The sequence below is a fragment of the Vibrio sp. AIC-3 genome, from assembly GCF_013114515.1.
Lineage (GTDB): Bacteria > Pseudomonadota > Gammaproteobacteria > Enterobacterales > Vibrionaceae > Vibrio > Vibrio crassostreae_C.
The window spans coordinates 115,344-169,478 of record NZ_VTXG01000007.1 but is presented as its reverse complement, the minus strand read 5'-3'; the positions used below and the strand labels follow the sequence as shown (position 1 = coordinate 169,478).

Sequence of the window (54,135 nt, the reverse complement as noted above, 5' to 3'; positions counted from 1 at the left end):
TAGAGTAAAAGCTTTGCTGCGGTCGTGGCGGAATTGGTAGACGCACCAGATTTAGGTTCTGGCGCCGAGAGGTGTGAGAGTTCAAGTCTCTCCGACCGCACCATCATTAAATAGAACCCAGCTTTTTAGCTGGGTTTTGTTTTATCTGGAATATGCAAATCTGCTAGCCAAGTCACCAAGTATTCTCTTCTATAACCTCACTTTTAATACGATTTTATAAGACAATGTCAGCTCCATTTTCTAATTGAGTATGACTAGCCTATGAAACCCCTCCCCTTAACGATCGGTTGCTACACAGATACACCAAGTAAAAGCCAAGGTGTTTATCAAACTCAGTTAGATCTAGAAACAGGAAAACTATTACCTCTAGAGCTGATCATCAAATGTACTAACCCCTCTTTTATTACTGTAACAAAGACTGGGATCTATACTGCATCGGAAGTGGACCAGCAAAAACAGCCCCAGCTCATTCATATACCTAATGTTGATTCACAGCTAACACACAATACAAGCCTCATCTCGGGAGATCACCCTTGTCACGTCGCGATAGATCCACACAATAAGTTTGCTATCACGTCGCAATACTCATCAGGCACATTCGATATTTTTAGCTTAAGTATCAACGGCAGCATCGATAAACGACTCAAAACAATCCAGATGGTTGGTTCCGGGCCAAACAAAGAGAGACAAACTAGCCCACACGCCCATCAATGCCTGTTCTTACAAAACTCACCACAGTTTGTGACTGTCGATCTCGGCACCGATCGCATCAACTTCTATTGCTTTGATGAAGAGCAAGAAGAGTTCCTTGATGAGCCAATGCAGTCTATTAAGGTGCCCGCCGGCAATGGACCTCGCCATTTAATCTTTAACAAAGCTGAAGACAGAGCCTATGTGGTCTGTGAACTCTCTGAAACGTTGCTGGCTTTGGAAAAGGTTTTAGGCATTTGGAATGTAGTGGAAGAGATTGATGCATTGCCTAATATGGAGAAGGGAGAAGCCGCAGCTGCGATTAAGCTATCGCCTGATGAGCAATTCCTTTATGTGTCATGTCGACACCAATCAAGAATCAGTAGCTTCAAAATCGACTCTGAGACTCAAAGGCTGACTTTCATTGATAGCTACGACACTGAAGGCAAATTCCCAAGAGACTTCCATATAACGAACGATGGGAAATGGCTTATCGCCGCCAACCAGCACTCCAACAACATCACCTCATTCAAGCGAGATAATGAAGATGGGTCTTTGGTTTATACAGGGTACTCTTTAGAGATCGATGCACCGGTTTGTGTGACGCAACAGCGATAGTAGTCATCTGATACAAAAAAGGAGAGCATTCGCTCTCCTTCTCTTTATAAAGTGTCTGTAATACTCAATTAAAGGCCCAGGGCATACTTCAACACTTGAGCTTTAATCGGCCCTGAGTTCTCTGCTAGCTTGAGTGCAGCATTACGCACAAACTTAAGTGGACCAATGTCGTTGCTGAATGTCTTATAGAAGAAATCCATACCGCTTTGCATCACTAGGTTGTCACCTCTTCTCATCACCTCGTAGCGTCTTGCTACAGACTGGTTCAATTCACCCTTTTCTTTGGTGACATCCAGCAGTACTGATACATCTTTGAAGCCTAAGTTAACACCCTGCCCAGCCAAAGGGTTGATGGTATGCGCAGAGTCTCCGACCAAAATACAGTTATTCTTCGAGTATGATTGAGCATGACGTCGTGTCAGAGGAAAAGAACCCGAATTCAAGACTTTGATATCACCTAACTCTTTAGGAAAGTGAGTAAGTACTTCGTTACGTAGTTTTTCAGGGGCCATTGCTGACAGTTGCTTAATACGCAGTGGAGAATCATACCAAACTAACGAGCCCAGCCCGACTTCTTGACCGTCAGAGGTTAGAGAACACAAAGGCAAAAATGAACGAGGGCCACTTGGTAGAAATTGCTGCCAAGTAATATCTTGCTGAGGTTGTTCTGTTTCTACATTGATAAGCATACAGTGTTGTCGATAATCCCAAGCCGTGATGCCAATTCCAGCTTGTTGGCGAACGGCTGAATTCGCACCATCAGCACCAACCACCCACTTCGCAGACAACTCAGCCCCTGATTGAAGCTTTACGATATTGATTTCACCAAACTCAATCACATCGAGCTTTTCTGGGCATAACAGTTCGAGATTGTCGTAGGCATCAAATTGAGACCATAAACCTAATTGAATGAGTCTGTTCTCAACGATATAGCCCAAACGAGGAAGGTCTAGTGAGGCAGCATCAAATCGAGTACGACACTCTGGGTGCTCCCACGTCTCTAAACGTTTATAAGAACACACTCGCATTGCTGCAATACTTTGCCATGCACCAAGATCTTCAAGCAAATCGACCGATGCTTGAGAAATCGCTGACACACGAATGTCCATCGCTTGCGATTCATCAAAAGCTTGTGGGGCAAAACCTTCGATCACCGCAACACTCAGACCTTGCTTTGCAAAACCGATTGCTGTTGCTGCGCCAACCATGCCGCCACCGACTACTACAATATCGTAACTGTTCATATTTCGTACTTATCAGTTTGATTCTTTGACTGTTTTTGATTGTACTTTTTCATAACTAACTTGTAACCAAAAACCTTATTCGAAAAAAGGGTTATCCCTTATGGCATATGGCGTTAACGATAATAAAAACCACTACATAAGAGATTTGTTCAGACTACTAGTCAGTCGGTTTTGAAACCAGTACAATACGCCGCTTGCCGCTAGAGCCTGTCATAAAATTGAATACCGAATTATGACAAACGGGGCTAGCGGATGAATAATGGGCGATTTGCTCCCTTAAATTAAACTAACGATCGAGCGAACATATAATGAGTAAGAAACTGCTAATTAAAACTTGGGGCTGTCAGATGAATGAATATGATTCATCAAAAATGGCCGACCTGCTTAACGCTGCAAATGGCTATGAGCTAACTGAAGTACCTGAGGAAGCAGACGTACTACTATTGAATACTTGTTCTATCCGCGAAAAAGCGCAAGAAAAAGTATTCCACCAGCTTGGTCGTTGGAAAACGCTTAAAGATAAAAAAGAAGGTGTGGTGATCGGTGTGGGTGGCTGTGTAGCGACTCAAGAAGGTGATCACATTCGTCAACGTGCACCTTACGTAGACGTTATCTTTGGCCCACAAACATTACACCGTTTGCCAGAGATGATTAAATCATCACTGTCTAACGAAAAGCCAGTAATGGATATCTCTTTCCCAGAGATCGAAAAGTTCGATAACCTGCCAGAGCCAAAAGCTGAAGGCGCGACGGCGTTCGTTTCTATCATGGAAGGTTGTTCTAAATACTGTACTTACTGCGTTGTACCATACACACGTGGCGAAGAAGTTAGCCGTCCAATGGATGATGTACTTTTCGAAGTTGCTCAACTTGCAGAGCAAGGCGTACGTGAAGTTAACCTGCTAGGTCAAAACGTAAACGCATACCGCGGTCCAACACACGAAGGCGATATCTGTTCATTCGCAGAACTGCTTCGTCTTGTTGCTTCTATCGACGGTATCGACCGTATTCGTTTCACAACAAGCCACCCGCTTGAGTTTGGTGACGACATCATTGAAGTTTACAAAGACACACCAGAGCTAGTGAGCTTCCTTCACCTACCAGTACAAAGTGGTAGTGACCGTATTCTTACGATGATGAAGCGCCCACATACGGCTATCGAGTACAAATCTATTATCCGTAAACTGCGTAAAGCTCGCCCTGACATTCAAATCAGCTCTGACTTTATTGTTGGTTTCCCTGGTGAGTCTAAGCAAGACTTCCAAGATACAATGAAGCTAATTAAAGACGTTGATTTCGATATGAGCTTCAGCTTTGTTTTCTCTCCACGTCCAGGTACGCCAGCGGCAGATTACCCATGTGATGTACCAGCACAAGAGAAGAAAGATCGTCTGTACGAACTGCAGCAAACGGTAAACACACAAGCTATGCGTTTCTCTCGTCTAATGTTAGGCACAGAGCAACGTATCCTTGTTGAAGGCCCATCAAGAAAGAACCTAATGGAACTTCGCGGCCGTACAGAAAACAGCCGTGTTGTGAACTTCGAAGGTTCTGCAGACCTAATCGGTCAATTCGTAGATGTGAAGATCACTGAGGTTTACACCAACTCACTACGTGGTGAGCTAGTTCGCACAGAAAAAGACATGGGTCTACGCGTTGTTATGACTCCAGCAAAAATGATGGAAAAAACAAAACGTGAAGACGAGCTAGGTGTAGCGACATTTACGCCATAGGCAATACAACTGTTTGAGCACAAAGCGCAAACACAAAGCTTGAAATTACCTAACTAAGTGACCATCTTAGAAATAGGGATATCACCATCAGAAGCCCGGTCTAAATCGGGCTTTTTGCTCTTTGTTTTATTTAAGAGTGAGTGGCACAAAATGAGAGGCTAATTTGAGCAATAAAATCGTTACCTTAGAGATAAATCTAGAACCAGCAGACAACAAGCGCTTGGCAAGTTTATGCGGACCATTTGACGACAACATCAAGCATCTTGAGCGTCGTCTGGGCGTTGAGATTAATTACCGTAGCAACTTTTTCACCATTGTTGGTAAGCCTCACACTACAGCCGCAGCTTTAGACATCATCAAACACCTCTATGTTGAAACGGCTCCAGTTAAAGGCAACATAATCGATATCGAACCAGAGCAAATACATCTGGCGATCACCGAGTCAGGCATTTTGGAGCAACACGTCGAGTCTGAAATTGACTACGGCAAAGAAGTGACCATTAAGACTAAAAAAGGCGTCATCAAACCTCGAACGCCAAACCAAGCACAGTACCTAATGAACATGGTGACTCATGACATCACCTTTGGTATTGGGCCAGCAGGTACAGGTAAAACCTACTTAGCCGTTGCTGCAGCAGTTGATGCACTTGAACGCCAAGAGATTCGTCGCATTCTATTGACGCGCCCTGCTGTTGAAGCCGGTGAGAAGCTTGGTTTCCTACCGGGTGATTTAAGCCAAAAAGTAGACCCATATTTACGTCCACTTTACGATGCGCTGTTTGAGATGCTTGGCTTTGAGCGAGTTGAGAAGCTGATTGAACGTAACGTAATTGAAGTTGCGCCACTGGCTTACATGCGTGGTCGTACATTGAATGATGCGTTTATCATTCTTGATGAGAGCCAAAACACCACGGTAGAACAGATGAAGATGTTCTTAACCCGTATCGGTTTTAACTCACGCGCTGTGATCACAGGTGATATTACGCAAATCGATTTACCTCGTGGTGCAAAATCAGGCTTACGCCATGCGACTGAAGTGCTCAATGAAGTCGACGACATTAGCTTTAACTTCTTCATGTCTGAAGACGTCGTTCGTCACCCTGTAGTTGCTCGTATCGTCAACGCATACGAGAAGTGGGAAGCAAAAGACCAGAAAGAGCGCAAAGAGTTTGAAAAGCGTAAACGTGAAGAGCGTGAAGCCAAACTTCTTGAGGCTCAGCAGGTAGTTACGACACAATTAGCAACACAAAATAGCTCTGTAATTGCAGAACAAGGTGATAAATAGATGTCTATTGAACTAGACCTGCAATTAGCGGTCGAAAATGAGCAAGGTCTTCCAACTGAGCAAGATATTCAGCTTTGGTTGGACAAGACAATTCCTCAGTTTCAAGAGAACGCTGAGTTGACGGTTCGTATCGTTGATACACAAGAAAGCCACCAGCTCAATCATGAATATCGTGGCAAAGATAAGCCAACTAACGTGTTGTCTTTTCCATTCGAGGCTCCTCCAGGGATCGAGTTAGATCTACTGGGCGACCTCATTATCTGCCGCCAAGTTGTCGAAAAAGAAGCAGAAGAGCAAAGTAAGCCTCTGCTAGCACACTGGGCTCATATGGTTGTACATGGCAGTCTGCATCTGCTAGGTTATGATCATATCGAAGATGATGAAGCTGAAGAGATGGAGTCACTCGAGACAGAAATCATGCAATCTATGGGGTTTGAAGACCCTTACATTCTAGAAAAGTAAATTGATTCTAGTAAAGTAGGTTGCAGAGAAACAATAACTCATCGAACCTGTGATTTTCACAGGAATCTGAGTTGTAACGTGTGCTATCACACTTCTGATAGCGTTATTTTTTGAGAAATCATGAACGAAGGTAACCCCCCCACTTCTGAGGGAAGTAAAAAATCTGAAGGTCCGAGTAGAAAGTCCTTCTTTGAACGCCTAGGCCAACTATTTCAAGGTGAAGTAAAAGATCGCCAAGAGCTCGTAGATGTAATCCGCGACTCAGAAATTAATGACCTAATTGACCACGACACACGCGACATGCTCGAGGGTGTTATGGAAATTTCAGAGATGCGAGTACGCGATATCATGCTGCCTCGCTCTCAAATGGTTACAGTTGAACGCACAGATGATCTAGATACATTGATTGCGCTCATTACTGATGCTCAACACTCTCGCTACCCAGTGATCAGTGAAGATAAAGACCATGTTGAAGGCATTCTATTAGCGAAGGACCTACTTAAGTATTTGGGTTCAGAAAGTGCTCCATTTGATATCGAACAAGTGATTCGCCCTGTCGTGGTTGTTCCTGAAAGTAAGCGAGTTGATCGCCTGCTTAAGGAGTTCCAAGAAGAGCGTTACCACATGTCTATCGTTGTCGATGAGTTTGGTGGAGTTTCTGGCCTGGTAACCATTGAAGATATCCTCGAAGAAATCGTTGGTGAAATTGAAGACGAGTTCGACGATGAAGAAGAGCTAGATATTCGTAAGCTGAGTAAGCATACCTTCTCTGTAAAAGCTTTAACCACTATTGAAGAGTTCAACGATACGTTTAACACTGCCTTTAGTGACGACGAAGTGGATACGGTAGGCGGCATGGTTATGACAGCACTCGGCCACCTGCCGGTTCGTGGCGAAATTGTAGAAATCGAAAACTACCATTTCAAAATAACATCAGCAGATAACCGTCGTGTGATTCAGCTACAGGTAACCATTCCTGACGAACAGCCTCTTCCGACTATCGAAGAATAACAACTTCTCTCTAAAGAGATGACAGAAATTAGATGACTAATACCTTTATTCATCGCCTATTACGGCCGCTTGCGGCCGTTTTTGTTGGCGCTATAACCACCCTTTCATTCGCTCCATACTCTATATGGCCTCTTGCTATTCTCAGCCCAGCTTTGCTGCTGTTACTGATCCACAACCGCTCTCCTAAAAGTGCGCTTTGGATTGGCTACGCATGGGGTTTAGGTCAATTCACCACAGGTATCAGCTGGGTATACGTCAGCATTGATGGTTTTGGCGGCATGCCACTGGCAGCCAACCTATTTTTGATGGCATTGCTTGTTGGCTACCTAGCCGTTTATTCAGGGCTATTTACCTGGGGTTTGAATAAATTCTTCCCTGCCAATAACCTAAGCCGCTTTTTCCTTGCAGCTCCTGCATTCTGGCTAGTCTGTGATTGGCTGCGTGGCTGGGTAATGACGGGCTTCCCTTGGCTTTGGTTAGGCTACAGCCAAATCGATTCGCCATTGGGTTCATTTGCACCGATTGGCGGCGTAGAGCTAGTAACTTTAGCGATCATTGTTTCAGCCTCTGCATTCACTTATGCGATTGTTAACCGGGCTTGGAGCATCGCTCTCATTCCCGCCGTCGTATTTAGTGCAGGCTTTGGTATTCGCAACATCGACTGGGTCACGCCGAACCCTGAAAAAACCACGTCAGTCGTCTTGATACAAGGCAACGTCGATCAAGACAGTAAATGGCTACCGAGTCATCGCTGGCCAACCATGATGAAGTACACCGACCTAAGCAGAGAAAACTGGGGAGCGGATATCATCATCTGGCCTGAAGCGGCTATTCCAGCATTCGAAGTTGAGATCCCATCTTTCCTACGTAACTTGGATAGCGCAGCGAAGATGAACAACAGTTCGATCATTACCGGTGTGCTGAATCAGTCTGAAGATAAGAAATACTACAACAGTGTTCTTTCTCTCGGTGTGAATCCATACGGTGAGTACAGCTACGATCCAGACGAACGCTACCATAAACACCACCTGTTACCATTTGGTGAGTTTGTGCCGTTTGAAGATATCTTGCGTCCATTAGCACCTTTCTTTAACTTGCCAATGTCATCATTTAGCCGTGGCGACTTTGTTCAACCAAACATAGTGGCAAATGGTCGTCACTTAGCGCCTGCGTTGTGTTACGAGATCATCTTTAATGATCAAGTTAGGCAGAACGTAACCGACGAGACTGACTTTATTTTAACGCTCTCTAACGATGCGTGGTTTGGTCGTTCGATTGGCCCTCTGCAACATATGGAAATTGCACAGATGCGTGCTCTGGAGCTTGGTAAGCCGGTTATTCGCTCGACCAACAACGGTGTGACGGCAGTTACTGATTACAAAGGCAATATAATCAAGCAAGTGCCTCAGTTTGAAACGGCAGTGTTAAAAGCTGAACTCATTTCAACGGATGGTCAAACGCCTTATCACACAGCAGGTACGTGGCCACTGTATATCTGGGCGATGCTCAGCTTGGTGATTGGTTGGGTAATTAGAAAGCCAAAAAGCTAGATTCGACGAAAAGTGATTTGAGGGTTGACTGATCGGGTCAACCCTTTTTCATTTCTGTGGTTTTGCGTTGATACGCTATGGTTCAGAAGCTTACGGTTTAAGGGCTTTACGACTAAACCCTTTAGAACCACATTTAATGCATGGAATGATATTGGTTGGGTGGTTATATTCGGTTTGGTGACCACACTCGTCACATACTAAGGTTCCCAAGCCAATGACTTCACCCGCTTGATACAAGCCTTGGTGTTCTAAGTCTTGGAACAGTTCAACCCATTCCACCTTAGTACGATCAGTAATATCCAACAGCCCTTGCCAAATAGAGTCCGCAATCATCAAATAGAATGGACCGCTTTTACTCTCTTCATAGCTTTCGGAAAACTCTTTTAAGTCCGACTTCACGTAGGCAGAGATCAATGAAAGCTCATCTTTAGTCATATCATTAGCTGCTTTCGCAAACTTGCCCGACGTTTCGATTTTGTTGTTGAGCTCTTCAGGGCTATGCTTCAGCGTTTCAATCACCTCTTCGACGACTTCTTCATAGAGCGCTTTTTTCTTCGGCATAACAACCTCCTTAAGATAACCAACCTTTTAGTGAGCAAACGGATGCGCTGCAATGCACTCCCGCTTACAAACAAATGCAATTCATACTCTTAAGTATAGTTGCCCTGCGAAATTCAGTGAAAATTACACAATCTACTAAGCGGCAACTGCAAGTATGAAGGGTATAACTATTGTTGTACTCAGCTCCTTTAGGTATTCTATGACGATCTGTAAGATTCTGTTCTAACCGAACTCACAAATTCCAAGATAACCGGATACCATCGATGCAAGAACAATATAACCCGCAAGAGATTGAACAAAAGGTTCAACAACACTGGGATAACAGCGAGACTTTCGTTGTAAGTGAAGACCCAAACAAAGAAAAATTCTACTGTCTTTCTATGTTCCCTTACCCAAGTGGCCGACTGCACATGGGTCACGTGCGTAACTACACCATCGGTGATGTGGTATCTCGTTTCCAACGTCTACAAGGCAAAAACGTAATGCAGCCAATTGGTTGGGATGCATTCGGCCTACCTGCAGAAAACGCCGCTGTTAAAAACAATACAGCACCTGCACCATGGACTTACGAAAACATTGAGTACATGAAGAACCAGCTTAAGCTTCTAGGCTTTGGTTACGACTGGAACCGTGAATTCGCAACGTGTACGCCTGAGTACTACCGTTGGGAACAAGAGTTCTTCACTAAGCTTTACGAAAAAGGCCTAGTTTACAAGAAGACATCTTCAGTGAACTGGTGTCCGAACGACCAAACTGTACTTGCAAACGAGCAAGTAGAAGATGGCTGCTGCTGGCGTTGTGATACTCCAGTAGAACAAAAGAAAATCCCACAGTGGTTCATTAAGATCACTGAGTACGCTCAAGAGCTACTAGACGATTTAGACAACCTTGAAGGTTGGCCTGAAATGGTTAAGACCATGCAGCGCAACTGGATCGGCCGCTCTGAAGGTGTTGAGCTATCTTTCGCTGTTAACGGTGAAGAAGCGCCACTGGAAGTGTACACAACTCGTCCAGACACACTAATGGGTGTTTCTTACGTTGGTATCGCTGCAGGTCACCCTCTTGCAGAGAAAGCATCGAAGAACAACCCAGAGCTTGCTGCATTCGTTGAAGAGTGTCGTAACACTAAAGTTGCTGAAGCTGAACTCGCAACGATGGAAAAGAAAGGTATGGATACTGGCCTAACGGCTATCCACCCTCTTAACGGTCGTGTTGTTCCTGTATACGTAGCAAACTTCGTACTTATGGATTACGGCACAGGTGCGGTAATGGCGGTTCCTGCTCACGATCAACGTGACTACGAGTTCGCAACTAAGTACGGCATCGATATCATCCCAGTAATCAAACCTGAAGATGGTTCTGAACTAGACGTGTCTGAAGCGGCTTACACTGAAAAAGGTGTACTGTTTGATTCTGGTGAATTCGATGGTCTTGCGTTCCAAGAAGCATTCGATGCAATTGCTGCGAAGCTTGAAGCTGAAGGCAAAGGTAAGAAGACAGTAAACTTCCGTCTACGTGACTGGGGTGTATCTCGTCAACGTTACTGGGGCGCTCCAATCCCAATGGTAACCACTGAAGACGGTGAAGTTCACCCAGTACCAGCAGACCAACTGCCAGTCATTCTTCCTGAAGATGTAGTAATGGATGGCGTAACGAGCCCAATCAAGGCTGACAAGTCTTGGGCTGAAACAACATTCAACGGCGAACCCGCTCTACGTGAGACTGACACGTTCGATACGTTTATGGAGTCTTCTTGGTACTACGCACGTTACTGTTCACCGCAAGCAGACGACATTCTAGATCCAGAGAAAGCAAACTACTGGCTACCAGTTGACCAATACGTTGGTGGTATCGAGCACGCTTGTATGCACCTGCTTTACTCTCGTTTCTTCCATAAGCTTCTACGTGATGCTGGCTACGTGACGTCTGATGAACCGTTCAAGCAACTACTATGTCAAGGCATGGTTCTGGCTGACGCGTTCTATCACGAAAACGAAAAAGGCACCAAAGAGTGGATTGCACCGACTGACGTAACGGTTGAACGTGACGGTAAAGGTCGCATCGAAAAAGCAGTCGACGATCAAGGTCGTGAAGTTGAACACTCAGGCATGATCAAAATGTCTAAGTCTAAGAACAACGGTATCGACCCACAAGAGATGGTAGACAAGTACGGCGCTGATACAGTACGTCTATTCATGATGTTTGCATCACCTGCAGACATGACGCTTGAGTGGCAAGAGTCTGGCGTTGAAGGGGCTAACCGCTTCCTTAAACGTGTTTGGAAATTGGTTCACGCTCACTCTTCTAAGGGTGCTGCTGAATCTGTTGATGCTTCTGCTCTGTCTGGTGACCAAAAAGCACTTCGCCGTGATATCCACAAGACTATCGCGAAAGTAACGGACGATATCGGCCGTCGCCAAACGTTCAACACAGCAATCGCTGCGATCATGGAATTGATGAACAAGCTAGCGAAAGCACCTCAAGAGTCTGTACAAGATCGTGCAATCCTTGATGAAGCGCTAAAAGCTGTTGTTCGCATGCTTTACCCAATGACGCCACACATCTCTTACGAAATGTGGATTGCACTTGGTGAATCAAACGTAGACTCAGCAACATGGCCAACTTTCGATGAGAAAGCGCTAGTTGAAGACGAGAAAACTATCGTTGTTATGATCAACGGTAAGCTACGTGCGAAACTAACCGTTGCTGCTGATGCAACAGAAGAGCAGGTTCGTGAGCTTGGTCTGAACGATGAGAACGCTAAGAAGTTCCTAGATGGCTTAACGATTCGTAAAGTTATCTTCGTACCAGGTAAGCTTCTAAACATTGTTGCTAACTAATCTTAGTAGACTAAAACGAACTTAATTCGTTTTTTGCAGTCTTTAGACAGGGTAATGACATTGCCCTGTCTACTTATTTAAACGCTTTACTTTCAGTGACTAACCTCACTTCAACAAGCTAAAGCCTTTAAATAAGTATTCTACCTTCATGAGAGCCATCAAATAATGCGCCTGATTTCACTATCTTCATTGAAAGTTACTATTGTTGTTCTAACCGTGAGTCTACTCAGTGCCTGTGGTTTTCACCTGCGCGGTGACTACTCGGTACCAGAAGAACTCAATAAGATCTCGGTAACCAGTTACGACCAATACAGTACGTTTACACGTATGATGAAAGGCCAACTGCGCATGAATGATGTAGAAATTGTGCCACCAGCTGAAAATACCCCTAACCTGCACATCATTAGCGAGAGTGTTGGTGAGCGTACTTTATCGCTATACCAAAATACTCGTGCCGCCGAAATTGAGCTAACATTTAACGCTTCATACCGAGTAACGATCCCAGATCTTGGCTCAAAGACGTTCTCAACCAGCGTAACCCGTAGTTACCTAGATAACCCGCTAACTGCACTTGCGAAGTCGGTTGAACGAGACATGATCGAAGATGAGATGCGTAAGTTGGCAACAAGCCAAATCCTTCGTCAGATGGCTCGACTAAAAGCGAACATTGCAGCTGATAGCATGGACCTAGATGCACTAGAGCACGTTCAAGTGAAAGAACTCGAAAAGCAATACAACATCAAGAATGTTGAGATCGTACCAGCTTCAGAAGAACAACCAACACTTAGCGATTCGGCTGAGTAATAGGTTTATTTGATGCGTATTTTTGCTGACCGCTTATCAGAGCAACTTATTAAACAGTTGAGTAATGTTTACCTAATTTTTGGTAACGAACCGCTACTGTTGCAAGAGAGCCGAGAAGCGATTCAAAAGGCTGCAAAACAGCAAGGCTTTGAAGAACGTCACCGCTTTGCGATTGATAGCAGTCTCGACTGGAATCAAGTCTACGACTGCACTCAAGCACTGAGCCTATTCTCTAGCCGTCAGGTCATCGAGCTTGAACTGCCAGAGTCAGGCGTCAATGCCGCAATAGCGAAAGAGCTACTCGCAATCTCCGAGCATATCCACAGTGATATCTTGTTAATCTTGGTGGGCACTAAGCTCACCAAAGCTCAAGAAAGCGCTAAGTGGTTTAAGGCTCTTTCGAATCAGGGTCACTGGGTCAGTTGCCTAACGCCAGATGTCAGTCGGTTACCTCAGTTTGTCCAAGCGCGTTGCCGTCAAATCGGTTTAACGCCAGACCCTGAAGCGATTCAAATGCTGGCGCAATGGCATGAGGGTAATCTATTTGCTCTCACCCAAAGCCTAGAAAAACTGGCTCTCCAATACCCAGATGGAAAACTCACGTTAGTACGCTTAGAAGAATCGCTGAGCCGCCACAACCACTTCACTCCATTCCATTGGAGTGATGCCCTATTGGCAGGGAAAGGAAATCGAGCACAACGAATCCTGCGTCAGCTAGAAGCTGAAGGTGTCGAACCCGTCATTTTATTACGTAGCATACAACGAGAGCTTGCTCTGCTATTACAAATGCAGCAACAAATGAAACAGATGCCGATTGGTCAGGTCTTCGAAAAACACCGTATCTGGCAATCTAAAAAGCCTCTTTATAACGCCGCGCTAACAAGAGTTTCGATTTCTCAATTACACTCTTTGTTCGCGTTGCTCACTCAAGCTGAATTGATGACAAAAACTCAATATGAGCAGTCGCCTTGGCCACTAATTCATCAGTTAAGCGTAGAGTTTTGTATCCCTTCAGCTTCAATACCATTCCACGCATAAAAGCGTGTTATATTCTAGGGTCGACAGCCCCTAAACAAAGCTAAATTCAGATTAAAGGAACACCCAGTGTTACGTGAAGAACTAAAAGATTTTCTTGCAGACAAAGCCGACGACATGAAAGCAGAATCGATTGTAACTATCGATGTAGAAGGCAAATCAAGCGTTACTGATTACATGATTGTTTGTACTGGCACCTCTAAACGCCATGTTGCCTCTATTGCACAGCATGTTGCTGATGAAGTGCGTAAAGCGGGTATGCAACCTCTAGGTATGGACGGTCAGCAAGAAGGTGAATGGGTTGTTCTAGATATGGGCACAAGCATGCTTCACGTTATGCAAGAAGAGCATCGTGAGCTGTACCAACTAGAAAAACTTTGGGGCTAAGCTTTGAAGATCCAGTTAATCGCAGTTGGCACAAAAATGCCAAAGTGGGTTGAAGAAGGGTTTCAAGAATACAAACGCCGCTTCCCTCACGATATGCCATTAGAGCTCATTGAAATTACTGCAGGAAAGCGCGGTAAAAATGCAGATATTGCACGCATTCTTCAAAAAGAAGGTGAAGCGATGCTGGCTGCAGTTCCAAAAGGCAACCGTATTGTCACGCTCGATATCCCAGGTAGAAAGTGGGATACACCTCAACTTGCTGAGCAATTAGAAAGTTGGAAGCTGGATGGACGTGACGTATCTATCCTAATTGGCGGGCCTGAAGGATTAGCACCTGCATGTAAAGCGGCCGCAGACCAAAGTTGGTCTCTGTCTGCGCTTACTCTCCCTCACCCATTAGTACGCGTTATCATGGCTGAAAGCTTGTATCGAGCTTGGAGCATCACTGCTAACCACCCTTATCATCGAGAATAAGCGTTAATGTTACGTAAACGTAGCCAAATCCGCGATTACAAAGCAGAAGCACGACTATTTACTAGCCGTGCTTTTGTTGCGTTTGCGGGGATCATAGTCATGATGTCGATGTTGGTTGTTAACCTGTACAACATTCAGGTCAATCAATACCAAGACTATAAAACTCGTTCTAACGACAACCGTATCAAGGTCGTTCCGATCGCCCCTAACCGTGGTTTGATTTACGATCGCAACGGTATACTTCTTGCCGAAAACCGTCCTGTTTTCAATCTAGAAATCATACCCGAAAAAATTAAAGATATGGATGACACGCTTGCTCGTCTGCAAGCATTAATTGAGATCCCGCCAGAGCGTATCGAGCGCTTTAATCGTGATCGTCGTAATTCACGACGCTTTAAATCAGTACCTATTCTTAATCAACTGTCTGAAGAACAAGTTGCCGTCTTCTCTGTAAACCAACACAAATTCCCAGGTGTTGAAGTTACGGGAACTTTGAAGCGTTTCTACCCTTACGGTGATGTGCTCACTCACGTAATAGGCTATGTATCGCGCATCAATGACCGTGATATGCAACGCTTGATGCGAGAAGAAAAAGACGCCAATTACCAAGCTACACGTGATATCGGTAAGTTGGGTATTGAGCGTTATTACGAAGATATGTTGCACGGTACAGCTGGCTACCAAGAAGTCGAAGTTAACAGTCGTGGACGAGTGATTCGTACCCTCAAATTTGTCCCTTCGGTTCCAGGCAAAGATATCGTACTTAACTTAGATATCAAGCTACAGCTATACGTACATAAGTTACTTGATGGCCGCCGTGGTTCAGCTATCGTTCTCGATCCGAAAGACAATGGCGTGTTAGCCATGGTATCGAGCCCAAGCTACGACCCAAACGCATTCGTGCATGGTATCTCGTCTAAAGGCTATAACGCGCTACTTCAAGACAAAAACCGCCCTTTGGTTAACCGTGCCACGCTAGGGATTTACCCACCAGCATCGACGATCAAACCCTTCATTGCTGTTGCTGCTCTGCAAGAAGGTGTTATTACACCAAACACTACGCGCAATGACCCAGGCTATTGGAAGATACCAAACTCAAAAACGAGACCATTCCGTGACTGGTTGCGTTGGGGACACGGTGTCGTGGATATAGAAAAAGCGATTGAAGAGTCGGTGGATACCTTCTTTTACCAAATTGCTTATGATCTCGGCATTGATCGCATATCCAAATGGATGATGATGTTCGGCTTTGGTGATTATACTGGCATCGATATTTATGAAGAAAGCAAAGCCAATATGCCAACTCGTGATTGGAAGATGGCAAGACACCGTGTGCCTTGGTACCAAGGTGACACCATCCCAGTTGGTATTGGCCAAGGCTACTGGACTGCAACACCCATGCAGATTGCAAAAGCCACATCAGTTTTGGTCAATGAAGGTGAAGTAACCGCACCTCACCTACTTCGTTCAACCATTGATAACGGTCGTCCATTCGATGAACAAATCATGTCGGACATTGAAACTTACCCACCGCTAACCGGGGTTAAGAAGAAGTATTGGGATATCGCTCAGGAAGGTATGAGGCTGGCTAACCACGGTAAGAAAGGTACGGCAAGACGTTCATTCCAGAAGATGTCTTACCAAACCGCTGGTAAATCGGGTACCGCACAGGTATTCGGCTTAAAAGAAGATGAAGAGTACAACGCGGATGAAATCGCAGAGCACTTACGCGATCACGCCCTCTTTACGGGTTACGCGCCTTTTGAAGATCCTGAAGCCGTCGTGACTATCGTTCTAGAGAACGCAGGTGGCGGTTCTTCTAACGGCGGCCCAGTAGTAAGAAGGATTTTAGACCATATTATCCTTGCAGAAGATTATCAAAGTGAGCCAATTAAATAATGAAACTTGATCCTTCAACTGGACGAAATAGAGCCCTATTCGAAAGGCTGCATATCGACCTGCCGCTTTTGCTTGGCATTCTGGTTTTAATGGGCTTTGCCCTGCTGATCATGTACAGCGCAAGCGGACAAAGCCTTGCGATGATGGACCGCCAGGCGATGCGCATGGCTCTGTCTTTAGGTGTGATGATCTTCCTAGCGCAAATCTCACCTCGTACTTATGAAACCTTGGCACCACTGCTATTTGTAGGTGGTGTCATCTTGCTATTGGGCGTGTTGTTCTTTGGTGAAGCCTCTAAAGGCGCCCAGCGTTGGTTAAACTTCGGCTTTGTTCGATTCCAACCGTCAGAGCTATTAAAGCTCGCGGTGCCTTTGATGCTGGCACGATTTATCGGTAAGCGCTCACTTCCACCAACATTCCAAACATTAGCGATCTCGCTAGTGATGGTGTTTGTACCGACGATTCTAATCGCAAAGCAGCCTGACCTAGGTACATCTATCCTTATCGCCGCATCTGGTATCTTCGTGATATTCCTGGCTGGTATCAGTTGGAAAATCATTGCTAGCGCGGCAATCGCGTTAGGGGCATTTATTCCAATCTTATGGTTCTTCTTGATGCGTGAATATCAAAAGGTACGTGTAAGAACCCTCTTTGATCCTGAATCAGATCCATTAGGTGCGGGTTACCACATCATTCAAAGTAAGATTGCGATAGGCTCTGGTGGTATTTCAGGAAAAGGTTGGCTGCAAGGCACTCAATCTCAACTAGAGTTTATTCCAGAGCGTCATACCGACTTCATTTTTGCGGTCATTGCCGAAGAGTGGGGCATGATTGGTATATTGTTCTTGCTTGCTATCTACTTGTTCATTATTGGACGTGGCTTAGTGCTTGCGAGCCAAGCTCAAACCGCATTCGGTCGAATGATGGGCGGCAGTATTGTACTGAGCTTCTTCGTTTATATTTTTGTAAACATTGGCATGGTAAGTGGCATTCTACCTGTGGTTGGTGTTCCTCTTCCTCTAGTCAGTTATGGCGGTACTTCAATGGTTACCCTCATGGCTGGTTTTGGTATTTTAATGTCGATACATACACACAGAAAAGCATTCTCAAAGGCGACCTAATCGATGTCTATTACAACGTTTCAAAACAAAGCATCCTTGGTTGAAGAGCTGCCAATCAAAAAAATAGTCTCTATCTTGGGGCTAGCGATTTTAATCAATGGTTGTTCTTCAAAGCAGCCAACAGGGCGCTACGATATTGATTCAGATATTGCACCAGACGCACCGATCTCAGTAGAGCATCTCGAGGATGCTCACCCTCAGTATGAACCTTATAGTTTAGGTGGTAATACGGATTACACTTTGCGTGGCGAAGACTACAAGATCGTAAAGAAAACCGAAGGTTTTACTGAGAAAGGCAAAGCCTCTTGGTACGGTAAGAAGTTTCATGGTCACTTAACGTCTAATGGCGAGATCTACGACATGTATTCGATGTCTGCGGCGCACAAAACATTGCCAATTCCAAGCTATGTAAAAGTGACGAATACCGACAATAACAAAACGACGATTGTTCGTATCAATGACCGCGGCCCATTCCATGAAGGCCGAATCATTGACCTTAGTTATGCGGCAGCTTACAAGCTCGATGTGTTAAGAACCGGCACGGCAAATGTTGAGATTGAAGTCATTACTGTAGCTATGCCAACCGACGCAAATAAAAAGGCTGCTTTACCGCAATTTATTATTCAAGTCGCAACATCTCCACATGAAGATAGAACAGAGAAGTTAGCGAAAGATCTAGCCGAACAGCTAGAAGTAGCAACGTTCTTGCAGCCAAATGATGACAACTACCGTCTGATGATTGGGCCATTTCATGACTATGCTCTGACTCAAGAGAAATTAGAACAAGTTAAGCTAATGGGTTACCCGTCAGCTTATATAAAAAAACACACCCTAACTCGCTAATTAATCTAACAGTTACTTCTGGTAATCAGCGCTCTGGTGTGACAGAGTGATTCTGTTAATATATGAATAGTTCACCAAATAATTGCATTCAAAATGATTAAATCTAATAAACTTGTTAAATCGATTTTTGCTACTTCTGTTGCTCTTTCTGCAACGATAGCTACATCGTCATTCGCCGCTCCTATTGTTGTTCCTGATGCTCCTCAAATCGCCGCTAAAGGTTTTGTTCTGATGGATTACCATTCAGGCAAAGTACTAGCAGAGAAAGAGATGAATACTCAGCTTTCTCCAGCAAGTTTAACCAAGATGATGACGAGCTACGTGATCGGCCAAGAGCTCGACCGTGGCAACATCAACCTAAACGACGATGTTGTAATCAGTGAAAATGCTTGGGCTAAAAACTTCCCAGATTCATCTAAGATGTTCGTTGAAGTGGGCACTACGGTTAAAGTTGAAGAATTAAACCGCGGTATCATCATTCAATCAGGTAACGACGCATGTGTTGCTATGGCTGAACACATCGCTGGCTCTGAAGATGCATTCGTTGACCTAATGAACGCTTGGGCAAGCTCTATCGGCATGAAAGACACGCACTTTGCTAACGTGCACGGTCTAGACAACCCGAACCTATACTCAACGCCTTACGATATGGCGCTACTTGGTCAGGCGCTGATTCGCGACGTACCGGACGAGTACCGTATCTACTCAGAGAAGAAATTCACATACAACGGCATCACCCAATACAACCGTAACGGTCTGTTATGGGATAAGAGCATGAACGTTGATGGCATCAAAACGGGCCACACAAGCAATGCAGGTTACAGCCTAGTAAGCTCAGCGACAGAAGGCAAAATGCGCCTAGTGGCTGTAGTTATGGGCACCAAGAATGCGAATGCTCGTAAAACAGAAAGCAAAAAACTGCTTAGCTACGGCTTCCGCTTCTTTGAAACAGTGGCACCACACACAGCCGGTGAAACCTTCGTAGAAGAGAAGATCTGGATGGGTAGCAAGGACACAGTTGCACTGGGTGTCGACGAAGATACTTTCGTAACGCTACCTCGTGGTCAAGCTAAGAACCTGAAGGCAAGCTTCGTTCTTGAGAAAGAGCTAGAAGCGCCAATCAGCAAAGGCGATGTAGTTGGTAAACTATTCTACCAAGTAGACGGTGAAGACGTTGCTGAATACCCACTACTAGCACTTGAAGATGTAGACCAAGGCAGCCTATTCAGCCGTCTATGGGACTACCTAGTTCTTCTGTTCAAGGGTTTATTCTAAACAAGCAAAAGGTTTGTTCTAGGTAAAACCCAAGCTTGTTGTATAGCTAACCTAATGAGTAAGTTCATGATTTACTCATTAGCGAACCAAAAGCCGCCATGTGCGGCTTTTGTTGATCTTGAGTTCGGTGATTTTTACACGTAATATTCCGCCTTATTACTCGTGTCTGTTGACCGAACACGCTTTTTATCGACATTTCGCCAATTTGCGAGAGTCTAGCCTTTTGGAGCTAATCATGAACATCAATTCTGATGCAAAACTAAAAGACCTCTTAGAGTTCCCTTGTTCATTCACTTACAAAGTAATGGGCCACGCTAAGCCAGAACTGACTGAGCTAGTACTAGAAGTGATCCAGCGTCATGCTCCTGGTGACTACAGCCCAACGCTAAAACCAAGTGCGAAAGGTAACTACCACTCTGTTTCTATCAATATTACTGCGACTTCAATTGAGCAAGTAGAAACTCTTTATAAAGAACTGGGCGAGATCGAAATCGTTCGTATGGTTCTGTAATCTCCGATTACACATGAAAAACAGCGGCTTATTGCCGCTGTTTTTGTTTAAAGCGCCCTATCTAGCTCAAATTCATTCAACTTAATTTTCAATAAATACAAAGAAAGTTGAAAAACCTTGCAGTCCGTCTGTAGTTAGAATCATGTTTCGCGTTTATAATGCGTTCACTTTATTAATCCTTGAGGGAGTGCAGCTTTGCAAAATAAGCTAATCGTAAAAAAATTAGGCCGTCAGGATTACGAACCTGTATGGAAAGCCATGCATAAGTTCACAGACGAACGCACGGAAGAAGACGTAGACCAAGTTTGGTTGGTTGAACACAACCCTGTCTTCACTCAAGGACAAGCAGGCAAAGCTGAGCATGTATTAAATGCCGGTGATATCCCTGTAATACAAAGCGATCGCGGTGGCCAAGTGACTTACCACGGCCCAGGCCAATTAGTGGCTTACTTTCTGATTAACATCCGCCGCAAGAAATTCGGAGTACGTGATTTGGTTACTCATATCGAGAACCTCGTAATCAATACTCTGAAAGCTTACAATATAGATTCAGCTGCCCGACCTGACGCTCCTGGTGTTTATGTCGATGGCAAGAAAATCTGTTCACTTGGATTACGTATTCGACGTGGCTGCTCGTTCCACGGGTTAGCACTCAACGTCGATATGGACCTGTCTCCATTCCTACGTATTAACCCATGTGGTTACCAAGGTATGGAAATGGCGCAGGTAAGCCAACTCGGCGGACCAAGTGAACTAGAAAACGTTGAGCAACAGTTAATACAAGAGCTCGTAGAGCTACTCGGCTATGACCAAGTAGACATTCAAGCCACCAGTAACATTACAGCAGAAGCATAAAATCATGAGCAAACCAATCCAAATGGAAAAAGGCGTTAAATATCGTGACGCTGACAAAATGGCATTAATTCCCGTAAAGAATATGCCTGCTGAACAGAAAGAAGTTCTACGTAAGCCTGAATGGATGAAGATTAAACTTCCTTCAGACAGCCATCGTATTCAAGAAATCAAATCAGCAATGCGTAAAAACAACCTGCACTCAGTTTGTGAAGAAGCGTCTTGCCCTAACCTAGCCGAGTGTTTCAACCACGGTACGGCAACGTTTATGATTCTTGGCGCTATCTGTACTCGTCGCTGCCCGTTCTGTGATGTTGCCCATGGTCGTCCTGTTGCTCCTGAAGCTGAAGAGCCGAAGAAACTGGCTAAAACAATTCAAGACATGAAACTGAAGTACGTTGTAATCACTTCAGTTGACCGTGATGACTTGCGTGACGGCGGTGCTCAGCACTTTGCTGACTGTAACCGTGAGATTCGCGAACTCAACCCAAATATTCGTATCGAAACACTGGTTCCAGACTTCCGCGGTCGTATGGACGTTGCGCTTGACCTAATGAAAGACAACCCGCCAGATGTTTTCAACCACAACCTAGAGACAGCGCCACGTCTATACCGTAAAGCGCGTCCAGGTGCGAACTACAAGTGGTCTCTTGATCTACTGAAGAAATTCAAAGAGCAGCACCCTGATATCCCAACAAAATCAGGTGTGATGATGGGTCTTGGCGAGACAAAAGAAGAGATCGTTCAAGTACTGAAAGACCTTCGCGAACATGGTGTGACTATGCTGACACTAGGTCAATACCTAGCACCAAGCCGTCACCACTTACCAGTAGAACGCTACGTGCCGCCTTCTGAGTTCGATGAGCTGAAAGAGATTGCTCTAGAGCTAGGCTTCACTCACGCAGCGTGTGGCCCGTTTGTACGTTCTTCTTACCATGCAGACTTGCAAGCTCAAGGTATGGAAATTAAGTAATCACGATTGCTTAACGAACAATGCAAAGGCGCTGAATATTATGTTCAGCGCCTTTTTTCTATCTTGTTCGTGCCGCTATAGCTTTATATTTCGTGCCACTAAGCTTTATATAAAAACAACAAAGCCACTCTTTATGAGTGGCTTTGTGCTTAATATTTCAAGTTCAGAGGAGGTAATTTCAAAAAGCCCAGATAGGGTTCTGCATTAACCGAAAGAAGCCCAAATAACCGTTGCGACCAAGATTGGGCACACAAACTTCACATACATTGGCCAAACCTTGCCAAACCAACCAAGTTGAAAATCAGGACAACCTTGCTCAAGTTCTTTCACTTTTGAAGCTCGGCTCCATACCCAGCCACCAAACACACAGAACATCAGTGCAGCGACCGGTTGAAGATACTGAGTCGCAATCATTGCTACCATGCCAAACATCGCAGCAAAGTTGTAAACAATCACCACACTAAACAGTGCGATAGCACCACCAATCACCCAGCTTGTTGGCGTTCGTCTAGTATTGAAACGCTCACTCACTAGCGCAACCGGGCCTTCAAGCATCGAAATCGAAGAAGTCAGTGCAGCAATCGTTAGTAGTAAAAAGAACACAATCGCAAAGATCTGTCCAAGCACACCTAAACTATCAAACATCAACGGCAAAACCGTGAATACTAGAGTGTCAGAGCTTAATAGTGAGCCGTCTTCAGCGTAGATTTGAACGCCTTTTTGCATCGCAACAAACATTGCTGGCATCACCACTAATCCAGCAATAAAAGCGACAGCAGTATCCACCAGAGTTACGTTCATCGCCATTTTTGGTAGGTTCTCTTTCTTGCTTAAGTAAGAGCCATAAACCAACATCGAGCAACCGCCAATAGTGAGTGAGAAGAACCCCTGTCCCATTGCCGCCAGAATCAGTTTTCTATCCCACACTTTCTCAAAGTCTGGAATAAGGTAATGTTTTAGGCCTTCCATCGCGCCAGATTGCGTCATGATGTAAACAAACAATAAGCCAAATAAAACAAACAGCGCAGGCATCAAACGAGTCGACCATTTCTCGATGCCTTGCTTAACACCGCCCTGCACAATCAAGATAGTCAGTACATAGAACGCGACGGTACCAAATACGTTGCGCTCAACACTGAAGCCCTTAAACCAATCAGCAATCGCTTCTAGGCCGATAAGATCCGCGACCGCACCAATTAGGAAACAGATCAACCAGCCACCAACAATACTGTAAAACGCCAACACTGCGCTTGGTACACTCAGTCCAACCCAACCGACAAACTCACCGACTTTCTTACCCAAAGGGTTTGTCGTCAAAGATCGCATGCTATCAACTGGGTTTGCTTGGCCGTGACGGCCTATAGCCATCTCAACCACCAACATAGGGAAAGCAACCACGAAGATCATGATCAAATAGACTAAAAGGAAAGCGCCACCACCGTTGCTAGCAACTTGAGTCGGGAAACCCCAAATATTACCCAAGCCAACCGCTGCACCAGCCGCTGCTAAAATAAAACCTAAACGAGAGCTAAAGTGCTCTCTTGAAGAGGAAGATTGTTGGTCCATATCGCCCGCATTAAAAATCAGTGAACTAGTTGAAAAGTACAGTAATAAAAAGCAATGATAGGCACAACCAATAAATGAACAATTCTCTGATTTTTACAATCAATGCGCTATTTGGAACCACAAAATTAACAAACAACCAGTCTTATCGTTCAATTATAATCAACAAAGCGAAGTAGTAGGCTTAAGAAGAAAATGGATTGAATTGAGATAAATACTCGCCGTGTGGTTCCATTTATACAAACAAAAAGAGCACCAACCGGTGCTCTTGCTATTCATCACTAGACTCGAATTAAATTGTGAATACTTGGTAATCTTTTAAGTTCGGAATGATTTCATGCAGTTCTTGCTCTTGTTCTGCCATCTCATCAAGTGAATCACAGAACTCATTCGCTTCCTCCTGTACTTGTTGAGAGTGTTCTTTCATTCGCTCTTCAACTTTCAGCTTTAATTCAGCCATACTGTCAGCCAGTTCAGTCAGGTTTAGGCCACCGTCTTGTTTCATTTTTTCTGACATCGCATTAAAAGCGCTAGAGATAAATTCTTGGTTAAAGATTTCTTTCGCCTTCTCGAAATCTTCAGACCAGCCATTGGCCATCGAATCAAAGCTTTCTGCAGGCAACACTAATTCGCCATCTTTGTAATAACGCGCTTCCAGTTCTGCAAAGTAGGTTTTCATTGATTCTTTTACATTATCAAATGACTCAGGTGAATCCAGGCTAGCCGCGATATCATCAATCACGTCATTGGCTAACGCTAAGCTATCGTTGGCCATTTGTTTCGCTCGAGGTAAGTACTCACTCATGTTTTCGCGATATTTCTCAATCGCCGCTTGTTGGTCGGCATCAAGCTCAACCTTCTCACCATGAATATAGAGGTCGTTGTTATCATCAAAAACGGCCGTATCACCATTCACTTGATGGATTTCGACTTTTTGGTCATCAATTCGTAGTTCATTCTTCAAATCAACTCGACACTGAGCAGCAAACGTTGGCAAGCTCACAACAGCGATAACCGCTGTTAGTGATGCAATTAATACACTGTTTTTCATAAATACATTGTTTTTCATAACATCCTCTCATCAATCTGACAGATTACTATACCCTTGGTATATGCTCCTTTGTCAGAGAAACGTTTTATATCTATTAGTCAGTTAGTTAGTCGATAGAGATAACTTCGTAGCAAAACTGTTTATCTGCGACCTTAAACTCAATCTCATCACCAACTTCTTTACCCATTAGAGCCTGGCCAAAAGGTGCATTTGCCGTCACGATGGCAATCTCATTCTCATTCCACGTGACAGAAAGTCCGCCGACTCTCGGCCCCATAAAAAAGTGTTTATATTGATCATGCTCGTCAATGACCACAACGTAACTGCTCACCGTAACCTTCTCACTATCACGCAACACTAAGTTACGATAACACTGAATATCGTCTTCACACTCTTGTACCCTCACCGCTTGACCATGGGCGAGATACGAAGCTTCTAATGCCAATGTATCGTACTTATGTTCAGGCACAGTCTCTTCATCGGTCGCAGCATCAATCGCACGCTGAGTCGCAGATTGTGCGATACGTAATCGGGATTCGAGTTGCTCTATGATTATTTGGCGAAGCTCAGACTTATTCATACTATTGGGGTGCTTTTCTATAGGAGCTACAGAATAGAATTAGGTACAATCAGGTGCAAGACATTTGATTCATCAAGCGACGCTATCATGAATAGGCGCCCGCTTTAGCATCAATACGACACTTAATAACTCAGGTAGAACATAAATGATTGAGCAGAAGCTAAAACAAGTATTCGGATTCGACTCACTGCGCAATGGGCAAAAGCAAGTCATTGATAACGTTCTATCTGGTCACTCGACTGCCGCGATATTCCCGACAGGCTCAGGTAAATCGCTGTGCTATCAATTACCAGCATTAGAGTTACCGCACTTAACCTTGGTGATATCGCCACTGTTAGCCTTGATGAAAGACCAACTCGCTTTCCTGCACAGTAAAGGCATTAGCGCAGCGGCAATCGAATCAAGCCAAGACCGACAAACCACACAACAGGTTATGCAGTCAGTGCGTAACGGTGACACCAAGATCCTCATGATCTCCGTCGAGCGCTTGAAGAACGAACGCTTTCGTCAGTTTATCTCCCAAGTGTCGATCTCACTGCTTGTGGTCGATGAAGCGCACTGTATTTCAGAATGGGGACACAACTTCAGACCCGACTACCTGAAGCTTCCTCAATACCAAAAACAGCTCAATATTCCTCAGGTTCTACTACTGACAGCCACTGCGACTACAGCGGTTATCCAAGATATGAAGTCAAAGTTTGAAATTGATGAGGAGCGCGTTGTGGTTACGGGTTTCTATCGTCAAAATCTCGATCTGTCGATTCAACCTTGTGAACAAACCAGTAAGCTAGAAACCTTGTGCAATGTGGTTAACCAAGCTTCTCTCGCTCCGACTATTGTTTATGTCACCCTTCAACAAACGGCAGAGATGGTGGCTCAGCAGCTTCGCAATGCTGGCGTTAATGCAGTGGCTTACCATGCGGGTCTTAAGCCTGAAAATAGAGATGCTATTCAACACCAATTCATGAATGATGACGTGAGCTGTATCGTCGCAACTATCGCGTTTGGTATGGGCGTGGATAAGTCCAACATTCGCCGAGTGATTCACTTTGACTTACCAAAATCGATCGAAAACTACTCACAAGAGATCGGCAGAGCTGGTCGAGATGGGCAAGCGTCTGAATGTATTTTACTGGCTAACAAACACGGTTTAAGCACACTCGAGAACTTCGTTTTTGGTGATACGCCAGACAACATATCGATCCAAGCGGTATTAAAAGAGATCTACGAAAATCAAAACATTGGCGCTTCTGGCTCGAATCAATGGGAGATCATGCTTAATCAACTATCACGTGAATCCAACATTCGTCAGTTACCGCTAAAAACACTACTGGTGTATCTCGAAATTGAAGGTGTGATTGAGCCCAAGTACAGCTACTTCGCAGACTACAAATTTAAGTTCATTCGTCCGAAACAGCAGATCACAGAGCAATTTCAAAGTGAACGTCGTCAATTTGTCGAAGCGATTTTCCAATGCTCTCCTCAAGCAAGAGTGTGGTGCCAAGTCGACTTCGATGCGCTTTGGACACACTTCCAAGCCGATCGTCAGCGTGTGATTGCGGCTATCGACTACTTCAATGAACAAGGTTGGATTGAACTAGAAAGCAAGCAGATCACCGATGTCTACGCGATCCACAATACTTCTGAAGATATGATGCAACTGTCAGAGCGTCTAACTGAGTTGTTTAAAGCAAAAGAAAACAGCGAGATAAACCGCCTTAACCAAATGCTGAATTTCTTTGAGGCGGATACTTGCCTAAGCTCACGCCTTGCGAGTTATTTTGCCGATGATAAAGCACCAACAAACTGCGGTCACTGCTCTGTATGTCGAGGAGAAGTGGCAATCTTACCAACCGTTGATGTTGAACCTATCGATGATGAGACGGTGATGACATGGATACATGAGTTTATTTCGGCTAGCCAACAACTGATTACCGACGAGGCAATTACTCGCTTCTTATGTGGAATCGCCACCCCGCTTTCAACCAAACTCAAAGCCAGTAAAATGGTCGGTTACGGCAAGCTAGAGCAGCAACCGTTCAGTGATACCTTAGCGCGAGTAAAACAACTTCCTAGGTAATTCTTACTTATAAAAAACCGACTAGGCTATGAAGCGTAGTCGGTATTCATCTCACTCATTATCTTTAAAAGAAGCTCAACTGACGCATTTGGTCTTTAGGTTGCAGCATTACGCTTAAACCAAGCAGGCGTATTTCTCGCCCCTGTTGTCTTTTCAGTATTTCACTAAGCAGCTCTTTGAAGTGTTCACGATCGAGAGAGGCATGGATGTGTTCAATCGTGGTTTGTTGAAAGTCGGCGAACTTGAGCTTAATGCCCTGCTTGATGATCGCTTTGCTTGGACTAGCCTTTTCTAAGCGAGTCTCGAGTTCAGGAAATAGCTTGTCTTCGATTACCTGCCAACATTCAGCGTAAGTTGAAATATTTTGAGTGAAGGTGCGCTCTACGCCTACCGATTTTCGCTCGCGCTCGATGATAACTTCTCGATCATCAATGCCATGACTGCGCTTCCAGAGTGATGCACCTTGACGGCCAAACTTGAGTAGGAGGTCTCGATAGTCAGACTCTTTAATATCCTTACAAGTAAAGAAACCTGCTTGATGCAGCTTTTCAATGCTCACCTTGCCAACACCGGGAATCTTTTCAAGTGGTAGCTCATCGATCACTGATTGCACGTCTTGTGGAGGGATAACAAACTGACCATTGGGCTTATTCAGATCTGAGGCCACTTTCGCCAAGAATTTAATCGGTGCAATTCCTGCAGAAGCTGTCAGGTTCAGTTCGTTCCAAATATCACGGCGAATAGACTCGGCAATAAGTGTTGCTGAACCGTGACACCGCTTAGAATCGGTGACATCAAGGAAAGCTTCATCCAAGGAAAGTGGTTCAATGATTGATGTGTATCGAGAGAAGATTTCACGGATCTTTTTAGATATCTCGACATAGACCGACATTCTTCCCGGCACAACCAATAGATTAGGACAAAGCTGTAGGGCCTTTCCGGTAGGCATTGCAGAGCGAACACCAAACTTGCGTGCTTCATAATTACAGGTGCTCAAAACGCCGCGTTGCTTTTCATGCCCACCAACAGCTAACGGGCGATTTCGGTAAGCAGGGTTATCACGCATTTCTACAGCCGCGTAAAAACAATCCATATCGACATGGATTATTTTTCTGACTTTCTCTTGGTCCGAACTGCACATTTGGAAATAGCTCAACCTTACAACTGTATCTATGAACAGTATAATCAATTATTCTCAGATTTAAAATGATCTGGAGTCCAGCTCAACAGGTTTCACTTCATTCGCCGCCCACTATTCTGATAGTATTGTTAGGAGTATTTAGTCTATAAGTAGGGATAGCTTTTGAGTGAAAAAATACTAGTGGTAGAGGATAGTCGCGCATTCAGAAACTATCTTTACCAACAATTTAAGAACGATGGCTATGAAGTTGCGTTGGCGGAATCTGTAGAAGAAGCCAAAGCGATCTTAGAGCAAGAAACGGATTTCTTGTGTGCAGTCCTCGACTACTGTTTACCTGACGGCCAAGACGGCGAGATCATTGATCTCGTCTTAGGCTATCAACAGAAAATCATTGTCCTGACCGGGATGTTCGACAATCAACTGCGAGAGCAAGTCCTAGCCAAAGGCGTTATCGATTACATACTTAAAGACAGTATGTCATCAGTAAGCTACCTACTTCCCCTGGTTCAAAGAATTTCGAATAATCGCCATCACAAAGCATTGGTTGTCGATGATTCAGCGGTCGTTCGCCGTTACATAGCTCAACTTCTAGAACACCAATATATCCAAACTATCCAAGCCGAAGATGGCGAACAAGCATTAAAGCTCCTTCATAACGATCCCGATATTACGTTCGTTGTTACAGACCATGATATGCCGAAGAAAGACGGTATAGCGATGATCCGTGAGATACGACGCGATCACGACAGAAACCAGTTGGCTATTCTAGGGTTATCAGGCAGCGATGATCGCACCATGACAGCTCGATTCCTTAAAGCGGGGGCTAACGACTTCCTTTACAAGCCTTTTAACCAAGAAGAATTTTTTTGCCGTATCCATCAACTGCTTGATATGAAAGAAGCGGCCAACGAGCTATTTCGACATGCCAACGAGGATGCTCTTACTGGCTTATGGAACCGTCGTTACCTGTTCAATCAAACATGTAAAGGTTGTGAGCAGCGCAGTATAGCCATGATGGATATCGACTTCTTCAAGAAAGTGAACGACACCTACGGTCACGATGGTGGTGATGCAGTCCTCGTGGAAGTCGGCAAGATCATCAAAGACCATTTTAAAGATGATGTTGCTGTACGCTTCGGTGGCGAAGAATTTTGTATTCAGTCGTGTGGTTCGTTTGAGAGCTTTGTTGACAACTTAGAGTCCATGAGAGAAGCCATTGAAAGCCATGTTGTTGAGCATGACTCTCAAAGAATCAAGGTCAGTATCAGTATCGGCGTAACCGATTTAGACGCGAAGCTAGATGAGCAGATCAAAGCCGCTGATGAGCTTCTTTATACGGCAAAAGAGCAAGGTAGAAACCAACTAGTGTTTGCGCGTAACAGCATGCAAATCGAACAATAGTCATTCGCCTCTGTTTCCATTTTTGGTATACCAAGATTAATTGCTAGACCTCAAAACTAAAAAAGCTCAAGACGATAATCTTGAGCTTTTCAATTTGAGGGCATAGATAACTCTATCCCCTATGACTGTCACCAATTAAGCGATACGGTCTTTACTCCAAGCCGCTTCTTTTTGTTGACGCTCAGCCAGCTTCTCTTCACGGTAAGCTTCACGTGCTTCACGCTTCTTACGCGCGTCACAAGGTTCAGGGCAGTTACATACTTTATCAATACCAACAGCACCCAAACCGCCACAGCTACCTTTCACAACTTTCTTTTGGATAATGTAGCCAATTGACATCGCTGCGATTACTGCAAGAAAAACACCAAATGTAATCAGAAATGTATTCATAATTATCTCGCTTACCTTATTTACCTAAGTATGGCTTAAATGCTTCAGAAGCAATTTCTTTAAAGCCATCTGCTGTTTTTACCACCATGAACACTGGGATGTTATGTTGGTTTGCGACTTCCATTCCTTTTTCCTCACCTAAGACCATAAGGCCCGTAGATAAGCCGTCTGCAGTCATTGAAGACGGGTTTAAAACAGTCACAGAAACCACTTTATGGTGAAGAGGCTTTCCTGTTTCAGGGTTGATGATGTGTGAGTAACGAACACCATCACGTTCAAAATAGTTACGGTAATCACCAGAGGTTGCGATAGCCATATCACCCGGCTCGATGATCTCTTGAATATTACGCTCATCAACGCTTGGTTTCTCAATCGCGATACGCCAGCCCACGTTCTCACGGTTTAAACCTTTCAGACGAATTTCGCCACCGACTTCAACCATGTAGTTGTGAATACCGATAGAATCAAGGTAGTCAGCGACGACGTCAACACCCCAACCTTTTGCAATCGTGGATAGATCGACATACAGGTTAGGTAGGTCTTTCTTCAACATGTTGCCTTCAACACTAAGATGATGGATACCAATCTTAGCCTTGCGAGCCGCCAGCTCTTCATCTGATGGCACAACTTCAGGACGAGCTTCAGGACCAAAACCCCATAAGTTAACTAACGGACCAACCGTTACATCCAGAGCTCCTTCAGTAAGACCGTTCAAACGAATCGCTTCTTTCACAACCGTCGCTGTTTGCTCAGATACTTCGAACGCATCCGCACCTTTATGCTGGTTGAAACGGCTTAATTCGGAATCTTCACGGTAAGTCGACATCTGGTCGTTTACTTCTTCAAGTAGACGATCGATCTCTGTATGAACTTCATTAGACTCAGGAAATTCATCACCATTGATGTATTTAATATTGTAACTCGTGCCCATCGTTGGGCCACTCAAATGCACTTGCTCTCTTGACTGCTCACAGCCCGCAAGAAAAATCAAAGAAGTTAATGCAACAAGCCAAATTCTCACTTGCTTACTCCTGTCTAATGTTGAGGATTTATATAAGAAAAAATAAGAGTAAAAAATAGGTATTTTGAATGCCTTACTCTTTCTTATATAAGCCAGTATGTTGTCAAAAGCTGTCTTAGAAAAACAAATGGCTGACTCGTAGGAGTCAGCCATAATATCAATCACTTAAGTGGATTAACCACCGAAGTCATCTAGTAGGATGTTTTCATCTTCTACACCAAGATCTTTCAGCATGCCGATAACAGCAGCGTTCATCATCGGTGGACCACACATGTAGTACTCACAATCTTCAGGAGCTTCGTGATCCTTCAGGTAGTTTTCGTACAGTACGTTGTGGATGAAACCAGTGTAACCGTCCCAGTTGTCCTCTGGTTGAGGATCAGACAGTGCACAGTGCCACACGAAGTTTTCGTTTGCAGCCGCTAGGCCATCGAAATCTTCAATGTAGAACATCTCACGCTTAGAACGCGCGCCATACCAGTAAGACATCTTACGAGTAGACTTAAGACGCTTAAGTTGGTCGAAGATATGAGAACGCATAGGCGCCATACCTGCACCACCACCGATGAATACCATTTCATTGTCTGTGTCTTTAGCAAAGAACTCACCAAATGGACCAGAAATAGTACATTTGTCGCCTTCTTTAAGAGACCAGATGTATGAAGACATAACACCAGGAGCTACGTCAGGGTTGTTTGGCGGCGGAGTTGCGATACGCACGTTAAGCTTGATGATGCCTTTCTCTTCTGGGTATGAAGCCATAGAGTAAGCACGGATCGAATGCTCTTTAACGATAGACTCATAACGGAACAAGTTGAACTTATCCCAGTCACCACGGTATTCCTCAGGAATATCGTAATCTGCGTATTTCACGTGATGTGGTTCAGCTTCAATCTGAATGTAACCACCCGCGCGGAACGGAACTTCTTCACCTTCAGGGATCGCTAGAGCAAGTTCTTTGATGAAAGTAGCTTCGTTGTTATTCGAGATAACAGTACATTCCCACTTTTTAACACCAAAGATATCTTCGTCTAGTTCAATCTCCATGTCAGTTTTCATAGCAACTTGACATGCAAGACGTTCGCCTTCGCGAGCTTCACCTTTTGTGATGTGATCAAGTTCAGTTGGAAGGATGTCGCCACCACCAGACTTAACTTTTACACGACACTGACCACAAGAGCCACCGCCACCACAAGCAGAAGATACGAAGATACCAGCGCCAGCCAGGGCACCAAGTAGCTTGCTACCAGGTTGAGTAACGATCGCCTTTTCAGGGTCGCCGTTTACTGAAATAGTGATGTCACCTGATGGTACTAACTTAGACTTAGCGAAAAGAATCACTAGTACTAGAGCCAGTACAATAATGGTAAACATCGCTACGCCAAGAATAATACTAAACATTTGTTATTCCTTATTACTGGGTGCTTACCCTACAGTTGAACACCAGAGAAAGACATAAAGCCTAACGCCATCAGACCAACAGTAATGAACGTGATACCAAGGCCACGAAGACCTGGAGGTACGTCAGAGTACTTCATCTTCTCACGGATACCCGCAAGAGCAACGATAGCTAACATCCAACCCACACCAGAACCGAAGCCGTAAACAACAGATTCAGCAAAGTTGTAGTCACGAGTTACCATGAAAGATACACCACCAAAGATTGCACAGTTAACTGTGATCAGTGGAAGGAAGATACCTAGTGCGTTGTACAAAGGTGGGAAGAAACGGTCTAGAACCATCTCTAGGATTTGTACAAGTGCCGCGATAACACCGATGAATGCGATGAAGTTAAGGAAACTTAAATCGACACCTTCAACAAGCGCGTTTTCTTTCAGGATGTGTGTGTAAACAAGGTTGTTTACAGGAACAGCGATTGTAAGTACTACAACTACCGCAACACCAAGACCAAAAGAAGTTTTAACTTTCTTAGATACCGCTAGGAATGTACACATACCTAGGAAGAAAGAAAGCGCCATGTTTTCGATGAAAATCGATTTAACTAGCAGACTAATATAATGTTCCATGACTACCTTACCCCTTCGCTTCTACTTGTTCTGGTTTGAACACACGAATTGCCCAAATCAAGAAACCAATTAGGAAGAATGCAGAAGGTGCTAGAAGCATCAAGCCGTTTGGCTGATACCAACCACCGTTGCTCACTAGAGGTAGTACTTCCATACCAAATAGTTTGCCAGAGCCTAGAAGCTCACGGAAGAAACCAACAGTGATAAGAACGAAACCGTAACCAAGACCGTTACCAAGACCATCGATTAGAGATGGGATTGGCGCAGACTTCATTGCGAATGCTTCAGCACGACCCATTACAATACAGTTAGTAATGATTAGGCCTACGAATACAGATAGCTGCTTAGAGATATCGTATAGGTATGCTTTAAGCACTTGGTCTACCACGATTACTAGTGATGCGATAATTGCCATCTGAACGATGATACGCACACTGTTAGGAATGTGGTTACGGATCAAAGAAACGAAGAAGTTAGACAGAGCAGTAACGAACATTACCGCGATAGTCATAACAAATGCTGTTTCTAGCTTAGTGGTTACCGCAAGAGCAGAACACACACCAAGAACCTGTAGCGCGATTGGGTTGTTGTCCAACACCGGCGCTAAGATGCTCTTTTTAATTTCTTTTGCACTAGACATTAGTTCAGACCTCCGTCACGAACTTTTGCTAGGAACGGACCAAAGCCCATATCACCTAACCAGAAGTCAAATGTATGTTGAACACCAACGCTAGTCAGTGTTGCACCAGAAAGGCCATCTACACCGTGCTCAGAACCTTGAGGAGCGCCACCTTTAACAACCTGAATAGCAGGTTTGTGGTTTTCGTCGAATAATTTCTTACCAACGAATTGAGCACGCCAAGATGGGTTCTCAACTTCACCACCAAGTCCAGGAGTTTCACCTTGCTCGTAGTAAGTGATACCAGAAACTGTGTTGCCATCAGTTTCTACCGCAACGAATGCGTACATCATTGACCATAGACCGTTACCGTGAACAGGGATGATAACTTTAGAAGTTTCAGCGCCATCTTTCACAAGGTATACAGTACCCGTGTTAGCACGACGAAGGATCTTAGCGATGTCATCTTCAGCTGAAAGCTTGATTGACTGAGCTGGATCTTTTGCCGCTTTACGTTGGTCGTATGCAGCAGCATCGCCGTCAACGAAATCGCCAGTAGCGAAATCAACTAGACGAGGTTCAATGTTCTCTGCGTACAGTTCAGGGATATTACCCGCAAGTTCAATGCCCGCAACTTCAAGGATCTTAGTTTGCTGATCTAGAACCGCGTTAGCTTGTTGCTTAGGTTTAAGAACAACTGCAGCTGTTGAAACGATGATTGAGCACACTAGGCTCAATGCGATAACAACAAACAGCGTCTTTTTAATGCTATCGTTATTACTTGCCATAGCGCGCTAGTCTCCGCTTAATGTTCTTCTCGATTACAACGTGGTCAAACAGAGGAGCAAATAGGTTTGCGAATAGAATCGCAAGCATCATGCCTTCTGGGTATGCAGGGTTAACTACACGAATCATTACACACATTGCGCCGATTAGGATGCCGTACCACCACTTACCTTTGTTGGTAAATGAAGCTGATACTGGGTCAGTCGCCATGAAGAACATACCGAATGCGAAGCCACCTAGAACTAGGTGCCAGTGCCAAGGCATGCTGAACATTGCGTTAGTATCAGAACCGATCACGTTAAACAGCGTAGACACAGCAATCATACCGATCATTACACCAGCAATGATTCGCCATGAAGCGATACGCATGTAAACGATCATCGCAGCACCGATCATAAGTGCTAGAGTCGATACTTCACCGATAGAACCTGGGATGTTACCAATGAATGCGTCCATCCAAGTGATTGCTTCACCAGATGTTACGTTCATTAGTGCGCTACCGCCGCCTTGAGCCCATTGGCTAAGAGCAGTTGCACCAGAGAAACCATCTGCAGCAGTCCAAACTACGTCACCTGAAATCTGTGCAGGGTATGCAAAGAATAGGAACGCACGGCCAGCAAGTGCAGGGTTCAGGAAGTTACGACCCGTACCACCGAAGATCTCTTTAGCGACTACAACACCGAAGGTAATACCTAGTGCTGCTTGCCATAGAGGAAGTGTTGGCGGAACGATAAGCGCGAATAAGATAGAAGTAACAAAGAAACCTTCGTTTACTTCGTGCTTACGCACCATACAGAACAGAACTTCCCAGAAACCACCAACGATGAATACCGTTGCGTAGATAGGTAGGAAGTAAGTCGCACCAAGTAGCATCTTGCTGCCAACACCTGCATCGGCTCCTAAGGAGGCTCCAAGCATTTCGGTTAGCCAGTAGTGCCAGTTACCACTGATAACAGATGCTAGTTCAGCACCTGCATACATATGGTTAAGTGCTGCGATAGCTTGGCCACCCGCGTTGTACATACCCCAGAACATTGCTGGGAATACCGCGAACCAAACCATGATCATGATACGTTTTAAATCAACGCTATCACGAACGTGCGAGCTTTTCTTTGTAATAAGACCTGGCGTGTAGAACACTGTCGCTGCTGCTTCGTAAAGCGCAAACCACTTCTCGTGTTTACCACCTGGCTCAAAATGATGCTCGATGTCTTCAAGAAACTTTTTAAGGCCCATGAAAATTACCCTTCCTTCTCAATCGTATCTAGGCATTCACGAAGTAGTTGACCGTACTCGTACTTACCTGGACATACAAAGGTACACAATGCTACATCTTCTTCGTCTAGCTCTAGCGCACCTAGTGCTTGAGCACTATCAATGTCGCCTGCACATAGATCACGAAGCAGCAATGTAGGTTCCATATCTAGAGGCATTACGCGCTCGTAGTTACCAATTGGAACCATTGAGCGGTCACTACCGTTTGTTGTCGTTGTCATGTTGAACAACTGACCTTTAAACAGGTGACCAAGGAATGAACGAGTAACAGAGAACTTGTTCTTACCAGGCATAGCCCAGCCGAATAGCTCTTTATCACGACCTTCACGTAGAACAGAAACTTGCTGATGGTAACGACCAAGGAAAGCATGTGGACCTGTTGCTTCAGTACCCGTAAGTACAGAACCAGAAATCACACGAACTTCGCCTGGCATTAACTCGCTGTCTGTCAACTCTTCAAGGCTAGCACCAATTTGAGTACGAACTAGACGTGGGTTGTTCACCACTGGACCAGCCAGAGAAACAACACGCTCAGAGTAAATCTCACCAGTAAGGAAAAGCTTACCGAATGCGATAACATCTTGGTAGTTAATGCTCCACGCTACATTTTGTGCATTTACCGGATATAGGTAATGCATATGCGTGCCTGCAAGACCTGCAGGGTGTGGGCCATCAAAAACATGTTCTTCAACGTTAGACTGAGCTGAACGAGGTAAGCTAGTACCTTTTTTACAAACGTACACTTTACCGTTAGTCAGAGTTGAAAGAAGATCTAAACCAGCAACGAAAGCATCAGACTGCTCGTTAATGATTAATTCTGGCTCAGCTGCTAGCGGATTAGTATCCATAGCAGTAACGAAAATAGCCTGAGTTTCAGAATCAACTGCTGGAACCTTGCTGAACGGACGAGTTCGCAAAGCGGTCCATGCGCCAGACTCAACTAACTGAGCTTTAACCGTTTCACGGTCAAGGCCTACTAGTTGGTTAGCTTCATAGCTATTGAACGTGATTTGCTCATTGCCTGCTACTTCAATCACTACTGATTGAAGAACACGCTTAGCACCACGGTTCACTTCAATAACTTTACCGCTTGCTGGAGAAGTAAATACAACACCTGGGTTCTTTTTATCTGCAAAAAGAACTTGGCCTTTCTTCACTTCATCACCAACGCGAGCATGCATCGTAGGACGCATACCAACGTACTCTTCGCCTAGCAAGGCGACTTTAGTGATGGACTTACCATCATTAATCACCTGGGATGGAGTTCCTGCGATAGGAAGATCCAAACCCTTCTTTATTGTAATCATACGCACTTGCACTACTTTATCGGGAAAAAGATTCTTTTAATTGCGTAAATTCGGGACGTTTTAAAATCGCCCTTAGACACGACATTACAGTGTCCGGTTTTGGTAAATTTGAGATACCAAAATCGCAACATTACATTAATAAACCCATCACAAATATTATGTGAGATTTATCAGGTGCCGTATTCTAGCATTTTTTGACAACTTGATGCCATGACCAATAACTTGAATACGGCCTTTATTTGGTGAGATTTGAAGCATATGGACTCTCAAATATGTATAAATTTGACGAGCCGCACAGATAGATTGGCTTTTGAATCGTGTTTTAAACAAGAGATTAATACTCTGTCACAAACTAATATTTTACGAGTTATGTTGAAACACTGTTAATAAAAACATTACTCATTGTAGGTATTTTTAGTCGTTCAAATTGCCATCAGTTTGAGTGATATAACAACGAAAAACACATAGGTTTGGCGACAAAAAAGGCGGCATCACCACCTTTTGTCAATATGCTCGCTGTGTTACTTGCCACCACCCATACACATAGGGCTGTCTGGCACGTTATCGAGCTGCTTCATCCATTCATCTTTTGTATAAGTGTGAATGGACAGTGCGTGAATATTATTCGCTAGCTCTTCTGAAAGAGCTTTATTTACCGCTCGATGACGAGCAATAAGACGCAATCCTTCAAACACATCACTGACAACAATCACTTTAAAATGACTCTCAGAACCGGCCGGAACATTGTGCATATAGCTCTCATTAACCACGTTTAAATGACTTGGTGAAAACTCATTGTGCAATTTTGTTTCGATAACTTCTTGGATCATTGTGATTCCTTAATAACGTATTGGCATTATCCGTGGGATGAGTATAAACCCTAAGCGGTCGACTGTCTGAGTATTTGATAGCGAATGGCGTAGGTTTGGTTGAGTTTTTTCTATCTTGTTCAGCCTGCATTTGAGACAATATCTTTGTTATTTCTTACATAAGTATCTCAAGCAATGAAAACCGAACTTACCCTTCACGATAGAACTTTAACCTTACATCGTTTCCCGAAACGTTCAAATGAAACCCTTCAAGCTTGGGATGCGGGCGACGAATACCTGATCAGTCATGTTGAAGAGATGAACCTCGAACCTGGCAAACACATCCTGATCATGAACGACAGCTTCGGTGCCCTATCCGCTTGGTTCTCGAAAGATCATGATGTCACTATGATGAGCGACTCATTTATCTCTCACCGTGGTGCCCTGAAAAACTTGCAGCGCAATCAAAGTAACCGAGTGAACTTCTTGAACACGATGGATGATATCCCACACGGTATCGATCTTGTGATCATGCAGCTGCCAAAAACAAATCGTCACCTAATCTGGCAATTGAGTCAGCTACGCCAAGCATTGCCTGAAGGCTGCCAAGTGATCGGCGTCAACAAGGTAAAAGAGATTCACACCTCTACGCTTAACCTGTTCGAAAAATACCTAGGCGAAACCAAAACATCACTAGCGAAGAAAAAACACCGCTTAGTCTTCTCATCTCCAAACTGCCAGCCAATTCAAACGGTAGAGCCTTTTGTTGAATGGGATGTAGACGGTGAAGATATCCGCCTGAAAAATTTACCAAATGTTTACTCAGGGGAAGCACTCGATCAAGGCGCTCGCTATATGCTAGAGCACATCCCTCAAGATCCTGAGCTACGTCATATCATCGATCTTGGTTGTGGCAACGGTGTATTGAGTGTAAAAGCAGGGCAATTGAACCCACAAGCCCGTATCACCTGTGTGGATGAAAGCTTTATGGCGGTGGAATCGGCGCGCCAAAACGTCAAAGATAACCTTGGTGAAGAAGGCAACTTCCAGTTCATCGCCAACAACTGTTTAGATGGCTTCAAGAAAAACAGCACCTACTTAGTGATGTGTAATCCTCCATTCCATCAGCAACAAGCGATTACGGATCACATTGCGTGGCAAATGTTCTGTGATGCAAAGCATGTTCTAAGCAATGGAGGCAAATTAATTGTTATTGGCAACCGACACCTCGGATACGATGTCAAACTAGCAAGATTATTTGGTGAAGCTAACGTTGAAACGCTTGAACTAAACCAAAAATTTGAGATATTACAAGCAACAAGAGAACCTGCGAATTTTAATAAATAAGCAGAAACGACTTCACAAGAATTTAAGATACCGAGCTTCTGGTGTGAATTTAGAAAGGATAAAGGAATGAAAAAACTGATTTTGGCTGCTTCTATTATGGCTTTGACAGCATGTTCAGCCCCTCAGCAAGAACAGATCAATGTAATGCCAGAAGCTTCACTAAGCTCAAGCAACCTTGTACAAGGCAAAACATACACACTAACCAGTAAAGATGTTCGTGCCGCTCAATATGTTGCATTGGTTGATAGTGGCCGTTCAAACATTCAGCCAATTCACGCTAAGCAAAACATGCGTATTTCTCTAGAAAATGCTGTTGCACAGCAGTTAGAGTCTCAAGGTTTTCGTGCGAGCGTAAACAGTGAAAACTCGATTGTTTTAGAGATTCAAGAAGCACTCGTTACCGTAGAGCACACCATTATGGAAAACAAAATGGACGGTAAAGTAACGCTTGAAGTTACCGCTGAAACGCCTGAAGGCAAACTAGTTAAAACATTCAACGGCACTGCAACACGCACTGGTGCATTGAGTGCATCTAACGACGACATCTCTATGGTTCTTAATGACGTGATCAACTTGGTTCTTACTGAGATCGCTAACGACCAAGAGCTACAAACTTACATGAAGGAACGTTTCTAATGGGTCGTATTTTATCTTCTATCGCATTAATGCTAGTGAGCGTGAGCGTTTGGGCTGGTCCTAAAGTAAACGTGGAAACAACATTAGGCGACTTCACTATTGAGCTTAACCAAGAACAAGCACCGGTTAGCGCGGAGAACTTCCTAAAATACGTTGCAGACGGCAGCTACGAAGGCACTATCTTCCACCGTGTTATCCCTGGTTTCATGGCACAAGGTGGCGGCTTCGATCAAGACATGAATCAACAAGCGACTTATGCTCCTATCAAGAATGAAGGCAGCAACGGCCTGAAGAACGATACAGCAACAATCGCTATGGCTCGTACTAATGCGCCAGATTCTGCAACTCGCCAGTTCTTCATTAACTTCTCTGATAATGATTTCTTGAACGCAAAAGGTGGTAACCCAGGCTACGCTGTATTTGGCAAAGTAACTGAAGGTTTTGATGTTGTTCAAAAGATGGCAACCATTCCAACCAAGCGAATGGGCCGCATGTCAGACATCCCAGTCGACCCAATCGTCATCACTAAAGTGACCCTTCTTAAGTAATCCAATGTAACGCCCTTATTTCTTAAGGGCGTTTTTCTATACAAGGACGCCCTATGTCATCAGGCACTCCCTCTCTTTCTTGGATGCAGACTTTTCGCAGCTACCTAGATAAACGTCTACTTTGGGTGTTTATGCTCGGCTGTTCGAGTGGCTTCCCATGGGTTCTTATTGGATCCAACATGTCTGGCTGGCTAAAAGATGCAGGTTTAACGCGTGCTGCCATTGGCTACTTTGGTAGTGTGTTTGCCGTGTATGCGATTAACTTTTTATGGGCACCATTGGTAGACCGAGTAAAACTGCCGGTGCTTCACGCAATACTCGGCCAGCGCCGCAGTTGGATCTTTTTCTGCCAAACCATTGTTTTAATCGGCACCTTATTCATCGCAGGCGTCAATCCCGCAGAGAATTTGGCGTTTACCTCAATGTTGGCGCTCGCTATTGCCATTGCCTCAGCCACGCAAGACATCGCGATTGATGCATTTCGTATTGATACCTTCCCAAAATCCGAAGCATCAAAACTGCCGCAAGCTTCCGCAATGGCCGTAATTGGGTGGTGGACGGGGTATTCACTACCAGGCTACCTTGCCTTTATTAATGCAGACTCAATCGGTTGGAATGGCGTGTATTACGGAATGGCAGGTGTCGTTGTTGTATTAATGCTGTTTACTCTTTTTGTCGGAGAGCCAAATACACAACGTGAAGCCCTACAAGAACAAGCACAACAGCGACACAATAAAGTGGTCGGCTCAAAGCTTGTCGCTTGGTTCAGTGTGACGGTAATTGAACCATTTTATGATTTCTTCAAAAGAAACGGAGTTCAAGTTGCCATTACTCTATTGCTGTTTGTGTTCCTATTTAAGATAGGTGAAGCCTTCCTAGGTCGCATGTCGATCACCTTCTATAAAGAGATAGGTTTCAGTAATGAACAGATCGGTCATTACTCCAAGTTAATTGGCTGGGGCGCGACGATATTCTTCACTTTGGTAGGCAGTGTCTTCAATGTGAAATTCGGTATTGTACGCGGACTGATGATCGGCGGTGTGGCAATGGCGGCCAGTAATCTAATGTTTGCGTGGATCGCTCACACTGGCCCGAGTGAAACCTTGTTCTTGGCAACCATCATTGTCGATAACTTTACAACTGCGTTTTCAACCGTAGCGTTTGTCTCTTTCTTAACACTATTAACCGGGCAAGCTTTCTCAGCGACACAGTATGCCTTGTTAGCATCGTTGGGGAATTTCGGTCGAACAACGCTGGCTTCATTCAGTGGTGAGTTGGTTGATTACCTCAATGATTGGTCAACCTTCTTTATACTAACCGCACTTATGGTGATTCCAAGTTTGATCATGCTCTATTCGTTGCGCCACTTTTTCACAGATTTACTGGAAAAAGCAAAAACCAACCAAGAATAGAGTCAAAGAAAACAAATAAGAAGAGGGTAGCATTGATCTACCCTCTTCTACGTCCTGTCTTCAGATCTAGTCTGTTGTTTCACTGACAATTAGGTTAAAACCCGTACCCATCGAATCATCAATCGCCACGACTTGATACACCACACCATCAGCTAAGGTTGCGGGCGCAGAGTCGATAGCCACAACTGACGGCTGACCCGCTACAGTAATCGTCACAAAGTAAGACCCCGCCGCAACATAAATGCCATTCGCATAATCTCTGAATTTCACATCACTTAGCGCCGGAGTGCTACCAGAGATCCCCGCGTTTTCTGTTAAGTAGATATCCACCGATGCCGCAATTGGGTTAGCAGCGGCGTGGGTAATGTTTAACACCGCACTGGTCGCAACCGGACGACGGTTTTCAGGAACAACCAAAGGTTCCAAATTCAGTGGACTTACTGTCCCTACCGCATAGATGCTGTAATCCATGCCAGCAAATACAGCTAATCCATCAACATCAATAAATGACGGAGACGTCGTTCCCGTTTCGTATATATCAATATCATAACTGTCTGCTGCTAAATCTAAGAAACCGCGAATTTCGTTAAACATTAAACCATCAAGAGGAGCAAACTTAGAAGAATTAACAAATACATCTACAGCTGGTGCACCATCAACCAAATGCCCCACTCTCACTTCTGCCTTTTCTGCCATATCGTAGATTAAAGATGAACCCTGACCATCCATCACCATCAACTTCACCGGAGATACACTGTTTGAGTCAGCTCTTGATACCGCTGCAATCGTTAGCTCGCTACCGCCAGAAAGAGTGATTTCTCCAGAGTCAAAAGCAATAGCACTACCGCTCACGGTTTCTAATCTCACTCGGTATTGCCCTGCTGGGATATTGAGTACGTCAGTAAAGTCCTTATAACCGAGAGTACCAAGCGGAGCGCCCAATGGGTCATTCGGTGCCGTTACATATAAGTTCACATCTCCAACCCCTGTTGCCGCGTGAACAACTTGCACATCTAAACTTGAACTTGTTGCCGTTCCCTCAGCAGGCCTTGTAACAACTAAAGCCTCAACCGGGTTATTAGAACCATCAGCATCGCCGACCACCATTACGGTGTAATCTAGATCACCGCTCAAATCGAATTGGCTTGGCGGAATCACAGTCGCTACTGCGTCACCTGGGAGTTGGACATCGACTTGCAGAGTGGTTTGGCCTTGATCTACTGAGGCATATCCGGATGCTTGAGCATAATCAACATCGCTCCAACGAGCCTGACTATTTACTATAACGTTAGCCAACGGGGCATCTGGCGATGCATGTACAGCTTGTAGTTGAGTTGTTGATTCATCGTCGTCATCACACCCAACAATAAATAGGGCTGAAATCGCTACCGCGAGTATTGGTGAATATTTCATCGGTCTTCTCTCCAAAAAAGTTAGACCAGTTCGTCACACAAATGATTAGTCCAATAACTAACCTTTAAAAATTGTCTCAAAACCTAGTGCAGTGAACTGTCTTTAATTCTCCGTGATTCAAAAAGTAGCTAGGTTCAAGGTCCTAGTCACTTATCACATGAGTTGTTCATCAATTGATTCCAACATCATTACGCAGTTGGTCAAAAATAGATCAAAGACAAGATTGAAAGGAGGTTTGAATGAGTCATTTTTAAAGAGAAAACGCTTAGAAATGAATACTGTTGATTTTGATATGCATATCACTCTATTTAGTATAATCGTTTGCTTAGAGCGGTTATTCACCAATTTATCTACAAAATAATCCAATTTCACAAAATCAATAGAATTAGAGGTGCATCAGGATGCATTGCCACCGTAAAGTTCCATCATTTAGATCATTAGTGTGATCGATCTCACCTTAATAATTGCAATTTTCACTCTGTCTCACTTTTATTTGAGAACAAAATCGCTATTATGCTCTGCATTCGGACGACGTAAATACTTACCAGTTTTCGGGTCACTTATTTTAAACATAGAGAGTTCCATTATGCGTAAATCACTTTTAACTCTTGGTCTACTTGCTGCAACTTCAGCTCCTGCAATCGCAGCTGATTATTCAGAGGGTGTTCGTAGTAACGACTATTCATGGATGCAGTTTAATATCATGCATGTGCTTGATGAAAAGCCAGGAGATATCGACCACACTTACCTAGAAATGGAATTTGGCGGTCGTTCTGGAATTTTCGATCTTTATGGCTACGTTGATCTATTTAACCCAACAAATAACTCAACGAGCGCTAAAGATGGTGCTGACCGTCTGTTTATGAAGTTTAACCCACGTATGTCACTGGATGCAGCGACAGGTGTTGATTTATCTTTTGGTCCGCTACAAGAGCTCTACATTGCCAGCGAAAACATCATTGATGGTGGTGATAATGGCTATACTACTAAATGGGGTATCGGTTCTGACATCATGGTGCCTTGGTTTGGCAAAATGCAATTCAACCTATATGCACGCCACGAACTAACATCGCATGAGTGGAATGGTTACCAGATCTCGACTAACTGGTTTAAACCATTTATTAACTTTGAAAACGGTTCTTTCATCTCATACCAAGGCTACCTAGATTACGAATTCGGTATGGACGATACTGCTGATAACCTATCAGGTCACGGCGGTGCAATGTACAATGGTATTTACTGGCACTACAAGAACTACGCAGTAGGTTATGGTCTAAAACTTTACAGCAATGTTTATGGCCTACAAGACGGAGCTTATTTCGATAATGCAGCTCCTGAAAATGGTCGCTTCTCTACGTCTGGCGCAGCTCACTACTTTGCAGCGACGTACAAGTTCTAATCGAACCTCTGACAAAATTTCCTAAATGGCACCCTCGGTGCCATTTTTTATTGCTTTCATTTATGGCCTCGTTATCCTTGCAGCATCATTTTCTTATCTCGGTATTGCTGTGAATATCACGATTGTTGGGCCTGGTGCTATCGGCTCTTTATGGGCAATAAAACTGCTTCAAGCTGGTCATAATGTCTCTTTGTGGAGCCGTTCTTCCGACCACTCCATTGAGCTATCACTTGATGGACAACCCTCTCTCCCTATCAGTAACAACAATATCGAACGATTAGCCGCGAGTGATCTGGTTATCTTCACAGTCAAGGCTTGGCAAGTAGAAGAAGCCACCACTCCGTTACTTCAATATCTCGACTCTGACACCATTCTCATGTTCATGCATAACGGAATGGGCGCGGTCGACAACATTGCCACTCAAATTAATGCTCACCCGATAGTATTGGCAACCACGACCCAAGCAGCATTCAAACCTGATCGTAATAGTGTATCTCATACAGGAATAGGACAAACCCAGTTGGGTGCTTTTAACCAAACGGGTCAACAGTGCACGTTTTTGGTTGATGTATTGGATGATGCTCTCCCCACTGTGAGTTGGAACCCACAAATAGAAACCGCGCTTTGGGCTAAACTCGCCATCAATTGTGCTATCAATCCACTTACTGGGTTGGAACAAATCAAGAATGGTGAACTTGCAGACCAAAGGTTTGAGGGTATTTTAAGTTCTATCGTTGAAGAGCTCACACAAGTTATGCAGGCCGAAGAGATCGCTTGTTCATTCGACGGATTAGAAGCAAGTGTCAAGCAGGTCATCCAAGCCACGGCGCAGAACAACTCATCCATGAAGCAGGATATGTTTTACCAACGCAAGACAGAGATCGACTTCATCACTGGACACCTAATAAAAACAGCGCTTAAACATCAGATAGAAGTTCCTGTTAACCAAAAGCTGTTCAATCAGGTCAAAGAGCAAGAAAATAGCTGGAATCATCAAGATTAGTCAGCAACGGTCAACAAGTCGCGATAAAATAACAATACCGCTAAGCATAACGCTGGCACCAATTTCCAAGATTTTAGGTAAGAATAGATGCTTGATATCAATCACATCCGAGAGCAGTTTCCTGCGCTATCACAAACCATCAATCAACAACCATTGATTTACTTAGACAGCGCGGCAACGACACAAAAACCTCAGGTAGTTATTGATGCCATTAGCCAATATTACTCCAAACAAAATGCCAATGTTCACCGTGGTAGCCATAGCTTAACAGCGAACGCGACCAGTCAGTTTGAAGCTGCCAGAGATAAGGTCGCTCAGTTTATCGGTGCAAGCTCTTCAAAAGAGATCATCTGGACTCGCGGTGCAACCGAAGCGCTCAATTTAATTGCTCAAACTTACGCAAGAAGTATTCTTCAGCCTGGCGATGAGATCTTAGTGAGTGAAATGGAGCATCACGCTAACATAGTTCCTTGGCAAATTGTGGCAGAACAAACCGGGGCTAAAGTCGTTAAAGTACCGATGACACCGGATTGCGAATTTGACCTAGTCGCGTTTGATACGCTTTTAAATGAACGAACCAAGATTGTTGCATTAGCTCAGGTAACCAACGTAACGGGTTCTCGTCAGCCAATTGAAGCTGTCATAGAAAAAGCACACAAGATGAATGCGATTGTTGTGGTCGATGGCGCGCAAGGCATCGTCCATGAGCCTATTGATGTTGCAGCTTTAGGTGCGGATTTCTACGTATTCTCTGGACACAAGCTCTATGCCCCTGCGGGCATCGGTGTGCTTTACGGCAAGCTTGAATTGTTAGAAGCGATGCCACCTTGGCATGGTGGTGGCAAAATGGTCGAGCGCGTCTCTTTCTCTGGCACTACTTTTTCAGAACTGCCTGGCAAATTCGAAGCGGGCACGCCAAATGTGGCAGGAGCCATAGCACTAAGCACCGCAATAGAATGGTTAAGTGGTTTTGTACAACAAGATGTCGAAAATCATATCCACCAACTACAACACGAGACTTATCTTGCTCTCAGTAAACTGGATGACATTCAGATTTTAGGGTATCAACCTAACGCAAGTGTGATTACTTTTGTTATGGATGGTGTTCACCATCAAGATATAGCGACTCTACTGGATCAGCAAGGTATCGCAGTACGTGCAGGACATCATTGTGCTCACCCATTAATGGATGCACTTAATGTGAAAGGAACGGTTCGAATTTCATTTGGTATTTACAACAACATGGATGATGTTGAAAAGCTCGTAGCGGCGATAGAAAAAGCCGTTGATATGCTTTAGGGAGTAGCGAAATTACTTAGGGTTGGCGTTTAACGTCAACCCTTTTTGCTTCTGTGTATCAAGGAGATATTAAGCACTTAGCTCTTGGATTTGAGCAACAATCGCTTTTAATCCATTACCGCGAGATGGGCTAAGGTGGGTAATTAGACCGATTTGTTCAAAGTAACCATCAATATCGAACGCTTGAACCTGCTCTGATGTTTTTCCATCATACGCAGCCATCACTAATGCAATCAGACCGCGCACAATACGAGCATCAGAATCAGCACAAAAGTGCCAAACACCGTCGATATTTTGAGAAACCAACCACACTTGGCTTTCACAGCCAGAGACAATCACCTGCTCACTTTTCAGTTCATCAGGCATCGTTGGCAGTTTCTTACCCCATTGAATCACTTGGCGATAACGGTCTTCCCAGCCGCTGAATGTCTGCATCTTCGCGACGATATCATCACTGGTAATTTCAGTGCCGAATGGAGAGCTTGGGAATGTGGTCATTTTAATATCCAGTCGATTGTTAATTGAGTAAAAGACGTTACTTAGCGTGCTTTTGAATCAGCTTTTCAACGATACGCGAAACAGCTACAAAACCAAACGTCGCCGTTACAACTGTTGCCGCACCAAAACCCGTCGCACAATCCATACGTTTTGGACCTTCTGCTGTCGCTTTCGCAGCACAGACACTGCCGTCAGCTTGAGGGTATTTCAGCTGTTCAGTTGAGAACACACAATCGATACCAAACTTACGTGCTGGATTCTTAGGGAAATTATGATGACGACGAAGGGTATCTTTTAGCTTCTTCGCGAGCGGATCTTGAATCGTCTTCGTCAGATCAGCCACTTTGATTTGAGTCGGATCGATTTGACCACCCGCACCACCAGTGGTGATCACCTTAATTTTGTTGCTACGACAATATGCCAACAGTGAAGCCTTAGCTTTCATGCTGTCAATCGCATCTAATACAAAGTCGAACTCTTTCGACAGGTATTCAGCCTGATTGTCTGGGCCGATGAAGTCGTCAATCAGGTTAACTTTACACTCAGGGTTAATCAGCTTAACGCGCTCTGCCATCACTTCAATTTTGCTTTTACCAACGGTACCCGACATTGCGTGGATCTGACGGTTGATGTTGGTCACACACACATCATCCATATCGATCAAAGTCAGCTCACCTAAACCAGTACGAGCAAGCGCTTCAACCGCCCATGAACCGACACCACCAATACCGATCACACACACGTGTGCTGCTCTAAGTATGTCGACTTCACTATTGCCATATAGGCGACGGGTGCCACCAAATCGTTGGTCATAGTTTTCTGAAGCTGGAGTGGTCAATTCACGCATTGTTGCCGCCAATTTATTTCTGAGAAAAAGAAAAGAGTGCGTTTTATACGCACTCTTGAATAAAAAGTCTAGGGGATTAGCGATTCGCTTTCAATGCCCTATTTTATTGTCGCTTACTCAACCTTTTCAGGAGGCAAAGCCCAAGGCGCTTCGGTTGCGCTGCCATCTAAGCCGAGCTTCCACACACGACCAAAATGCTTGTAATGACCCGCTTCGGTACCCGCTCGTGGGCCCATACCGTGGTAAAGGTCCAAATGGTTTTGCTTAACCGCGCCGCCCGTATCTAAAACCAGTAACAGTCTTAGTTGGTGAGCACCGCTCCAAGTACCATCAGCATTCAGTAGTGGAACCTCAGCAAGAATCGGCGTCCCCATAGGCAAGATAGAGCGATCGCCCGCAACCGCCGCCATCGGTAATAGAGGAATGCCCGCGCTGCCCATTACCGATAGGTCGTCTCTCGCTTCAAAGAAAACGAAAGAAGGGTTTTGCTCAAGCAGCTCTTTCACTACTTCAGGATCGTTTGCCAATACCCACTCTTTGATTGCTTTTAGCGACATTTTTTCGCGTGGAACTAAGCCTCGTTCAATCAGAACACGGCCAATGCTCACATAAGCTTTATTATTCTTACCCGCGTAGGCGAAATACTGCAGCGTGTCATCATCACCGAAGTGCACAAATCCACTGCCCTGCACTTCCATCATAAATGGGTCGATGCGGTTTGCTGAATAACCTAACTCAAGGCCTTGACCTTCTAATGCGCCGTTGTAAATCTCTTCGCGTGTTGGACACTCTTTGCCACACTCAGGAAGCCCGTAAACAGGGTAACGGTATTCTTCATTCGCTTCGTGGTGCAGCTCCATCACAGGAGAAAAGTAGCCCGTGAACAAAACATTGCCTTGTTTATCACCACCACCTAGTTGAGCGGTTTGAACGCCAAAATTCGCTAGCTCGCTTGGATCTCCACTCAGCATCGCCCACTCATTGAGTTGTTGATAAAGCGGCTCATAGATTTTAGCCATCGAAGGGGATTTAGAAACCACCATCTCAGCTTGTTCTGCAAATGCGGTGTAGTCTCTTGGTTTATTGGATTCAACCTGATCGACCTTATTCAAGGTGCGAGGAAATTCGTCATCAAGGTGTTGCTGAGCAAGATCAGTGGGTTGAGCACAGCCAAATAACAAAGAGGCAGCGACAAGGGGAAGCCATTTTTTAATCACAAGAGTCATCCTAAAAATTCTATGCATCGAGGATGACAAAAACAGTCAGATAACACAATCTTAGATTGTAAGAGTTTACAAGAAGATAACCTATCGGACGGAGTTATCGATATGGCCCTTAAGGCGGAAGATGGGATTGTAGTGACTGTCAGAATCGAGCACCATTTCTGTATTGTCAGAATTGGTCATGCGGAAACGATAGGTTTTATCACCCGCCTTGTATTCAAAGTAGTTTCCATCAAAGTCAAAGCTCGTCGAAACAACAGACCCACGAACTGACACACCATTAGCATTCAGAACAAACTCATCGGTCGCATAATGTGCAACATCTTGCTCTATCCAAGTGCCGTATATCAGATTGTCGGGCGTCGCCGCATTTTGCACTCGGGAAAGCACATCGCCGAACAAAGAAACCACCGCAAACGAACCCACTAAGGCTAGAACCATTAAACAGCGTTCAATGATCTTACGCTTCAACTTAGATTGATTGCGCTGATCAGCTTCGCTGTAGAGACCTTTGGTTATCTCATCGATTTTGTTCTTTGTTGCTGGAGCTTGTTGCATTCGGTGACTACTCATAAGGATGCTATGCGCATTCTACACTGAGACAGTTTATATATTGAAGCCTAGATAAGAATAGTTTGCGCTTTATTCCAAAAAGGTGTTGTTTACATTTGAATTTAAATGCTAAATTATCGAATAAATAAACAAAATGGACTTGTTCTGTGAAATTAAGAAGTACAGCGCTAGTAAAAGGTTTCAGACAATCAACCCCTTACGTAAATGCTCACCGTGGCAAAACCATGGTCATTATGCTGGGAGGCGAAGCCGTTGCCGACAGGAACTTTGGTAACATTATTAGTGATATAGCCTTGCTCCACAGCCTTGGAGTAAAGATTGTTCTCGTTCACGGGGCAAGACCGCAGATCAACCAATTGCTCGCCAAGCAAGATTGCCATACGCCTTATCACAAGAATATTAGGGTCACTGATGAATATTCTTTGGGCGTCGCTATGCAGGCTGCTGGACAGCTTCAACTTGCCATCACCGCACGCCTCTCAATGAGCTTAAACAACACACCGATGGCAGGCACTCAACTCAATGTGATGAGTGGTAACTTCATTACGGCTCAACCGCTTGGCGTGGATGACGGTACGGATTATTGCCATAGCGGGCGTATTCGTCGAATCGATATCGAAGGGATCAATCGCACTCTTGACCAAGGTTCAATTGTACTGCTTGGCCCTATTGCTAGTTCCGTGACAGGCGAAAGCTTTAATCTGCTTTCTGAAGAGGTCGCCACCCAAGTTGCGATTCGTTTAAAAGCCGACAAACTGATTGGTTTCTGCTCCGAACAAGGGGTAACAGATGAAAGCGGCACTGTACTCGCCGAACTCTTCCCTAAAGATGCCAAGCAAATTCTAGAACGATTAACGGAATCTCAAAATCCTGCCGAAGACATGAGCACAGGAACACTGCGCTTCTTGAAAGGAGCGATCTCCGCTTGTCGAGCTGGTGTGCCTCGTTGTCATCTAATCAGCTACAAGGTAGATGGCGCATTAATCCAAGAGTTGTTCTCTTTTGACGGTATTGGAACCCAAGTGGTCATGGCTAGTGCCGAGCAAGTAAGACAAGCTCAGATTGACGATATTGGTGGCATATTTGACCTTATTCGTCCTTTGGAAGAACAAGGCATTCTCGTTCGTCGCTCAAGAGAACAATTGGAACAAGAGATTCACCGCTTTACGATTATCGAAAAAGACGGACTGATTATTGGTTGCGCTGCACTATATGCGTATCCGGAAGATCACATGGCAGAGATGGCGTGTGTGGCGATTCACCCTGACTATCGCGATGGAAACCGTGGGCAAATATTACTGGACTACATGCGTCATCAATCGAAGTCTCGTGATATCGACCAAATTTTCGTTTTAACCACACATAGCCTGCATTGGTTCCGTGAACAAGGGTTTTACGAGATCGGAGTTGATGAGCTACCGATGGAAAAACAGGGGCTGTACAACTATCAACGTAACTCAAAAATCTTAGCGTTAAATGTGTAAATAAAGTTTTGGACTAAAATCTCACTTCAAAGGAAAAATAATTGCAAATGTAATCGTTTTCTATATGAGATTTATTAACTATGCACTTTCACTCACACGTATAATTGTATAGAATTTAGACGCTTTAATAATCTTAACAAATGTTTTTATTGGAATTGCCATCTCGATAGTCATGTCGAACTCATTGAGGTGGTCACTGCACGGATTGCTATACCCGTTGACGGCCAGCACGCTAACATTAGCTCTGCTCGTTAATATAAACAGCAAAAAGAGCAACATTGATATGAGAACCATTGTTTGTAACTCGCTGCAAAGTTTTTGGGATATGGCTGATAACCAATTCTTAGAAGGGCTAGACGTACACTGCGTGTTCCCTGTTAGCGAGAATCTAAAAGAGTTTATTTTGAATTGCCAAGCAAAGTACAAGATAAACCACATATCGTTTACTCGAGCGTTTTTAGGCTCTGATTCCTAATAACGCTCAAAGCAACCAAGGATGGTTGCTTTGTGTTTGTCTAGCCCTAAGTTCAAAACCTTCTCTAGCCGTCCATAACGACTAATTCGTTAAGCGACTGCCTAAACCACTCACTCGCTCTGTTTTCACCTTAATCCCACGCTTCAACACATTTGTATCGCTGAACATCATCAGTCGTTTCTTCGCACGTGTAATACCTGTATAGATAAGCTCCCGCGTTAAAATAGGGCTGAAATCTGGCGGCAAGATCATTAAGGTCAGATCAAATTCACTACCCTGAGATTTGTGTATTGTCATTGCATAAGCCGTTTCATGATCGGGCACTCGGCTTGGTAGCACAGCTTTTACGCTGCCATCGGGCAACTCAAAATAGACCTTCAAACGAGGGGTTAAGTCAGGTTGACTAGAACCCGCCTCAAGCATACAGATACCAATATCACCATTGTACAAACCCAAGCCATGATCATTTCGCGTCACCATAACAGGACGTCCGTGATACCACAGCTCATCATTATGAGGGCTCACCAAACGCCTTGCGGCCAGTGCTCTTTCAATTCTGTGGTTGAGGCCTTTAACACCAAAATCCCCTTCACGAATGGAACACAACAGTCGGCATTGGCTGAACAAATCGAGTACCGATTTCGCTCTCGCTTCTTGAGTTTCTAACTCTTCCAACGGCACATTCATTCTATTGAGGTACGCACCATACTCGTTAACCAAAGTACGCAGCATCAGGTTATAGCTGTCACTCGACAGAGGGTGGTTTTCGATATCGCCAAAACCTTTGGCAAACATTTGGTCTACTTGATTCGCAGAACCATTATTGATTGCTTTTGCCAGCTGACCGATACCGGAGCGCGCATCGAAACGATAACTCTTCTGCAGCATACACAAGCTATCCGCAATCGCAGGCGGATTCACCGCTCCAGCTTTGTCTTGTCTTGGTTTAGCTATCGCATCAAAACCTGTCATCTCTGCAATCAAATTGCCTTGCGCTGTGCTGTACCCTGCAGAGTTGAATGAACAGATATCACCGAGCACAGCACCTGCCTCTACTGAAGCGAGTTGGTCTTTATCACCCAATAAGATGAGCCTTGCGTGCTCAGGAAGTGCATCCACCAGCTTATACATCATCGACAGATCAACCATTGAAGCTTCATCCACTACCAAGATATCAAGGTGGAGTGGATTGCGTCGGTTATGCCTAAACTCAGCACGGTTAGGAATCGCGCCGAGTAATCTGTGTAAGGTGCTCGATTCGGTCGGTATGTTGGCTTTCACTTCAGGCGCTAATGGCAGCTGTTCAATTGCTTTACCGATCGACTCGGTTAAACGCGCCGCCGCTTTACCCGTTGGTGCCACTAGCTTAATCGTTGGTGTTTTACCTTGGCTGAGAGATTGCTCGACCATCGCCGACAGTAATTTGGTTACCGTGGTTGTTTTACCAGTACCCGGCCCACCAGAAATCACCGCAAAACGACGACTCAGCGCCACCGCTGCCGCGACTTTTTGCCAGTTCAAACATGCCGATAACGGCACCAAGTCGTCCAACACATCTAAGTCCGTCACCTGCTTAGCTTGTACAATCGCTTGGTCGATTGATCCCCAATCTAAAGCCTGCTCATTCACAATATCAAGATGGTCACACACCAATTGTTGGCGTAATACCTGAGACGTTTGTTGGCTTGCTTCAGCCTTGGCTAAGGCGTTAAACAGAAAATGATAGCTACGTGCAAAAAGCAGATTGAGCGTTTCAGTCA

Annotated in this window: 50 protein-coding genes and 1 tRNA gene (1 of these 51 cut by a window edge); 30 read left to right on the top strand and 21 right to left on the bottom strand. The window is 44.5% G+C overall.

All coding sequences use genetic code 11. The features are described from left to right. The first annotated feature begins 18 nt into the window (after positions 1–18). A tRNA-Leu gene (locus F0229_RS07800) sits at positions 19–103 on the top strand. A 158-nt stretch (positions 104–261) separates the two neighbouring features. Further along, positions 262–1,308 (top strand): lactonase family protein, encoded by a 1,047-nt coding sequence (locus F0229_RS07795; RefSeq protein WP_171732572.1) that lies wholly within the window; start codon positions 262–264, stop codon positions 1,306–1,308. Positions 1,309–1,376: 68 nt separating this feature from the next. Here F0229_RS07795 and F0229_RS07790 read toward each other — a convergent pair whose 3' ends face one another. Then, the gene (locus tag F0229_RS07790) at positions 1,377–2,552 is read right to left on the bottom strand and encodes a 2-octaprenyl-3-methyl-6-methoxy-1,4-benzoquinol hydroxylase (RefSeq protein WP_017067147.1); all 1,176 of its coding nucleotides are present in this window, start codon (positions 2,550–2,552) and stop codon (positions 1,377–1,379) included. Positions 2,553–2,860: 308 nt separating this feature from the next. On the opposite strand from F0229_RS07790, the gene miaB reads away from it, so the two are divergent. From miaB to lnt, 5 genes are all read left to right on the top strand, one after another. Beyond that, entirely contained in the window at positions 2,861–4,285 is a 1,425-nt protein-coding gene (miaB, locus tag F0229_RS07785) for a tRNA (N6-isopentenyl adenosine(37)-C2)-methylthiotransferase MiaB (RefSeq protein WP_171732571.1), read from the top strand. Between the two features lie 163 nt (positions 4,286–4,448). Next, positions 4,449–5,570 (top strand): PhoH family protein, encoded by a 1,122-nt coding sequence (locus F0229_RS07780; protein WP_017062327.1) that lies wholly within the window; start codon positions 4,449–4,451, stop codon positions 5,568–5,570. Further along, positions 5,571–6,032: an rRNA maturation RNase YbeY gene (ybeY, locus tag F0229_RS07775; protein ID WP_012603383.1), complete on the top strand. Its 462-nt coding sequence runs from the start codon at positions 5,571–5,573 to the stop codon at positions 6,030–6,032. 120 nt (positions 6,033–6,152) lie between these two features. After that, positions 6,153–7,043, top strand: a complete 891-nt coding sequence (gene corC, locus F0229_RS07770) for a CNNM family magnesium/cobalt transport protein CorC (protein WP_012603382.1) — start codon at positions 6,153–6,155, stop codon at positions 7,041–7,043. A 32-nt stretch (positions 7,044–7,075) separates the two neighbouring features. Further along, positions 7,076–8,593 carry an apolipoprotein N-acyltransferase gene (lnt, locus tag F0229_RS07765; RefSeq protein ID WP_137002401.1) on the top strand — a complete coding sequence of 506 codons (1,518 nt, stop codon included), beginning with the start codon at positions 7,076–7,078 and terminating at the stop codon, positions 8,591–8,593. 90 nt (positions 8,594–8,683) lie between these two features. On the opposite strand, the gene F0229_RS07760 is transcribed toward lnt, so the two are convergent. Next, a complete protein-coding gene (locus tag F0229_RS07760; protein WP_017062329.1) occupies positions 8,684–9,154 on the bottom strand; it encodes a zinc ribbon-containing protein in 471 nt (156 codons plus the stop codon). A 263-nt stretch (positions 9,155–9,417) separates the two neighbouring features. On the opposite strand from F0229_RS07760, the gene leuS reads away from it, so the two are divergent. The 12 genes from leuS to lipA all read left to right on the top strand — a co-directional run bounded on the left by leuS (position 9,418) and on the right by lipA (position 22,168). Beyond that, positions 9,418–11,994: a leucine--tRNA ligase gene (leuS, locus tag F0229_RS07755; RefSeq protein ID WP_017068503.1), complete on the top strand. Its 2,577-nt coding sequence runs from the start codon at positions 9,418–9,420 to the stop codon at positions 11,992–11,994. A gap of 165 nt (positions 11,995–12,159) precedes the next feature. Next, positions 12,160–12,798 carry an LPS assembly lipoprotein LptE gene (lptE, locus tag F0229_RS07750; protein ID WP_137002403.1) on the top strand — a complete coding sequence of 213 codons (639 nt, stop codon included), beginning with the start codon at positions 12,160–12,162 and terminating at the stop codon, positions 12,796–12,798. A 12-nt stretch (positions 12,799–12,810) separates the two neighbouring features. Next, positions 12,811–13,836, top strand: a complete 1,026-nt coding sequence (gene holA, locus F0229_RS07745) for a DNA polymerase III subunit delta (protein ID WP_017068505.1) — start codon at positions 12,811–12,813, stop codon at positions 13,834–13,836. 66 nt (positions 13,837–13,902) lie between these two features. After that, positions 13,903–14,220 (top strand): ribosome silencing factor, encoded by a 318-nt coding sequence (rsfS, locus tag F0229_RS07740; protein WP_004735247.1) that lies wholly within the window; start codon positions 13,903–13,905, stop codon positions 14,218–14,220. 3 nt (positions 14,221–14,223) lie between these two features. Next, on the top strand, positions 14,224–14,694 hold the full coding sequence (gene rlmH / locus F0229_RS07735; protein ID WP_017068506.1) for a 23S rRNA (pseudouridine(1915)-N(3))-methyltransferase RlmH: 471 nt from the start codon (positions 14,224–14,226) through the stop codon (positions 14,692–14,694). A 6-nt stretch (positions 14,695–14,700) separates the two neighbouring features. After that, positions 14,701–16,593 (top strand): penicillin-binding protein 2, encoded by a 1,893-nt coding sequence (gene mrdA, locus F0229_RS07730; protein WP_017068507.1) that lies wholly within the window; start codon positions 14,701–14,703, stop codon positions 16,591–16,593. Then, positions 16,593–17,714 carry a rod shape-determining protein RodA gene (gene rodA / locus F0229_RS07725; protein ID WP_017062334.1) on the top strand — a complete coding sequence of 374 codons (1,122 nt, stop codon included), beginning with the start codon at positions 16,593–16,595 and terminating at the stop codon, positions 17,712–17,714. Before mrdA ends, rodA begins: the two co-directional genes overlap by 1 nt. Positions 17,715–17,717: 3 nt before the next feature. Further along, positions 17,718–18,557: a septal ring lytic transglycosylase RlpA family protein gene (locus F0229_RS07720; protein WP_171732570.1), complete on the top strand. Its 840-nt coding sequence runs from the start codon at positions 17,718–17,720 to the stop codon at positions 18,555–18,557. A gap of 93 nt (positions 18,558–18,650) precedes the next feature. After that, positions 18,651–19,832: a serine hydrolase gene (locus tag F0229_RS07715; RefSeq protein WP_017068508.1), complete on the top strand. Its 1,182-nt coding sequence runs from the start codon at positions 18,651–18,653 to the stop codon at positions 19,830–19,832. 232 nt (positions 19,833–20,064) lie between these two features. Further along, positions 20,065–20,343: a DUF493 family protein YbeD gene (gene ybeD, locus F0229_RS07710; RefSeq protein WP_026084358.1), complete on the top strand. Its 279-nt coding sequence runs from the start codon at positions 20,065–20,067 to the stop codon at positions 20,341–20,343. Between the two features lie 195 nt (positions 20,344–20,538). Continuing rightward, positions 20,539–21,198: a lipoyl(octanoyl) transferase LipB gene (gene lipB, locus F0229_RS07705; RefSeq protein ID WP_004737632.1), complete on the top strand. Its 660-nt coding sequence runs from the start codon at positions 20,539–20,541 to the stop codon at positions 21,196–21,198. Between the two features lie 4 nt (positions 21,199–21,202). Continuing rightward, complete coding sequence (lipA, locus tag F0229_RS07700; RefSeq protein ID WP_017064177.1) at positions 21,203–22,168, top strand: lipoyl synthase; 966 nt, start codon at positions 21,203–21,205, stop codon at positions 22,166–22,168. Positions 22,169–22,372: 204 nt separating this feature from the next. On the opposite strand, the gene F0229_RS07695 is transcribed toward lipA, so the two are convergent. From F0229_RS07695 to F0229_RS07685, 3 genes are all read right to left on the bottom strand, one after another. After that, positions 22,373–23,734: a sodium-dependent transporter gene (locus tag F0229_RS07695; protein ID WP_171732569.1), complete on the bottom strand. Its 1,362-nt coding sequence runs from the start codon at positions 23,732–23,734 to the stop codon at positions 22,373–22,375. Positions 23,735–24,023: 289 nt separating this feature from the next. Then, positions 24,024–24,800, bottom strand: a complete 777-nt coding sequence (locus F0229_RS07690) for a YggN family protein (RefSeq protein ID WP_137001977.1) — start codon at positions 24,798–24,800, stop codon at positions 24,024–24,026. A gap of 88 nt (positions 24,801–24,888) precedes the next feature. After that, positions 24,889–25,362, bottom strand: a complete 474-nt coding sequence (locus tag F0229_RS07685) for a GreA/GreB family elongation factor (RefSeq protein WP_017059917.1) — start codon at positions 25,360–25,362, stop codon at positions 24,889–24,891. Between the two features lie 145 nt (positions 25,363–25,507). On the opposite strand from F0229_RS07685, the gene F0229_RS07680 reads away from it, so the two are divergent. Then, a complete protein-coding gene (locus F0229_RS07680; protein ID WP_017059916.1) occupies positions 25,508–27,442 on the top strand; it encodes an ATP-dependent DNA helicase RecQ in 1,935 nt (644 codons plus the stop codon). 64 nt (positions 27,443–27,506) lie between these two features. Here the strand turns inward: F0229_RS07680 and dinB are convergent, their stop codons facing one another. Beyond that, positions 27,507–28,583: a DNA polymerase IV gene (dinB, locus tag F0229_RS07675; RefSeq protein WP_029236421.1), complete on the bottom strand. Its 1,077-nt coding sequence runs from the start codon at positions 28,581–28,583 to the stop codon at positions 27,507–27,509. Between the two features lie 162 nt (positions 28,584–28,745). On the opposite strand from dinB, the gene F0229_RS07670 reads away from it, so the two are divergent. Continuing rightward, complete coding sequence (locus F0229_RS07670; protein ID WP_102333772.1) at positions 28,746–29,984, top strand: response regulator; 1,239 nt, start codon at positions 28,746–28,748, stop codon at positions 29,982–29,984. A 135-nt stretch (positions 29,985–30,119) separates the two neighbouring features. On the opposite strand, the gene nqrM is transcribed toward F0229_RS07670, so the two are convergent. From nqrM to bolA, 9 genes are all read right to left on the bottom strand, one after another. After that, a complete protein-coding gene (gene nqrM / locus F0229_RS07665; RefSeq protein WP_009848378.1) occupies positions 30,120–30,374 on the bottom strand; it encodes a (Na+)-NQR maturation NqrM in 255 nt (84 codons plus the stop codon). 16 nt (positions 30,375–30,390) lie between these two features. Next, positions 30,391–31,395, bottom strand: a complete 1,005-nt coding sequence (locus F0229_RS07660; protein ID WP_017059913.1) for an FAD:protein FMN transferase — start codon at positions 31,393–31,395, stop codon at positions 30,391–30,393. A 174-nt stretch (positions 31,396–31,569) separates the two neighbouring features. Then, positions 31,570–32,796: an NADH:ubiquinone reductase (Na(+)-transporting) subunit F gene (gene nqrF / locus F0229_RS07655; protein ID WP_017059912.1), complete on the bottom strand. Its 1,227-nt coding sequence runs from the start codon at positions 32,794–32,796 to the stop codon at positions 31,570–31,572. Positions 32,797–32,825: 29 nt separating this feature from the next. Beyond that, a complete protein-coding gene (gene nqrE / locus F0229_RS07650; RefSeq protein ID WP_009848375.1) occupies positions 32,826–33,422 on the bottom strand; it encodes an NADH:ubiquinone reductase (Na(+)-transporting) subunit E in 597 nt (198 codons plus the stop codon). Positions 33,423–33,429: 7 nt separating this feature from the next. Beyond that, positions 33,430–34,062 carry an NADH:ubiquinone reductase (Na(+)-transporting) subunit D gene (locus F0229_RS07645; protein ID WP_008223083.1) on the bottom strand — a complete coding sequence of 211 codons (633 nt, stop codon included), beginning with the start codon at positions 34,060–34,062 and terminating at the stop codon, positions 33,430–33,432. After that, complete coding sequence (locus F0229_RS07640) at positions 34,062–34,829, bottom strand: Na(+)-translocating NADH-quinone reductase subunit C (RefSeq protein ID WP_017059911.1); 768 nt, start codon at positions 34,827–34,829, stop codon at positions 34,062–34,064. The genes F0229_RS07645 and F0229_RS07640 overlap by 1 nt, the downstream gene beginning before the upstream one ends. Then, positions 34,819–36,063 carry an NADH:ubiquinone reductase (Na(+)-transporting) subunit B gene (locus F0229_RS07635; protein WP_017067139.1) on the bottom strand — a complete coding sequence of 415 codons (1,245 nt, stop codon included), beginning with the start codon at positions 36,061–36,063 and terminating at the stop codon, positions 34,819–34,821. The genes F0229_RS07640 and F0229_RS07635 overlap by 11 nt, the downstream gene beginning before the upstream one ends. A 5-nt stretch (positions 36,064–36,068) precedes the next feature. Further along, positions 36,069–37,409 (bottom strand): Na(+)-translocating NADH-quinone reductase subunit A, encoded by a 1,341-nt coding sequence (locus F0229_RS07630; RefSeq protein WP_019823845.1) that lies wholly within the window; start codon positions 37,407–37,409, stop codon positions 36,069–36,071. Positions 37,410–37,930: 521 nt separating this feature from the next. Further along, complete coding sequence (gene bolA / locus F0229_RS07625) at positions 37,931–38,239, bottom strand: transcriptional regulator BolA (protein WP_017064186.1); 309 nt, start codon at positions 38,237–38,239, stop codon at positions 37,931–37,933. Between the two features lie 174 nt (positions 38,240–38,413). Between bolA and F0229_RS07620 the strand changes: the two genes are divergently transcribed. The 4 genes from F0229_RS07620 to F0229_RS07605 all read left to right on the top strand — a co-directional run bounded on the left by F0229_RS07620 (position 38,414) and on the right by F0229_RS07605 (position 42,161). Further along, complete coding sequence (locus F0229_RS07620; RefSeq protein WP_017068516.1) at positions 38,414–39,565, top strand: methyltransferase; 1,152 nt, start codon at positions 38,414–38,416, stop codon at positions 39,563–39,565. 66 nt (positions 39,566–39,631) lie between these two features. Beyond that, on the top strand, positions 39,632–40,201 hold the full coding sequence (locus F0229_RS07615) for a YajG family lipoprotein (RefSeq protein ID WP_017059907.1): 570 nt from the start codon (positions 39,632–39,634) through the stop codon (positions 40,199–40,201). Further along, the gene (locus F0229_RS07610; protein ID WP_017068517.1) at positions 40,201–40,749 is read left to right on the top strand and encodes a peptidylprolyl isomerase; all 549 of its coding nucleotides are present in this window, start codon (positions 40,201–40,203) and stop codon (positions 40,747–40,749) included. Before F0229_RS07615 ends, F0229_RS07610 begins: the two co-directional genes overlap by 1 nt. Positions 40,750–40,802: 53 nt before the next feature. Beyond that, positions 40,803–42,161, top strand: a complete 1,359-nt coding sequence (locus F0229_RS07605; protein ID WP_146491381.1) for an MFS transporter — start codon at positions 40,803–40,805, stop codon at positions 42,159–42,161. 66 nt (positions 42,162–42,227) lie between these two features. Here the strand turns inward: F0229_RS07605 and F0229_RS07600 are convergent, their stop codons facing one another. Beyond that, entirely contained in the window at positions 42,228–43,574 is a 1,347-nt protein-coding gene (locus F0229_RS07600) for a DUF4397 domain-containing protein (protein WP_171732568.1), read from the bottom strand. A 586-nt stretch (positions 43,575–44,160) separates the two neighbouring features. Here F0229_RS07600 and F0229_RS07595 point away from each other — a divergent pair. The 3 genes from F0229_RS07595 (at position 44,161) to csdA (ending at position 47,275) form a co-directional block, all read left to right on the top strand. Further along, positions 44,161–44,973: an outer membrane protein OmpK gene (locus F0229_RS07595; protein ID WP_136982357.1), complete on the top strand. Its 813-nt coding sequence runs from the start codon at positions 44,161–44,163 to the stop codon at positions 44,971–44,973. Between the two features lie 109 nt (positions 44,974–45,082). Continuing rightward, positions 45,083–45,976, top strand: a complete 894-nt coding sequence (gene panE, locus F0229_RS07590; RefSeq protein WP_171732574.1) for a 2-dehydropantoate 2-reductase — start codon at positions 45,083–45,085, stop codon at positions 45,974–45,976. 87 nt (positions 45,977–46,063) lie between these two features. Then, positions 46,064–47,275: a cysteine desulfurase CsdA gene (gene csdA, locus F0229_RS07585; protein ID WP_171732567.1), complete on the top strand. Its 1,212-nt coding sequence runs from the start codon at positions 46,064–46,066 to the stop codon at positions 47,273–47,275. A 69-nt stretch (positions 47,276–47,344) separates the two neighbouring features. On the opposite strand, the gene csdE is transcribed toward csdA, so the two are convergent. The 4 genes from csdE to F0229_RS07565 form a co-directional block, all read right to left on the bottom strand. Further along, positions 47,345–47,773: a cysteine desulfurase sulfur acceptor subunit CsdE gene (csdE, locus tag F0229_RS07580; protein WP_017059900.1), complete on the bottom strand. Its 429-nt coding sequence runs from the start codon at positions 47,771–47,773 to the stop codon at positions 47,345–47,347. A gap of 37 nt (positions 47,774–47,810) precedes the next feature. After that, positions 47,811–48,620 carry a tRNA cyclic N6-threonylcarbamoyladenosine(37) synthase TcdA gene (tcdA, locus tag F0229_RS07575; protein WP_017059899.1) on the bottom strand — a complete coding sequence of 270 codons (810 nt, stop codon included), beginning with the start codon at positions 48,618–48,620 and terminating at the stop codon, positions 47,811–47,813. A 113-nt stretch (positions 48,621–48,733) separates the two neighbouring features. After that, on the bottom strand, positions 48,734–49,846 hold the full coding sequence (gene mltA, locus F0229_RS07570) for a murein transglycosylase A (RefSeq protein ID WP_171732566.1): 1,113 nt from the start codon (positions 49,844–49,846) through the stop codon (positions 48,734–48,736). An 81-nt stretch (positions 49,847–49,927) separates the two neighbouring features. Beyond that, positions 49,928–50,401 carry a DUF2850 domain-containing protein gene (locus F0229_RS07565; RefSeq protein WP_017064193.1) on the bottom strand — a complete coding sequence of 158 codons (474 nt, stop codon included), beginning with the start codon at positions 50,399–50,401 and terminating at the stop codon, positions 49,928–49,930. Positions 50,402–50,562: 161 nt separating this feature from the next. On the opposite strand from F0229_RS07565, the gene argA reads away from it, so the two are divergent. Both argA and F0229_RS07555 read left to right on the top strand, forming a co-directional pair. Further along, complete coding sequence (argA, locus tag F0229_RS07560) at positions 50,563–51,900, top strand: amino-acid N-acetyltransferase (RefSeq protein WP_171732565.1); 1,338 nt, start codon at positions 50,563–50,565, stop codon at positions 51,898–51,900. A 283-nt stretch (positions 51,901–52,183) separates the two neighbouring features. Further along, positions 52,184–52,375, top strand: a complete 192-nt coding sequence (locus tag F0229_RS07555) for a hypothetical protein (RefSeq protein WP_046224581.1) — start codon at positions 52,184–52,186, stop codon at positions 52,373–52,375. Positions 52,376–52,456: 81 nt separating this feature from the next. On the opposite strand, the gene recD is transcribed toward F0229_RS07555, so the two are convergent. After that, positions 52,457–54,135 carry the 3' portion of an exodeoxyribonuclease V subunit alpha gene (recD, locus tag F0229_RS07550; protein ID WP_171732564.1) on the bottom strand. The gene runs 532 nt beyond the window's last position, so only the last 1,679 of its 2,211 coding nucleotides appear in the window; its start codon lies off the right edge, out of view; its stop codon occupies positions 52,457–52,459.

Excerpts from the sequence above, each read along its gene's own strand:
- F0229_RS07685 (WP_017059917.1), bottom strand. The coding sequence starts at position 25,362 with ATGAATAAGTCTGAGCTTCGCCAAATAATCATAGAGCAACTCGAATCC.
- F0229_RS07695 (WP_171732569.1), bottom strand. The coding sequence starts at position 23,734 with ATGGACCAACAATCTTCCTCTTCAAGAGAGCACTTTAGCTCTCGTTTA.
- nqrF (WP_017059912.1), bottom strand. The coding sequence starts at position 32,796 with ATGTTTAGTATTATTCTTGGCGTAGCGATGTTTACCATTATTGTACTG.
- csdE (WP_017059900.1), bottom strand. The coding sequence starts at position 47,773 with ATGACCACATTCCCAAGCTCTCCATTCGGCACTGAAATTACCAGTGAT.
- holA (WP_017068505.1), top strand. The coding sequence starts at position 12,811 with ATGCGTATTTTTGCTGACCGCTTATCAGAGCAACTTATTAAACAGTTG.
- F0229_RS07760 (WP_017062329.1), bottom strand. The coding sequence starts at position 9,154 with ATGCCGAAGAAAAAAGCGCTCTATGAAGAAGTCGTCGAAGAGGTGATT.
- bolA (WP_017064186.1), bottom strand. The coding sequence starts at position 38,239 with ATGATCCAAGAAGTTATCGAAACAAAATTGCACAATGAGTTTTCACCA.
- F0229_RS07605 (WP_146491381.1), top strand. The coding sequence starts at position 40,803 with ATGTCATCAGGCACTCCCTCTCTTTCTTGGATGCAGACTTTTCGCAGC.
- F0229_RS07640 (WP_017059911.1), bottom strand. The coding sequence starts at position 34,829 with ATGGCAAGTAATAACGATAGCATTAAAAAGACGCTGTTTGTTGTTATC.
- lipA (WP_017064177.1), top strand. The coding sequence starts at position 21,203 with ATGAGCAAACCAATCCAAATGGAAAAAGGCGTTAAATATCGTGACGCT.
- tcdA (WP_017059899.1), bottom strand. The coding sequence starts at position 48,620 with ATGCGTGAATTGACCACTCCAGCTTCAGAAAACTATGACCAACGATTT.
- mrdA (WP_017068507.1), top strand. The coding sequence starts at position 14,701 with ATGTTACGTAAACGTAGCCAAATCCGCGATTACAAAGCAGAAGCACGA.
- F0229_RS07630 (WP_019823845.1), bottom strand. The coding sequence starts at position 37,409 with ATGATTACAATAAAGAAGGGTTTGGATCTTCCTATCGCAGGAACTCCA.
- F0229_RS07715 (WP_017068508.1), top strand. The coding sequence starts at position 18,651 with ATGATTAAATCTAATAAACTTGTTAAATCGATTTTTGCTACTTCTGTT.
- F0229_RS07790 (WP_017067147.1), bottom strand. The coding sequence starts at position 2,552 with ATGAACAGTTACGATATTGTAGTAGTCGGTGGCGGCATGGTTGGCGCA.
- F0229_RS07795 (WP_171732572.1), top strand. The coding sequence starts at position 262 with ATGAAACCCCTCCCCTTAACGATCGGTTGCTACACAGATACACCAAGT.
- leuS (WP_017068503.1), top strand. The coding sequence starts at position 9,418 with ATGCAAGAACAATATAACCCGCAAGAGATTGAACAAAAGGTTCAACAA.
- ybeY (WP_012603383.1), top strand. The coding sequence starts at position 5,571 with ATGTCTATTGAACTAGACCTGCAATTAGCGGTCGAAAATGAGCAAGGT.
- F0229_RS07680 (WP_017059916.1), top strand. The coding sequence starts at position 25,508 with ATGATTGAGCAGAAGCTAAAACAAGTATTCGGATTCGACTCACTGCGC.
- miaB (WP_171732571.1), top strand. The coding sequence starts at position 2,861 with ATGAGTAAGAAACTGCTAATTAAAACTTGGGGCTGTCAGATGAATGAA.
- F0229_RS07635 (WP_017067139.1), bottom strand. The coding sequence starts at position 36,063 with ATGGGCCTTAAAAAGTTTCTTGAAGACATCGAGCATCATTTTGAGCCA.
- nqrM (WP_009848378.1), bottom strand. The coding sequence starts at position 30,374 with ATGAATACATTTCTGATTACATTTGGTGTTTTTCTTGCAGTAATCGCA.
- F0229_RS07645 (WP_008223083.1), bottom strand. The coding sequence starts at position 34,062 with ATGTCTAGTGCAAAAGAAATTAAAAAGAGCATCTTAGCGCCGGTGTTG.
- F0229_RS07620 (WP_017068516.1), top strand. The coding sequence starts at position 38,414 with ATGAAAACCGAACTTACCCTTCACGATAGAACTTTAACCTTACATCGT.
- F0229_RS07690 (WP_137001977.1), bottom strand. The coding sequence starts at position 24,800 with ATGAAAAACAATGTATTTATGAAAAACAGTGTATTAATTGCATCACTA.
- lptE (WP_137002403.1), top strand. The coding sequence starts at position 12,160 with ATGCGCCTGATTTCACTATCTTCATTGAAAGTTACTATTGTTGTTCTA.
- F0229_RS07610 (WP_017068517.1), top strand. The coding sequence starts at position 40,201 with ATGGGTCGTATTTTATCTTCTATCGCATTAATGCTAGTGAGCGTGAGC.
- F0229_RS07600 (WP_171732568.1), bottom strand. The coding sequence starts at position 43,574 with ATGAAATATTCACCAATACTCGCGGTAGCGATTTCAGCCCTATTTATT.
- mltA (WP_171732566.1), bottom strand. The coding sequence starts at position 49,846 with ATGACTCTTGTGATTAAAAAATGGCTTCCCCTTGTCGCTGCCTCTTTG.
- rodA (WP_017062334.1), top strand. The coding sequence starts at position 16,593 with ATGAAACTTGATCCTTCAACTGGACGAAATAGAGCCCTATTCGAAAGG.
- F0229_RS07595 (WP_136982357.1), top strand. The coding sequence starts at position 44,161 with ATGCGTAAATCACTTTTAACTCTTGGTCTACTTGCTGCAACTTCAGCT.
- lnt (WP_137002401.1), top strand. The coding sequence starts at position 7,076 with ATGACTAATACCTTTATTCATCGCCTATTACGGCCGCTTGCGGCCGTT.
- nqrE (WP_009848375.1), bottom strand. The coding sequence starts at position 33,422 with ATGGAACATTATATTAGTCTGCTAGTTAAATCGATTTTCATCGAAAAC.
- dinB (WP_029236421.1), bottom strand. The coding sequence starts at position 28,583 with ATGTGCAGTTCGGACCAAGAGAAAGTCAGAAAAATAATCCATGTCGAT.
- F0229_RS07720 (WP_171732570.1), top strand. The coding sequence starts at position 17,718 with ATGTCTATTACAACGTTTCAAAACAAAGCATCCTTGGTTGAAGAGCTG.
- csdA (WP_171732567.1), top strand. The coding sequence starts at position 46,064 with ATGCTTGATATCAATCACATCCGAGAGCAGTTTCCTGCGCTATCACAA.
- F0229_RS07615 (WP_017059907.1), top strand. The coding sequence starts at position 39,632 with ATGAAAAAACTGATTTTGGCTGCTTCTATTATGGCTTTGACAGCATGT.
- F0229_RS07565 (WP_017064193.1), bottom strand. The coding sequence starts at position 50,401 with ATGCAACAAGCTCCAGCAACAAAGAACAAAATCGATGAGATAACCAAA.
- corC (WP_012603382.1), top strand. The coding sequence starts at position 6,153 with ATGAACGAAGGTAACCCCCCCACTTCTGAGGGAAGTAAAAAATCTGAA.
- F0229_RS07555 (WP_046224581.1), top strand. The coding sequence starts at position 52,184 with ATGAGAACCATTGTTTGTAACTCGCTGCAAAGTTTTTGGGATATGGCT.